The sequence below is a fragment of the Pantoea sp. ME81 genome (assembly GCF_903970985.1).
Lineage (GTDB): Bacteria > Pseudomonadota > Gammaproteobacteria > Enterobacterales > Enterobacteriaceae > Pantoea > Pantoea communis.
In genome coordinates this window covers 1-55592 of record NZ_CAJCKS010000011.1, presented here as the reverse complement: position 1 = coordinate 55592, position 55592 = coordinate 1, and the positions used below count along the sequence as shown (strand labels likewise).

Sequence of the window (55592 nt, the reverse complement as noted above, 5' to 3'; positions counted from 1 at the left end):
GCCAACAGTTCACCGGCCCATGCACCCAGCAGCTGGTCTTTACCCTGCTGTAAGTGAGTGGCAGCTAACTCCAGCGCCTGCAGATGGCGTCGGCGTGCCAGGAAGCCACCTTCCATATTGCCTGAGAAGCCCATGCTCTGTTTCAGATGGTCACGCAGTGCATCCACGCCTTCCCCCGTCCGCGCAGAGAGACGAATCAGTGAGTGATCATTCACTTCTGTCAGACCCAGCACTTCCCCGGTCATATCGGCTTTGTTACGCACCACAGTAATCGGCAGTTGTGCCGGTAAACGTGCGACAAAATCAGGCCAGATTGCGGCCGCTTCGGTGGCGTCGGTGGTGGTGCCATCCACCATAAACAGCACGCGATCGGCTTGCTCGATTTCCTGCCAGGCGCGCTCAATTCCAATTCGCTCAACTTCATCACTGGCTTCACGCAGCCCCGCAGTATCGATGATGTGCAGCGGCATGCCGTCGATATGAATATGCTCACGCAGCACGTCACGCGTGGTGCCAGCGATATCGGTGACAATCGCGGCTTCACGACCGGCGAGGGCATTCAGCAAGCTGGATTTACCGGCATTAGGACGACCAGCAATCACCACTTTCATTCCTTCGCGCAGCAGGCTGCCCTGACGCGCTTCGGCGCGCACGTTATCAAGATCGCCGATCACCGCATTAAGCTGACCTCCGATTTTGCCGTCAGACAAAAAATCGATCTCCTCATCCGGGAAGTCGATAGCGGCCTCCACGTAAATGCGCAGGTGAGTGAGTGCTTCCACGAGTGTATTGATGCGCAGGGAAAATGCGCCTTGCAGCGAATTCACGGCGGAACGCGCGGCCTGCTCTGAACTGGCGTCGATCAGGTCGGCGATCGCTTCCGCCTGCGCCAGATCGAGTTTGTCGTTGAGGAACGCACGTTCGGAGAATTCACCCGGCTGAGCGATGCGTACACCCGACAGCGCCACGATGCGTTTCAGCAGCAGATCCAGAATCACCGGGCCGCCGTGACCCTGCAGCTCCAGCACATCTTCGCCGGTGAAAGAGTGGGGGCCTGGAAACCACAGCGCAATCCCCTGATCCAGCACGCTGCCATCCGCATCGCTGAATGGCAAGTAGTCGGCATAACGCGGTTTCGGCAATTTGCCGAGCACGGCTTGCGCGACGTCAGCGGCTTTGGCGCCGGAAATACGCAGAATGCCGACGCCGCCACGGCCGGGAGGTGTCGCCTGGGCAACGATAGTATCGCTGTGGCTCATGATTCTCTCTCTTACCCGTCATACTTCAAGCTGCAGCGGCGTTGGCTGCGCTCGAATTATTCAGGGTACAAATTTTGAAAAAAAACAGGGCGACATAAATGCCGCCCCTTGAGTATACGCTGCTGCTGTTGCAGTCAGACGTTACGCTTTCTTCTTGTCGCGGCTGTGCAGACCACGTTTTTCCAGCCCGCGATAAATCAGCTGCTGCTGGAGGATGGTCACCAGGTTACTGACGATGTAGTACAGCACCAGACCCGCAGGGAACCACAGGAAGAACACGGTAAAGATAACCGGCATGTAGGTCATGATCTTCTGCTGCATCGGATCGGTCACGGTGGTCGGTGACATCTTCTGGATGAAGAACATGGTGATACCCATGATAACCGGCAGAATGTAGTACGGATCCTGCGCGGACAGGTCATGAATCCACAGAATGAACGGTGCATGACGCAGCTCAATCGAACCTGACAGCATGTAGTACAAGGCCAGGAAGATTGGCATCTGAATAACCAGAGGCAAGCAGCCACCCAGCGGATTCACTTTCTCTGCCTTGTACAGCGCCATCATTTCCTGGCTCTGCTTCTGCTTGTCATCGCCCAGACGCTCACGCATTGCCTGAATCTTCGGCTGCAGCATACGCATCTTCGCCATGGAGGTGTACTGCGCTTTAGTCAGCGGGTACATGATGCCACGAACGATGAAGGTGATAACGATAATCGAGAAGCCCCAGTTACCGATAAAGCTGTGCAGGAACTTCAGCAGCTTAAACAGTGGCTGAGAGATGAACCACAACCAACCGTAATCCACGGTCAGATCCAGGTGAGGCGCGATAGCGGCCATCTTGTCCTGGATTTCTGGCCCCAACCACAGGGTCGCGCCCAGGTCTTGCTGTGCGCCTGCTGCCACGGTCACCGGTGAAGATTTATAACCGATTGCCGCAACACCGTTACCGAGGTTGCTGGTGTACAGGGTGTTGTTACCCTGAGTACGCGGCACCCAGGCGGTAGCGAAGTACTGCTGCAGCATCGCCACCCAACCATTGCTGGTGGTGGCGTTCAGGTTCTCGTTATCCGCGATGGTATCGAATTTGTATTTTTCGTATTTCGCTTCGCTGGTCGAGTACGCTGCGCCACGGAAGGTGTGCAGGGCAAAGTTATTGCTGCCGGTATCGCGGTGCTTCGGCAGATCAATGGTCTGCTTCAACTGACCGAACATCGACACTTCCAGCGGCTGCTGCGAGGCGTTATTGATGTTGTAGTCAACGTTAACCGCGAAGTCGCCACGCTTGAACACGAAGGTTTTGGTATAAACCACACCTTTTTCATCGGTCCAGGTCAGTGGTACACGCAGCTCGGTCTGGCCATCGGCCATCTCGAAGTGATCCTGAGTGGTGGTGAACAGCGGACGAGCGCCATTGTTCGGGTTATCCGGACCATTACGACCGGTTAAGCCACTCTGCGCCTGATAAACGAAGGCAGGGGTGGTTTCCAGCAACTGGAACGGTGCGTCTGAACCCAGTTTGTCCGGGTAAGTCAGCAGCTGTGCCTGCTCAATATCGCCACCGCGAGTATTGATGCTGAGTGACAGGACATCAGTCTTAACGGTGATCGTTTGGCCCTGACCGCTAGCCGGCACGCCGGAAGAGGCGGCATCACCCGCTGCGCTGCTTGTGTTCTGCGTGGTCTGAGTCTGCTGTGGCTGCGGAGCGTGGTCCGTCTGCCAGGCTTGCCAGATCATAAAAGACACGAACAGAAAAGCGATGAGAAAGAGATTGCGTTGCGAATCCATCGTTAATGTTCTCTGGTATCAAAGGTTTTTGGCGGCACAGGATCGTCACCACCCGGGTTCAAAGGGTGGCATTTTAATACGCGTTTTATCGTCAACCAACTACCTTTTACGACGCCGAAACGACGTAATGCCTCAATCCCATACTGCGAGCAGGTGGGATGGAACCGACAATGAGGTCCAAGTAGTGGGCTGATGGCGCGTTGATAAACGCGTATCAGGGCGATCAGGAGCCGCGAGCCAGGCGACAGTGACGACGCCATAATTTCTCCAACGCTTCCGTTAACGCACGGTTATCGAGGTCAGCAATCCCCTTTTTCGCCACGATGACAAAATCCATCGCAGGCAGCTCATGTTGGCGCAGACGAAAGCTTTCGCGGGTCAATCGCTTGATCCGGTTGCGTTCATGGGCGCGTTTCACATGCTTTTTGGCGACGGTAAGACCGATGCGGGGATGCCCCAGCGAGTTAAGGCGGCCGAGGATGGTGATTTGCGGCGTACCGGCTCTTTGTGGCTGCTGGAAGACGAAAGTGAAATGAGTGGGAGTTAACAAACGTAACTCCCTGGGAAATGCGAGCTTAACCACGAGGGTTAGCTTTATTACTTAGAAACGGTCAAACGAGCACGGCCTTTAGCACGACGACGTGCCAGAACCTGACGACCATTTTTTGTTGCCATACGAGCACGGAAACCGTGTGAACGGTTGCGCTTCAGTACGGACGGTTGAAAAGTGCGTTTCATGGCGATTTCTACCTAAACTTGAAAATTTTCACTGGGTGACGCGTTTTCGGGCCAGTAAATCGACCTACGCCTCAATGTGTCTTTAATAAAGAGGCGGGATTGTAATAATTGTACAGTCCAGAGTCAATTTACTTCGCAGTTCGCGGCACCTGGAAACCAGATACAGCCCGCTGATTCCGGGCATCAAGGCTTCACGCAATAATGCCGGGTGGGGAATTATACGGGCTATAGGGTAAAGCGCAAGGATCGCGCAGGATCTTCTTGCGATCAATTTGCAGATTTATTGCGCGGAAACGAGAGGCGACCAGAAAAATTGCCTCTTTCAGCAAGATCACCGCTCGCTTTTTCCACAGAAAGCGTAAACTCATTAGCGCTTCACTAGCCTGTGGATAAATTGGATCAAAACTGTGTAGAAAGGGAAGATCTCTGTGCCGCTTTGCGCTATGATCCGCCCTTCCGCTGACGATCCTCACTGCGATCGCCAGGGATGACTACCGCGGATAGCGGTCGCAGGCGCTTTCTGATCGCCTGTGTCAAAAAAGACAGTTTCTATTATTAGCGCCTGAAATTCTTATCGATTTTGTACGAGTGGAGTCCGCCGTGTCACTTACGCTTTGGCAACAGTGTCTTGCCCGTTTGCAGGATGAGCTTCCTGCCACCGAATTCAGCATGTGGATTCGTCCGCTGCAAGCTGAATTAAACGACAATACGCTGACCTTGTATGCACCAAATCGGTTTGTACTCGACTGGGTTCGGGATAAATATCTCAATAGTATTAATGGGCTGCTGAATGAATTCTGCGGTCCGAATGTGCCTTTGCTGCGTTTTGAAGTGGGCACGCGCCCGGCTGCGCAGGTTGCAGCCAGCCAGCCAGCCATGGCGGCTTACAGCACCCCTGCTCCTGTTGAAAACCGTCCTGCTCCGGCGCAAATCTTACGTCCAAGCTGGGATTCAGTGCCCGCCCCGGCGGATGTCACTTACCGCTCAAATGTGAATAACCGCCATAACTTCGATAACTTCGTTGAAGGTAAATCTAACCAGCTGGCGCGCGCGGCGGCACGTCAGGTGGCGGATAATCCTGGTGGGGCTTACAACCCGCTCTTCCTTTATGGCGGAACCGGTTTAGGTAAAACTCACCTGTTACATGCAGTGGGAAATGGCATTATTGCGCGCAAGCCGAATGCCAAAGTGGTTTACATGCACTCAGAACGTTTTGTGCAGGACATGGTAAAAGCGCTGCAGAACAACGCCATTGAAGAATTTAAGCGTTATTACCGCTCCGTCGATGCACTGTTGATCGATGACATTCAGTTCTTTGCCAATAAAGAGCGCTCGCAGGAAGAGTTTTTCCATACCTTTAACGCCCTGCTGGAAGGCAATCAGCAGATCATTTTGACCTCGGATCGCTATCCAAAAGAGATCAATGGTGTTGAAGATCGCCTGAAGTCGCGCTTTGGCTGGGGATTAACCGTCGCGATCGAGCCGCCTGAGCTGGAAACGCGTGTGGCGATCCTGATGAAGAAAGCGGATGAAAACGATATTCGCCTGCCGGGAGAAGTCGCCTTCTTTATTGCCAAGCGTCTGCGCTCCAATGTGCGTGAGCTGGAAGGGGCACTGAACCGCGTCATCGCCAATGCCAACTTTACCGGCCGCGCGATCACCATCGATTTCGTGCGCGAAGCGCTGCGAGATTTACTGGCGCTGCAGGAAAAGCTGGTCACCATCGATAACATCCAGAAAACGGTGGCCGAATACTACAAGATCAAAGTCGCGGATTTACTGTCGAAGCGCCGTTCGCGCTCGGTGGCACGTCCGCGTCAGATGGCAATGGCAATGGCGAAAGAGTTGACCAACCATAGCCTGCCGGAAATTGGCGATGCGTTTGGTGGCCGCGATCATACCACCGTGCTCCATGCCTGCCGTAAAATTGAGCAGTTGCGTGAAGAGAGCCACGACATCAAAGAAGATTTCTCTAACCTCATTCGAACATTATCTTCCTGACGCATATGAAATTTATTGTAGAACGTGAGCAGTTGCTGAAACCACTGCAACAGGTTAGCGGCCCGCTTGGTGGACGCCCGACCTTACCGATCCTCGGAAATTTACTGTTGCAGGTGAGTGAAGGCGTACTGCGTCTGACCGGCACCGATTTGGAAATGGAGATGGTGGCCCGCGTTGCATTAACGCAGCCCCACGAGCCCGGTGCGACCACCGTGCCCGCGCGTAAATTCCTCGATATCTGTCGCGGTTTGCCAGAGGGGGCGGAAATTAGCCTGACGCTGGAAGGTGACAGAATGCTGGTGCGTTCTGGCCGCAGCCGTTTTTCCTTATCGACGCTGCCCGCCACTGACTTCCCTAATCTGGATGACTGGCAGAGCGAGGTGGAATTCACTTTGCCACAGGCCACGCTGAAACGTCTGATTGAAGCAACCCAGTTCTCGATGGCGCATCAGGATGTGCGTTACTACCTCAATGGCATGCTGTTTGAGACCGAAGGTGAAGAGTTGCGCACCGTCGCCACCGATGGACACCGTCTGGCGGTATGCTCCATGCCGATTGGCCAGGCGTTGCCTAACCATTCGGTGATCGTGCCACGAAAAGGTGTGATTGAATTAGTCCGTTTGCTTGATGGCGGCGAGACTCCGCTGCAGGTACAGATCGGCAGCAGCAACATTCGCGCCCACGTTGGTGACTTTATCTTTACCTCTAAGCTGGTTGATGGCCGTTTCCCGGATTATCGCCGCGTATTGCCGAAAAACCCGGACAAAGCGCTGGAAGCGGGATGCGATCTGCTGAAACAGGCGTTTGCCCGTGCAGCTATTCTCTCGAATGAGAAGTTCCGCGGTGTTCGTATCTATATCACCGAAAATCAGCTCAAGATCACCGCCAATAACCCTGAACAGGAAGAAGCGGAAGAGATGCTGGATGTGTCGTATAGCGGCACTGAACTGGAGATCGGCTTTAACGTGAGTTACGTGTTAGATGTGCTGAATGCGCTGAAATGCGAAAACGTGCGTTTGCTGCTGACCGATTCGGTTTCGAGTGTGCAAATTGAAGACGTTGCCAGCCCAGCGGCGGCATACGTCGTCATGCCAATGCGCTTGTGATCTTATAGCGGGCTAACTTACTCGCTATTTTGCCCCCGGGCAGTGCTCGTCCCTGGTCACATACTTCAGTATGCTCCCAGGGCCTGCGCGCTGGCCGTGAGCAAACTAGCTTCGCCGTTAACGCCCTCGATGGCAGGGTTAGGTGAAAACCACTTCTTAATGCGCAGCTGGATTCGTTCATGGCTTTAACCCGCCTCCTGATTAAAGATTTCCGCAACATCGAGCAGGCCGATCTCACGCTGGCACCAGGCTTTAATTTCCTCGTGGGAGCTAACGGCAGCGGCAAAACCAGCGTGCTGGAGGCTATCTACACCCTCGGACATGGCCGCGCATTTCGCAGTTTGCAGGCTGGACGCGTCATTCGTCACGATCAGGATGCGTTTGTCCTGCACGGACGAATTGAAGGCAGTGAGCGCGAATTGGCCGTGGGGCTGACCAAAAATCGCGCCGGTGACAGTAAAGTGCGGATTGATGGCAGCGACGGTCATAAAGTGGCGGAGCTGGCGCAATTGCTGCCGATGCAGTTGATCACGCCGGAAGGGTTTACTTTGCTTAACGGCGGCCCCAAATACCGTAGAGCCTATATCGATTGGGGATGCTTTCACTCCGCACCCGGTTTCTTCAATGCCTGGAATAATCTACGGCGTCTGATGAAACAGCGTAACGCCGCGCTGAGACAAGTTTCGCGTTACAGCCAAATTCGCCCGTGGGATCAGGAACTGGTGCCGCTGGCCGAACAGATTAGCCAGTGGCGAGCCGAGTACAGTGCGGCGATCTCGAAAGAGATCATCGCTACCTGCAGTCAATTTTTACCAGAGTTTGAGTTGTCGTTTTCGTTTCAGCGCGGCTGGGATAAAGAGAGCGACTTTGCCGAACTGCTGGAACGTAATTTCGAGCGCGATCGCGCGCTCACCTATACCGCCAGCGGCCCGCACAAAGCGGATTTTCGTATCCGTGCGGAAGGCACGCCGGTGGAAGATTTACTCTCACGCGGTCAATTAAAGCTGCTGATGTGTGCACTGCGTTTAGCGCAGGGCGAATATCTGACGCGTAGCAGCGGACGTCGCTGTTTGTACCTGATTGATGACTTTGCCTCGGAGCTGGACGATTCGCGTCGTCGGTTGCTTGCCGAGCGCCTGAAAGCCACGCAGGCTCAGGTATTTGTCAGCGCCATTGGTGTCGAACATGTAATCGACATGAGTGACGAAAAGGGCAAGATGTTCCGCGTGGAACAGGGTAAAATAGCGGTTCAACCTGAAGATTAAATGAGCGAGAAACGTTGATGTCGAATTCTTATGACTCCTCAAGTATCAAAGTCCTTAAAGGGCTTGATGCGGTACGCAAACGCCCGGGTATGTATATCGGTGATACCGATGACGGCACCGGTCTGCATCACATGGTATTCGAGGTCGTGGATAACGCAATCGACGAAGCGCTCGCGGGTCACTGTAGTGACATCGTCGTCACCATCCATGCGGACAATTCTGTGTCTGTTCAGGATGATGGCCGTGGTATTCCGACCGGTATTCACCCGGAAGAGGGTGTGTCTGCGGCAGAAGTGATCATGACCGTGCTGCACGCCGGCGGTAAATTCGACGATAACTCGTATAAAGTGTCCGGTGGTCTGCACGGCGTGGGCGTGTCAGTGGTTAACGCCCTGTCGCAGAAACTGGAACTGACCATTCGCCGCGAAGGTAAAGTGCATCAGCAGATTTATCAGCACGGTGTGCCGCAGGCACCGCTGGCGGTATCTGGTGATACTGAAACCACCGGTACACGCGTCCGTTTCTGGCCGAGCTACGAAACCTTCACCAATGTGGTGGAGTTCGAGTATGACATTTTGGCGAAACGCCTGCGTGAACTCTCCTTCCTGAACTCGGGTGTTTCAATCCGTCTGGAAGACAAGCGTGACGGCAAGAGTGACCACTTCCACTACGAAGGCGGCATCAAGGCGTTTGTTGAGTACCTCAACAAGAACAAAACCCCGATTCACCCAACCGTGTTCTATTTCTCTAACGAGAAAGACGGTATTGGTGTGGAAGTCGCGCTGCAGTGGAACGATGGTTTCCAGGAAAACATCTACTGCTTCACCAACAACATTCCACAGCGCGATGGCGGTACGCACCTTGCGGGCTTCCGTGCGGCAATGACGCGTACGCTGAACGCTTATATGGACAAAGAAGGCTACAGCAAAAAAGCCAAAGTCAGCGCCACCGGTGATGATGCGCGTGAAGGCCTGATTGCTGTGGTCTCGGTGAAAGTGCCGGATCCAAAGTTCTCCTCACAGACCAAAGACAAACTGGTCTCTTCTGAGGTGAAATCCGCGGTTGAGCAGCAGATGAACGAACTGCTGAGCGAATACCTGCTGGAAAACCCGTCAGACGCGAAAATCGTGGTTGGCAAAATTATCGATGCCGCGCGTGCACGTGAAGCGGCGCGCCGCGCCCGTGAAATGACCCGTCGTAAAGGCGCGCTGGACTTGGCTGGTCTGCCGGGCAAGCTGGCTGATTGCCAGGAACGTGACCCTGCGCTGTCTGAAATTTACCTTGTGGAAGGGGACTCAGCGGGCGGCTCTGCCAAGCAGGGACGTAACCGTAAGAACCAGGCGATCCTGCCGCTGAAAGGTAAAATCCTCAACGTGGAGAAAGCGCGTTTCGACAAGATGCTCTCCTCTCAGGAAGTGGCGACGCTGATCACCGCACTCGGCTGTGGTATCGGTCGCGACGAATACAACCCGGACAAACTGCGTTATCACAGCATTATCATCATGACCGATGCCGACGTCGATGGCTCGCACATCCGTACGCTGCTGTTGACCTTCTTCTATCGTCAGATGCCGGAAATTGTCGAGCGTGGTCATGTGTATATTGCTCAGCCGCCACTGTACAAAGTGAAGAAAGGCAAGCAGGAACAATACATTAAAGATGACGAAGCGATGGATCAGTACCAGATCGCTATCGCACTGGATGGCGCAACACTGCACACCAACGCCAGCGCACCGGCGCTCGGCGGCCAGCCGCTGGAAAATCTGGTGGGTGATTTCAACAGCACCCAGCGCATGATCAAACGTATGGAACGTCGCTTCCCAACGGCAATGCTGCGTGGCCTGATCTACCATCCAACCCTCAGCGATCTCAGCAATGAAGCCGCAGTTAAAGGCTGGATTGAAGGTTTAGTCGCATACCTGAGCGAGCGCGAAGCGCACGGCAGCAGTTATATGGCGCACGTACGCACCAACAGCGAACTGAACGTGTTCGAACCGGTATTGCGTGTGCGTACGCACGGCGTTGATACCGACTATCCGATGGACAGCGAGTTCATTGATGGACCGGAATACCGTAAAATCTGTGGTCTGGGCGAGCAGCTGCGCGGTCTGATTGAAGAAGATGCGTTTATCGAACGTGGCGATCGCCGTCAGCCAGTGACCAGCTTCGAGCAGGCAATTGAGTGGCTGGTGAAAGAGTCGCGCCGTGGTCTGTCAGTCCAGCGCTATAAAGGTCTGGGCGAAATGAACCCAGAGCAGCTGTGGGAAACTACCATGGATCCAGACAGCCGCCGCATGCTGCGTGTCACCATCAAAGACGCCATCGCGGCTGACCAGCTGTTCACCACGCTGATGGGCGATGCGGTTGAACCGCGCCGCGCCTTCATCGAAGAGAACGCGCTGAAAGCCGCTAACATCGATATCTGATTTGTCACATCAACCCTTCCCTATCGGGAAGGGTTTTTTATTCCCCCTATTTTGTTATCCGCCTGACAATCTTCTTTTTCCTTGAAAAACATCTGCATTCGCTTTTGTTTGCTTCCGTTTTTTCCCGAGTGCTGAGATCCGCATCACTTTCATAAACAGTCGTCTCCCTTACGCTTGCGAGCGAAACGGAGGGAAACGCATGTTTTTGGAAGAACGACGTAGCCAGATTTTGCAATGGCTGGATGAGCACGAACGGGTCACGGTTAATGGATTGGCAAGCCAGTTAGGCGTGACACGAGAAACCATTCGTACCGATCTCAGTGCACTGGCACAGCAGGGCTTAGTGCAGCGCTGCTATGGTGGAGCGATTGCGTTACGCCGCAATTTGCAGGAAAAGCTCATCAGCGAAAGCGGCAACTTTGAGGTGTTGCTACAACGGCTGCAGTCACGTAAAGGCCAGATAAAGTCATCCGGTAAGCAGGGGAAAGTCTGCATTCTTGGTGCTTTTAACGTCGATATCGTGGCGAAAGTGGCGCAGTTTCCGCAAAGTGGCGAATCACTGATGGCGTTAGGCAGCACGCTGGGGCCTGGCGGTAAAGGCGCCAATCAGGCGATGGCCGCTAGCTGTGCGGGTACGCGCGTCCATTTTGTGGCCAAAGTCGGTACCGATCAATTCAGCCAGTTTGCGTTCGATCATCTCTCCGCTTCCGACATTCACTCCTTTCGTCTCTATCAGACCGATACCGAACCCACGGGCAGCGCCATCATTTATGTCTCGCAAGAAAATGGCGAGAACATGATTGCCATCTATTCGGGTGCCAACAAAACCATTACCGACGAAGAGATTGCTGAACTCACGCATGAATTAACCGATGCGGATGTGATGCTACTGCAGTTGGAAAACAACTTTGAAGCTACCCGCAGCGCCATCCGTCTCGCACACACCATGGGCGTGCGCGTCATTATGAACCCTGCGCCATTTTCCCCTGACGTGGTGAGCTGCCTGCCGATGATTGATGTACTCACGCCGAATGAAACCGAAGCTTCGCGTCTGTCTGGCATTGAAATCCATGATGTCCCCAGCGCACGCGCGGCTGCTCAGGCCATTGTCGCACTGGGCGCGCGGAGGGTGATCATCACCATGGGATCGCGCGGTGCACTGCTGTTTGATAACCAACAATTTCACCATATTCCGGCATTTCCTGCGCTCAGCGTGGATACCACGGGCGCGGGCGATGCCTTCAACGGCGCGTTGGCGGCGGCACTCGCTCAGGGCCAAAGCTTGCTGCAAGCGGCGACCTGGGCCTCAGCTTTTGCTTCGCTCGCTGTTGAACGAGAAGGGGCAAGCAACATGCCCGATCGTCAGCAGGTGCTGACCCGACTTCAACAACGATAAACCAGATAACTAATCACAGCGGCCTTTCGCTGGCAGGAGAGATGATGAAAAAGATTGAAGGCATTGTACCGGTCATGCTGACCCCGTTTACCCCAGGTAACCAGATTGATTATCCCGGCCTGGAAAAGCTAATTAGTTGGTACTTAAAAGAGGGCGTGGATGCGCTATTCGCGGTGTGCCAGTCGAGTGAGATGCAGTATCTCAGCCTTGAGGAGCGAGTAGAACTGGCTCGCTTTGTGGTACAGAAAGTAGAAGGCCGTGTGCCCGTTATCGCCTCAGGCCATATCAGTGATGATCTGGCAGAGCAAACTAAAGAGCTGCAGGCTATGGCCAATACCGGGATTGATGCTTTGGTGCTGGTGACCAACCACCTCGATCCTCAAAATCAGGGCAGCGAAGCATTCTATACCCATCTCAATCATCTGTTGGAATCGTTACCCGCAGACATGCCATTGGGGCTTTATGAGTGCCCGGCGCCATATCGTCGACTGTTGAGTGATGAAGAGTTCAGTTTCTGCGCCAATAGTGGCCGTTTTGTGGTGCTGAAAGATGTGAGCTGCGATCTGCCAACTGTTGAGCGCCGCGTCAAACTGTCTCAGGGCACGCCACTAGCCATTATCAATGCGAATGCCGCGATTGCCTGGCCGGCGATGCAAGCGGGATCCAAAGGTTTCAGCGGTGTGTTCACCAACTTCCATCCGGGCTTATATCACTGGCTTTATCACCATGGCGCACAGCAGCCGGAAAAAGCCCATGAACTGTCGCTGTTCCTGTCGCTGAGCGCTGTGACTGAAACGCTCGGCTATCCAAAAAACGCCAAGATTTATCACCAGCGACTGGGCACGTTTGCCAGTGAGCACTGCCGGGTGAACAAAGACAACGTGCTGGAAAAATTCTGGGGATTGAGCGTGCTGCTCGATCAAATCCGTGATGGCAGTGCGTTGTGGCAGCCACGTGTAGCCAAATAACACCTCTCAGGGAGGATATTTATCCTCCCGCTGTACCTGAACCCTCTAACGATAACGACACGGGAAGACATCATGATTGTATGCGATCGACTGGACTGGACGCGCGAGCGCCACGCTTTTCATCCCATAGTTGACCAGGCTATTCGCTGGATTGCGGATACCGATTTCAGCCAGCTGGAAGCAGGGAAATACGATTTACTGCCCAACAACCAGATGTTCTGTCTGGTGCAGGAAATGGAAACCGAGCCGGCGAGTGCACGCCGTGCGGAGTCGCACTTTAACTATGTTGATATTCAATATTTACTGGAAGGACGTGAGAATATCGGCGTGGCGCGTGCGCATCCGCAGCATGTCATTACTGAAGATCTGCGCAATGAACGAGATGTGGTGTTTTATCAGGACACCATCACTGAATCGATGATTACTTTAACGCCGGGCCAATTCGCGCTGTTTTTCCCGCACGATGTGCATCGCCCATGCTGTGCCGCGCCCGAAGTACAGCGCATTCGCAAAGCAGTGATTAAAATCCATCTCGACCTGTTTACTACACCGCAGGAGGCGTCATGAAACCTTCTGCGCATACCTTATCTGATGTGACCATTACCCAGCCGACAACCATAGGTAAACTGCGCTGGGGCATCGTCCTCCTTCTGTTGTTGGCAGCGGTGGTTAACTATCTTGATCGCGCCAACCTGAGCATTGCCAACACCACCATTGCCGCTGAATTTGGTTTCTCTCAAACGGAAATGGGCTTGTTACTTTCCGCGTTCCTCTGGCCTTATGCGCTGGCGAATTTACCCGCTGGCTGGCTGGTGGATAAGTTTGGCCCGAAGAAAATGTTTTCATGGGCGCTTGGCTTATGGTCCACGTTTACTGTGCTGGCGGCGTTTGTGAACAGCTACAGCTTCTTCTATGGCTTACGCATGATGTTAGGGATCGCCGAATCGCCGTTTTTCACTTCGGGCATTAAGATCACCCATCGCTGGTTTGGTGATAACGAGCGAGGCTTACCCACGGCGATCATCAATACCGGTTCGCAAATCGCAAATGCGATTGCCCCTCCGATTCTGACCGTACTGTTGCTGACATTCGGCTGGCGCGGCATGTTTGTCGCCATTGGCTTAATGGGGATCCCATTACTGCTGGCGTGGTGGAAGTTTTATCGTGATCCAGAAGCGCGTGAAGATGCTTTGCTGCATGCCGGGCAGCGAAGTGTCGCTGCACCAGAAGAGAAGGCACAAGCCAGTTGGGGCGCACTGTTCCGCCATAGCACCACCTGGTTTATGGTGATCGGCAACTTCTCCATCATGTTCACTATTTGGGTCTATCTCACCTGGCTGCCCGGCTATCTGGAAAAATCCCTGGGTTTCAGTCTCAAAGCCACTGGTTGGATCGCCTCGATTCCATTCTTCGCCGGCATTTTAGGCGTGCTGGTGGGCGGTATGCTGTCCGATCGATTAGTGCGTCGCGGTGTGCGGGCAATCACCGCGCGTAAAGTTCCGATTGTGACTGGCGCAGCATTGGCCGCCTGCTTCGTGGCACCGATCCCCTTCGTGGATAGTACGCCACTGGCAATTGGCCTGCTGGCCATGGGCTACTTCTGTTCGCAGATGCCACAAGGGGCACTTTGGACGCTGGCCAGTGATATTGCACCAAAATCTCAGGTTGCCTCATTGGGTGCGATTCAGAACTTTGGTGGCTTCCTCGGCGCAGCAATGGCACCCATTGTCACGGGCATCATCCTGGATACTACCGGCAAATTTACCAACGTGTTCTTGCTGGGAGCGGGCTTGCTGATGCTGGGCGCGCTGAGCTATGGCTTGTTTGTCCGCAAGCCGCTGACCGCAAAATAGCCTGAAGTGCCGTCCGTTGCCGATTAACTGGTCAATGTGAGCTGAATCGCGCTAGCATTAAACAAACTCTGACTTAACCGAGGATGTTATGGCGATAAAATTGATTGCGATCGATATGGACGGCACGCTGCTCAACCCGCAGCACGAAGTGACGGCGGCGGTGAAATCGGCGATTGGTCGTGCGCGTGATAAAGGCGTTTCCATTGTGCTGGCGACTGGTCGTCCGTTGGTCGGCATTGAGCGCTATCTGATGGAACTCGATATGCAGCAGCCCGGCCAGTATTGCATCAGTAACAACGGTGCTCTGGTGCACAGCGCGGATAGCGGCGATGTGGTGGCAGAAAAAACGCTGAGCTTTGATGACTATCTTTATCTGGAACAGCTGGCGCGCGACCTCGGCGTGCATTTCCAGGCATTCGACAAATCTTTCCTCTACACGCCAAACAAAGACATCAGCGAATACACCATCCATGAAGCCAGCCTGACCGGCATTCCGGTTCGCTACCGCGCGGTAGAAGAGATGGACCCGGCCACTCGCTTCCCGAAACTGATGATGATCGACAAGCCACATTTGCTGGATAAAGCGATTGCTGGCCTGCCTGCGCGGGCCCGTGACAGCTACACCATCCTGAAAAGTGCGCCGTACTACCTCGAAATTCTCAATCCACTGGTCAACAAAGGCTACGGCGTGAAAATGCTGGCGGACAAACTCGGCCTGCAGCAGTCGGAAGTGATGGCGATTGGCGATCAGGAAAACGACCTGGCGATGATTGAGTACGCGGGAACCGGCGTGGCGATGGGTAATGCCATTGATTCAGTCAAAAACATTGCGCAGTTCGTGACCAAAACCAATATGGAAGATGGCGTCGCGCATGCCATTGAAGAGCTGGTGCTGTAATCCTTTCTTTTGCGGGCAGCGTGCTGCTGTCCGCCTCTCTGAATTCATTCTGCAAATGTCCATCGGTCGCCATCAATGCCGACACGACGAATGATCGTTACGGTTTCCGTGAAGCAGCTATTCATACTTCATAAATGATGAACCCGCGAACGATCAGTCCCGTTTCCACCCGGAGCGCATTGCTTCACCATGAATGATCACCCAACGAGCGAGCTTCTAAGTTTCTGCCTGGGGCACACTGATCCGTCATAAGTGATGCCCCAACTCACACTCAGCTCGATTTAATCGGGTGCACATTTATGCTTCGATGAATTGTCTATTATGTGATCCAGATTGTAGTACAACTTGTTTTGTTAGTACTACAATCTGCGTCGTGACGTGAGGTGCCTGTTAGTTTTAACGCGTCGAAAGCAGTAATCTGATGGGCTACCGTCTTTCACTGAATGGAACATCATGACGCAAGAACAATTAAGCAAAACCGAGCGCATCATCCTGACGCTGGGTGAAGAAATTGTAGCAGGGAAGTATGTGCCGGGCGCCGCGTTGCCAGCCGAAGCCGAGTTATGTGAACGGTTTGGCACCTCGCGAAACATCATCCGCGAAGTATTTCGCTCGCTGATGGCAAAGCGGTTGATGGAGATGAAGCGTTACCGTGGCGCCTTTGTCACCCCGCGCAATCAGTGGAATTACCTCGACAGCGATGTCCTGCAATGGGCACTGGCGCACGATCAAGATCCCAGGCTGATTGCCGCCATGAGTGAAGTGCGCGTGCTGGTGGAGCCGCAGATTGCGCGCTGGTCGGCGGAACGCGCGACCTCCAACGATTTAGCGGCGATTGAGCAGGCTTATAACGACATGGTTGCCCATCATCTCGATCGGGAAGCATTCAATGAGGCGGATATCCGCTACCACGAAGCGGTGCTGGCTTCGGTGCACAATCCGGTATTGCAGCAGCTTAATGTGGCGATCAGCCAGTTACAGAAAGCGGTGTTTGCGAAAACCTACATGGCGGATTCCGGCAACATGCCGCGCACCTTAGCCGAACACAAGGCGCTGTTTGATGCCATCCGACATCAGGATGGTGATGCGGCGGAGCAGGCGGCAAAAGCGATGATCGCCAGCTCCACCGCCCGACTCAAGGAGATTATGTGACCAGCTATATCGCGATTGATTGGGGTTCAACCAATCTGCGTGCCTGGCATTATCAGCAGGGTAACTGCGTTGATGAGCGCCGGTCAGAAGCGGGCGTCACGCGTCTTGGCGGACGCACGCCTGCAGAGGTCTTTGCCAGTGTGACAGACGGCTGGCCAGTGAATGATGTGCCGGTGGTGATGGCGGGCATGGTCGGTAGCAATGCAGGCTGGCTTACGGTGCCTTATCTGGCCTGTCCTGTGGCGTTGGATCAACTCAGCAGCCGCCTGACCCGCGTTGAAGATAAAGCGTGGATCGTGCCGGGATTGAGCGTCGAACGTGCTGACAACTACAACGTGATGCGCGGTGAAGAGACACAGTTGCTGGGTGCCTTCGCGCTGCAACCCGCTATGCAGTATGTGATGCCTGGCACGCATGCCAAATGGGTGCAGGTGGAGCAGCAGCGTGTGCAGGACTTTCGCACGGTGATGACGGGTGAACTGCATCATCTGCTGCTGAAACAGTCGCTAATCGGTGCGGGTTTACCCGAACAGGAAGAGAATGCCGCCGCTTTCCGTGAAGGCTTAGCGGTCGGCAGCCACGACGCATCGATCCTTTCCAGGCTGTTCGAAGTGCGTGCTTCTCATGTATTGGGCGCACGCGATCGCCGCCATATCAGCGATTTCCTATCCGGCCTGCTGATTGGTCATGAAGTGGCGCTGATGACGGAACACGTGGATCGCCGCCAACCGATCATCATTATTGCTGGAAATGCGCTGGCGCAGCGTTATCAGCAGGCGCTGCAATTTATCGGCATGGATTCAGTCACCCTGGAAGGCGACCGCGCGTTCCAGCATGGAATAAGGAGTATTGCAGATGACCTGGCACACTAAATTGCCATTGATCGCCATCCTGCGTGGCATCACGCCAGACGAGGCCGAAGCGCACGTGGGTGCCCTAATCGAAGCGGGTTTCGATGCCATTGAGATCCCGCTGAATTCCCCGGAATGGGCCAAAAGCATCGGCGCGATGGTGCAGACTTTCGGCGATAAAGCGCTGATCGGTGCGGGCACCGTGTTGCATCCGGCGCAGGTCGATGAACTGGCCACGCTTAACAGCAAGCTGGTGGTGACGCCGAATACCGATGCGGCAGTCATCCGTCAGGCCGTGGCGAAAGGGATGATTGTTGCAGCGGGTTGCGCCACCGCCACCGAAGCCTTCACCGCACTGCAAGCGGGCGCCCAGGCGCTGAAAATCTTCCCATCGTCGGCGTTTGGTCCGGGCTACATCAAGGCCTTGAAAGCGGTGCTGCCGCCGGAAGTGCCGGTGTTTGCGGTGGGCGGCGTGACGCCAGAAAACCTGCATGAATTTTTGGCCGCGGGCTGCATTGGCGCAGGTTTGGGCAGCGATCTCTATCGCGCTGGCCAGCCGCTGTCGCGCACTGTGGAGAAAGCTCGCGCATTTATTGCTGCTTATAAGGATGCTGTACGATGAAAATTACCAAACTGACCACTTATCGCCTGCCGCCGCGCTGGATGTTCCTGAAAATCGAAACCGACGAAGGCATCGTTGGCTGGGGCGAACCGGTGATTGAAGGGCGCGCGCGCAGCGTCGAAGCGGCTGTGCATGAGTTGTCGGAATATCTGATTGGTCAGGACCCGGCACGCATCAACGATTTGTGGCAGGTGATGTATCGCGGTGGATTCTATCGCGGTGGTCCGATTTTGATGAGCGCCATCGCCGGTATCGATCAGGCATTGTGGGATATCAAAGGTAAAGCGCTGGGTGTGCCGGTGTATCAGCTGCTTGGTGGTCTGGTGCGTGACAGCATCAAGGCTTACAGCTGGGTGGGGGGCGATCGTCCGGAAGAAGTGGTCGACGGCATCAAGAAACTGCGCAAGATTGGCTTCGACACCTTCAAGCTGAATGGATGCGAAGAGATGGGCATTATCGACAACTCGCGCAAAGTGGATGCAGCGGTGAATACCGTGGCACAGATTCGTGAAGCCTTTGGCAAAGAGATTGAGTTCGGTCTCGATTTCCATGGCCGCGTCAGTGCGCCAATGGCGAAAGTGCTGATCAAAGAGCTGGAGCCGTATCGTCCGCTGTTCATTGAAGAGCCGGTGCTGGCGGAGCAGGCGGAATACTATCCGCGTCTGGCGGCGCAAACCCATATTCCGATTGCGGCAGGCGAACGTATGTTCTCGCGCTTCGAGTTCAAACGCGTGCTGGAAGCGGGTGGCCTGGCGATTCTGCAACCGGATCTGTCGCATGCGGGCGGTATCACCGAGTGCTACAAAATTGCCGCGATGGCAGAGTCTTACGATGTAGCGCTGGCACCACACTGTCCGCTCGGCCCAATCGCGCTGGCTGCCTGCCTGCATGTCGATTTCGTTTCACGCAACGCGGTGTTCCAGGAGCAGAGCATGGGCATTCACTATAATCAGGGTGCTGAACTGCTGGATTACGTTATCAATAAAGATGATTTCAAAATGGATGATGGTCACTTCTATCCACTGAATAAACCGGGTCTCGGCGTGGAAATTAACGAAGAGCTGGTGATTGAAAGAAGTAAGAATGCACCAGACTGGCGTAATCCATTATGGCGTTTCCCAGACGGAACGGTCGCTGAGTGGTAATACTCGTCATAATTTAAGCGACAGATGCGTTGGCTGTGCTTACTCACCTTAAGTAAGCTCTTGGGAGTGTATTCCCATGCCATCATTCTGCACGTCGAATTATTTAGGGTATAAGAATTTATAAAATCTTTTAGATAAAGATATGCCGGTGAAATAAGGCATAGGGCCTCGCTCAGCCTTTTTCCCGGCAAATGACATTTACCGCCTGTGCGGTTTTACCTTCACTATCCTTACCCTGCATTTGTAGCGGCGGGCATCTTCGCGCCTCAACTACAAATATGATTACGGAGACACACCATGGATCTCTCTGCTGTTCAGGCCAAACCCACCCGGCGTCGTTATATTACGCTGCTGATGATCTTTATTACGGTGGTGATTTGCTATGTCGACCGCGCTAATTTAGCGGTGGCCTCTGCGCATATTCAGGAAGAGTTCGGCATCAGTAAAGCGGAGATGGGATATGTCTTCTCTGCCTTTGCCTGGTTATATACGCTATGCCAGATTCCCGGCGGCTGGTTCCTCGATCGCGTCGGTTCCCGCCTGACCTATTTTATTGCCATCTTCGGCTGGTCGGTCGCCACGTTATTCCAGGGTTTTGCCAGCGGATTATTATCGCTGATTGGCTTGCGTGCCATTACCGGCATCTTTGAAGCGCCTGCGTTCCCGACCAACAATCGTCTGGTCACCAGCTGGTTCCCGGAGCAGGAGCGTGCCTCTGCCGTGGGCTTTTATACCTCTGGTCAGTTTGTCGGTCTCGCTTTTCTCACACCGTTGCTGATCTGGATTCAGGAACTGTTGAGCTGGCACTGGGTGTTCATCATCACAGGCGGCATCGGCATCATCTGGTCGCTGGTGTGGATCAAGTTCTATCAAGCCCCAAGCCAGAGCAAAGGCATCAACCAGGCGGAACTGGACTATATCCGTGAAGGGGGGGCGATGGTGGACGGCGATGCTCCCGCGGCGAAAAAAACGCGCACCAAACTCACCGCCGCCGACTGGAAACTGGTGTTCCATCGCAAGCTGTGCGGCGTGTACCTTGGGCAGTTCGCTGTTACCTCTACGCTGTGGTTCTTCCTGACCTGGTTCCCGAACTATCTGACGCAGGAAAAACACATCTCCGCGCTGACAGCAGGCTTTATGACCACCGTGCCGTTCCTCGCCGCCTTCTTTGGTGTGATTCTTTCTGGCATCGTGGCCGATCGTCTGGTGCGCAGCGGGCGTTCCCTTGGTTTTGCGCGTAAAACGCCGATTATCTGTGGATTGCTGATCTCTACCTGCATCATGGGTGCCAACTACACCAACGATCCGGTGTGGATTATGACGCTGATGGCCATCGCGTTCTTCGGCAACGGCTTCGCCTCTATTACCTGGTCGCTGGTGTCGTCGCTGGCGCCGGTTCGCCTGATCGGTTTAACCGGTGGAATGTTTAACTTTATCGGTGGATTAGGTGGCATCACGGTGCCGCTGGTGGTGGGCTATCTGGCACAGGATTACGGCTTTGCCCCGGCGCTGGTGTATATCTCCGCCGTGGCATTGGTTGGTGCGCTCTCCTATATCCTGCTGGTCGGGGATGTGAAGCGGGTTGGGTGATCGATAACGCGCGATAAATGACGCCGCTACAACGCCCTGCGATGCGTAGCGGCGCCATTCATTGCGTGTCTGTTCACGATTTATCACGCAATCTGTCAGCCATTCATTGCGCGATCTGTTCATGATTTATCGCGCAATCTATCACTCATTCCTGACGTGATCGATTCGTATTGAATTGTGCCAACTGTTCGCAAATTATTGCGCTGTGACTGCTGCACCTCACCCCATAATCGCGTACTTTGTTCGGCAACAGTTGGATGTAAGGTTGCCTCATGTCAGAAAAACAACTCACCTTTGCACAGCGTCATCATCAGCTCACCAATATCAACGTCTGGACCGCGGACAGCCAGTGGCTGGCGTTTGATGTTCGTCCGTCGGGCGCGTCCTTTACCAGTCTGACCATCGAACGCGTCAACGTCGCGAGCGGTGCGGTCGAGGTGCTGTATCAGGCACGCGACGGTGCGCATGTCGGCGTGGTGACCGTCAGCCCGGATCTGCCGCCGCGCTATGTGTGCATTCATGGCCCTGAGCATCCCGATGCACACTGGCATTATGATTTCCATCATCGTCGCGGCGTCATTGTGCAGCAGGGCAATGCGGAAAATCTCGATGCCTGTGACATCACCGCACCTTATACGCCCGGTGCCTTGCGCGGCGGCTCGCATGTCCATGTGTTCAGTCCAGACGGATCGCGTCTGAGCTTTACCTATAACGACCATGTGATGCATGAAAAAGATGTGGGTGAGGATTTGCGTAATGTCGGTGTGGCCGTACCGCTGCATCCGGTGTGTCCGCCGAAACAGCATCCCCGCGAATACGATGGCAGCCATTACTGCGTGCTGGTAAGCCAAACCACGCGCGATCCCCAGCCGGGCAGCGATCAGATTGACCGCGCTTATGAAGAGGGCTGGATTGGCGATCGTGGGTATCAGAAAGAAGACGGCAGCTGGCAGCGTTGGGCGCTGGCGTTTATCGGTGATACGCGTGCTGCCAACGGCGATAAAGTGCCGGAAGTGTTTGTAGTGGATTTGCCCGAGGCGCTGAGTGATTACGCCAAATCCGGTGCATCACCGTTACAGGGCACGGCGGATAAACTGCCTGCACCGCCTGCCGGTGTGCAGCAGCGGCGCATCACGCACAGTAAAGGGTTAGCATTGCAGCCACGTCACTGGCTGCGCGCGTCGCCGGACGGCAGCACCATCGCCTTCCTGATGGCGGATGAGCAGGGCGTTGTACAGCTGTGGCGTGTGTCGCCTAACGGTGGTTCACCGCGTCAAATCACGCGGCTCAGCAGCACTATTCAGTCGGCATTCAGCTGGCAGCCGTCAGGCGAGGCGATCGCCTTTATTTGCGATAACAGCGTGATGCGCTGTGATGTGGCGACCGGGCACTGCACGCGCTTAACCAAACGCAGCGAGCAGCCGCCTTCCGGTGATGCGGTAGCGTGGTCACCGGACGGCAAACAGATCGCTTATATGCGGGAAATTGAGGGCTGGCGCCAGCTGTTCTGCGTCAGTGCGACGTCGATGGCATAGCGGCGGCAGTCGCCAGGCTGGCGTCAGTGCCAGCCAATTTTTCGCTTTGCAGCACACGGTCATGCGCCGAATCTTTGTCAGTGCGGAAGTAATCCCACGGCAACAGAATCGTATCCAGTACGGCGGAGAAGGGCAGATCGATCACCGCCAGCGGCTTTATCGCCCAGCTGGTATTGTCATCGGCAATCATATCTGCGCTGGCGCGAGTGCCGGGATAATAACCCTGGCTGGCGCCAGTGTGAGACATGACGCTGGAGCAACCCGAAGTAGTCAAAACGCCGCAGACCAGCAGGCCGGTGAGCGGAAAGCTTTTCATCATTTTCATTTCATCATCCCTACAGCCATCACTTCTGGCTGGAGTGTGTCTCCTGCTGCAGCAAAGCTCTGTGGCGATGTCATGCAATGCAGGCGAAGAATTTCTGAGTGTATGCTATTTCGTCAAAATTGCTGTAAAAAAATACGCATTGCCCTTGAAAGCGATCAAAGCGCACCCATTTTTACTTCACGGTCGCGTTGCTGTTGCCGACAGGGGCAGCAGCGGGCCGCACAACCTGTCCATGGTGGAAGGTTGCCAAAACTTGCTGATTTTCAGGAGTCTTTTTATGCGTAACTTTGATCTCACTCCGCTTTATCGTTCTGCTATTGGTTTCGACCGTCTGTTTAGTCTGCTTGAGTCCAATCAGAACCAGGCCAATGGTGGCTATCCTCCGTACAACGTTGAGCTGGTGGATGAAAACCACTATCGCATCACCATTGCCGTTGCGGGCTTTGCCCAGAGCGAGTTAGATATTACCTCACACGACAATGTGCTGATTATTCGCGGCGCGCACCCCGAAGAGCAACCGGAGCGCAAATACCTTTATCAGGGTATCGCCGAACGTAACTTTGAGCGCAAATTCCAGCTGGCCGATCACATCGTGGTGCGCGATGCGCGTCTCGAACTGGGCCTGCTGAGCATCGATCTGGAACGCATCGTTCCTGAAGAAGCGAAACCGCGTCGCATTGAAATCCTGAATTAAGGATATTGTGTTGAGAAGAAAACGCCGCAGAAATGCGGCGTTTTTGTTTCTGCGGATCAGGTGCGCACCCATAATCGCTGGCTCACCATCCCGCCGAACACGTTCACCAGCAGGCCGAGAATAATCACTGACGCACCGAGAATTTCCTGCGCTGACAGGGTTTCGTCGAGTACCAGCGCAGCGCTAAGAATGCCCACCACGGGCACCAGCAGTGACAGCGGCGCCACGCGCCAGGTCTCATAGCGACCGAGCAAATTGCCCCAGATCGCGTAGCCGACAATAGTGGCAATAAACGCGAGGTAAATCAGCGCCAGCACCGTCTGCAACGAGATATTCAGCAGGCTGGTGACGATCGCTGCCTCGCCATCGAACCACCATGAGCAGGCGAAAAAGGGCACCACCGGCACCAGTGCACTCCACACCACCAGCGACATCACCGGCACCTTACGGTTACGCAGAATGATCTTGTTGGTGATATTGCCCAATCCCCATGACAGCGCCGCCGCCAGCGTCAGCATCATGGTGGTGAGCGTAATCCCAGCGGTGGTTTGCCCCTCCATGCCCGCCGTTGCCAGCATAAACATGCCAAGTGTCGCCACTAAAATCCCGGCGATGTGGTTCCAGCGCAGTTTTTCCGCCAGTAACAAAGCGCCGAGCAGCAGCGTAAAGAACGCCTGTGCCTGTAACACCAGTGAGGCCAGTCCCGCAGGCATGCCGAGTTTGATCGCCAGAAACAGGAAAGCGAACTGACCAAAGCTGATAGTCATGCCGTACACGATCAGCCAGCGCAAAGGGATCTGCGGCCGCTTCACAAAGAAGATCGCCGGGAACGCCACCAGTGCAAAACGCAATCCCGCCAGCAGAAACGGCGGCATATCGTGCAGACCCAGTTTGATCACCACAAAATTCACGCCCCACGCCACCACTACGCACAGGGCTAACATCATATCTTTTACTGACATACTCGTTCCTTACTACGGCCGTTTCAGGCAGTCGCCGTCATCGGAGTGGCAATGTCTGCACAACAGTCATCGCCGATAACACGAAAAAAATCATCCACATTCAGCGCCATGGAACGCTCCAGCGCGCCGGCGTTAAACCACAGCGTGCCGACATCACGCAGGCGCGCATCGACGCGCAGCGCCAGTCGGTCATCAAAACTAAAGGGCGGCACCGCGCCCATCACACACTGCGTCAGCTCCTGTGCTTTCTCTGGCGCGGCAAAACTCGACTTCTTGCCACCAATGGCGCGTGCCGCACTTTTGAAGTTGATCTTGCAGTCGCCCGGCACTATCGCCAGCAGGTAACGCGCATCGGCACCGTCCGGCATCGTCACTTCCAGCACCATGGCTTTGGCAGCCTGATTGAGATCGTTGCCGCGAATGCCGCTGATCACATCGGTCTGACCGATGGCCTCATGCTCCACCACGCGATAGTCCGCGTGGTGTTGATCCAGCAGGGCGGTGATTTTTTCATAGGTATTCATGTTCATCTCCTCGTCGAAGGCCCGGCGTTAACTCCAGGCAATGGCGTGCTTCATTTTTTTGTCGGTCAGGCCAAAGAAAAAGCCCATGGTGATGCGCGTGTCGCCTTCCACGCGATCAATCTCGTGATAAAACGCAGGATTAAACAGATAGATGTCGCCGCTGCGTGGGGAGAACTCACACGCCTCGCTTTGCTCAATCACGCCAGTCTGATAGCCGAGTTCACCCGGCGTTTTGAAGCGCTCATCCACCGGATGCCACTTCTTGTTGAATATCCGCAGTTCCCCGCCCGCGTGACACTCCTGCAAACAGACCACACAGCTCAGTTGATGCAGGATGTGGGTGACGGCCAAACCACTGCCCGCGGCATCGCGTACGATGTTGTCGTTATGCAGTGGATTGGCGACGCCATTGGCATGAAAGCGCACAATCGAACCCGCGTAATCGCCCAACTCCGGCTCGCGGGCAGTGTGCAGACTCTCCAGACGCAATGAGTGCTTCACCCAGTTGTAAACCTGATCGCGCAGGCAGTGCAGTGATGCTGGCAGTGCAGGCTGGATGTCGCGCAACTCGGTGAAGTAATTTTCGGGTGCGCGAGTGTGTTTAGCCAGATAGGGGCCGAGCGTGGTCAGTGCGCCATTTGGATAGCGCGAGACGCGCACCTGATCGCGGCACTGTTGCAGATCGTCCACCACCGCTTCGCGCACTTCAGGCGTCAGGAAATTGCGCAGCACCAACAGCGGCACGCGCGCGGTCACGATGTCATCCAGCCAGGTGCTTTCGACGAACATTTTTGGATGGATAACGCGTATCTGATTGAAAATGGCCATGCTGATCACTCCCCAAGTGGAAATTCATGAAGTTCATGGTTGTTCATGCGACGCCAGTCAGACGCCGTGCCCAGTGCAGCAATAGGTTCAGAAGAGATGAAAGTGGTGCTGTTATTTTGATAATGATGCAACGTGAAATAGTCAGGATAAGGGGTGTCATCGGGATGCCACTGCCACGCCCAGGCTTTATCCCGGGTGACAAAAATCGCATTAGCCGCACTGCCACCCGGTGCCACGCGCGCCATCTTGCTGCGCAGGTAGTCACGGGTAAAATCGGCAGGCGTCACCTGGTCGACGATATATTCAAGATATTCGGCGGAGTCAAAGCGCGATTCCGCCATGCCCAGTTGCGCATAGACCGTGGGTAAAAAGCCGTTGTGCATCATGTACCACTGCGTCGCGCCGCTGGTGCGCCACAGCGGATGGGAAAACTCAATGCCCTGATTTTTGCTCAGCGTGGCGTGCCGCACATGTACCGCCAGAAAACGGCTGTGACGCAGTGCATCAACGTCAATACCGGGCAGCGCATCAGCAAAGGTGCCAGTGCCATGCAGGGTGCGAATCTTTCCCTGATCCAGCCACAAACAGCCCCAGCCATTCGGGTGCTGTTTGATCGGGCCGTCATGCGTGGCGGTTTCGCCACAGCTCATGGCGCGTGCGGCGTCCAGTACCGCTGCCGCATCAAACTGGCCGCTTGCCAGAATCATTCTGCACATAGAAGATCTCTCCGGGGGGCTAAGGACGGAACGTCGAGAATCTGCTGGAACACCGCTAACACATCGTCACGGCTGTCTGCGGCAAGACGGAAGGTGGCGAGGATACCAGCATGACGGGTGAGGTCGGCGTAGAGCGAGGATCGCGGCGAAACGGCCAGCGCGGGCAGATTGAGCGGTGGCAATAACTGACCGCGCTGATGTTGGGCGATCCAGCGTTCCGCTGCGTCATATTGCAGGCGCTGACGCAGGCGCAGGCGACCAATGGCCTGGGCTTGCTTAGGGAAGTGCAGCACCGGCAAACCCCGTCCGGCTTCAATCTGAAACGCTACCTCCGCCCAGTTAATACCTGTGACTTCCTCGACCAGATTCACCACGCCCATGCCCGATAAGCGGAAACCCATTTCGAGGAAGTGCGGTTCACCGTTCACCATAATAAAATCGATGTGGAAGGCGCCCTGGCGATAGCCAAAGGTCTCACAGCAAAAGCTCATCAAACTGGCAAAGGCAGCAGGCAGCTGTTGTGCAGCCATCGCCACATGGCCGGATTCGTAAAAGCTGATACAGCCTTCTGCATCGATGTGGTGCTCGATCACCTTCTGACAGCAGGTCAGCGCCACCGCGTGTCCGTTATCCACCACACCTTGTAGTGAATATTCGTCGCCCGGCAGCCAGCTTTCGACAATAAAGCCGCTAAAGCCGCGCCCGCCGTAGTTCATGGTCTCCACCAGCTTGCCGATCACCGCATCGAGCTGGCTGGCCTCTTCCACCAGCCAGATCCCTAATCCGCCGCCGCCATCCACCGGTTTGATCACGCAGGGATACAGCAGTGCATCACGCGCGTCACGAATGCTCAGCGGTGAGGCAAAGAAGCGAAACTCCGGCTGTGGAAAGCGTGGCCAGGCTTTACGCAAGGCCATGCGCTGTGCGTACTTATCCGGCGGAATAAAGCAAGGTCCGGCATCCGGCCCGGCCAGCAGTTCGCGTACGCGACCGGCGCTGGCGTTGTAGGCTTCAAAGCCTGCCAGCACCACCTGAGGATGTTCCAGTAAGCCCGCGCGCAGACAGGCTTGTAACACATCCCACGGATTTTCCGGGCGATCGAGACGCACAATCAGATCGAACGGCAGCTGAATGCTTAAGCTTTGATAGTCGACAAAGTCGCCCATCTCCGCCAGCACGGTAAAATAGCCCTCACGTTTTGCCACCGCACAGTACGGATTTTGCCCGTCACGCGTGGCACCAATCTGCAGGAAAATCTTTCTCATCGCGTCGCCTTACCGGGTTATCGCCCGGAGATCACTTCAGTGACGATGTCTTGCAAGGCACCGTTGTTGACCTGAATCACTGCTTTGTGCGGATCGAAACGCAGCACGCGTGAAAGCGCATCGCCGCGCGTGCCATCCAGCAGCGTATTGACCTGTGCACTGCGCCAGCACTGGCGCATCTGTGCAATCGTCAGGCCGGAGAGCTGCTCAAGCTGCTGTGCCAGCAGCAAATCATCGCTATCGCCGCATAGCAGCGCCCGCACCGCCTGTTCATCAGGCGCCTGATCGAGCTGTTGTAGCCAGACATTGAGCTGCTGGCCCTGCGCGATAAACGGTGAATAGATCATGCACACCAGCTGGGTTTCGTTGAGGCCAAACGCCTGTTCGGCAAACTGCGCTGCACGCTGGCGAGCACGTTCAATCGCCGCATCGTCCTGATAACGCGCCGCCATTTCCGCAATCAGTTGCGGCGGGAAATCTTTCTTCTCCATCAGGCCGAGCGCAAAGCGCACATATTCGCGAATGCCTTCGGCGTAGCTACGCTGCATCAGCGTCTCCGCTCGCAGACCGCGAATATGTGCCATTAACGTCGGGTTGCCGCAGTCCGATTCAGAGAAGCTGAACATCAGCTCATCAAAGCGGAAGTGCATGAACTCGGTGAGTAGCGACCAGTGCGCACCCGCTTCATAGGCGGTGTCCTGATAGATGTTGAAGAACAGCGGATCGCGTGCCAGCTGCCAGGTGATGCGATGGGCCGGGGTAACCTGCTCGGCGCCGTAAATGTCGGCGAAATAGCGTTCTGCCACGCCATCCAGGGTTTGCAGGAAGCCGCTAAAGCCGCGCGATTTGTCGGCAACGGGCGCATCAAACAGGCGTGAAAGATGACGAGCCCAGGCGAGGTAAGCGGTTTGCTCCTGCGGCGAATCACCGGTGATGATCACATCCACGCCGCCCTCGTAGTGCGCGGCAAGGCCAAACGAGTTCACCATGCTGAGGTTGCAGGCGTTACAGAAAGTGGAGCGCGCATCGGCACGAAAGCGATGGCCATTCATCAGCACATCGTTGCGATTCTGCTGGCGCACGCTGTCGGGCATCGGCAAATGGCGTTCGAAGTGGCGGATTTGCAGGCCATCGGTCACCAGGCATTCGGTAAAATCATCATCGTGGATCTGCAACGCGCGGTACACACGGTCGATATTCTCCATCACGCTGTCGTTCATCGCCGCGTGGCGGTTAGTGCTGATGCGTAGCTGAAAAGTGCTGCCCTGCTGCTGCCAGATCAGACCCTGAATGTAGCGCACATACGCCACCATGTAGCTGCTGTCTTTCCCGCCGCCATAGGCGAGTAGCACGCGATTGTTAGCGGGATTGTCGCTATCGGGCAGGGCGGCAAGTAAGCGTTGAGAACAGCGTTGAGCAGAATCGATAATCGCGGGCGTGAGATAACCTTCAATTTCTCTCATCATGGTGGACAGATTATTCATTTTTCACTTCATCCTTTGGCTAATAAAATCGCCGTTACCGTGCTGGCGGCAACGGGCAGGAAAAGGGGCCACGAAGTTGCAACGGAATGAATGTCTGAGGCTGAATTAACGGATGCAGCCTAAAGTACTTTGAATGTAATCTGATGGATACGCACAGATCAGCACGATATAGGGTGGAACAGATGGCGGATGGAACGGGTGAACAGGAGAGTCAGAGTAGTCGTTACCGTCAGATTGCAGAGCAGATAAAACAGGCCATTCACAGCGGATCGCTGCCGCCCGATAGCCGTTTACCGTCGGTGCGCACGCTGGCGACGCAGTACAGCGTCAGCATGACCACCGCGCTGAAAACATTACGCACGCTGGAGGATGAGCACTACGCGGTGGCGCGTCCTAAGTCCGGCTTTTTTGTGGCGCCTCGTCAGGTTCCCAGGGGGTTACCCGCTGCCATTCACAGCGAACAGCCGCGTGAAGTCGCGCCGCTGGACGAGCAAACCGAGCTGCATCTGGCCATGCTGGGCTCCGATTGTCGTGTGCGGCTGGATCTGGCCAATGGCGATATCTCGCTCTATCCGGTCAAGAAAATTGGATTGCTGATGCGCCAGATGGGGTACAGCAAACCGGCACTGCTCGGAAACACGGTGAAGGGCACCGGCTATGCGCCGCTTAAAGCCGAGATTGCACGCCGCGCGGTGGATTATGGCTGCAATATCAGCGCTGATGACATCCTGATTACCAACGGCTGCATCGAAGCTATCTCACTGGCTTTGCGCGCCACCACCCGCCCCGGCGATATCGTGGCAGTGGAATCGCCGTGCTACTTCGTGCTGTTGCAGATGCTGCACAACCTCAATCTGCGCGTGATTGAAGTGGAAGCCGGGCCGGAAGGTTATGTTAACGTCAGCAAGCTCACCGCGCTGTTTCAGCGTAAAGCGGTGCAGGCCTATCTCACCATCAACAACATCAATAATCCGCTCGGGAAAAGCATTCCCAACGAGCAGAAAGCCTATATTGCGCGTCAGGCCGATGAGAATGATGTGGTGATTATTGAGGATGATATTTTCGGTGATACGGCGTTTGGCGATCGCCGTCCGTTCCCGATGCGCGCCTTTAGCCCGAATGCCATTCTGTGCAGCGGCTTCTCGAAAACGGTGGCACCCGGTATCCGTATTGGATGGGTACACAGCAGCAACTACATGCGCAAAATCGCCTCATTGAAATACACCACCAGTATGGGTACTTCGGTGCTGTCACAGGCGGCGATTGCCGAACTGCTGCGCAGCGGCGGCTACGATGCGCATCTGCGCAAATTGCGTCGTGAGCTGAAGAATCAAATCCACCATATGCGCCAGGCGGTGTTGCGTTATTTCCCTGCGGGCACGCGTGTATCGGATCCTGAAGGCGGCTATGTGTTGTGGGTGGAAATGCCTGTACAGGCGTTAAACGTGCGAGCGCTGTTTCTTAAAGCGCGCAACGCGGGCATCGGCATCGCGCCGGGCCACATCTTCGCCACCGATCATCGCTACGATCACTGTTTCCGGCTGAATGCCGGTTTTGGCTGGAATGCGGAAGTGGAGCAGGCGATCAAACAGCTGGCAGAGTGGTGCCAGCTGTCGTTAACGGCGGATTAAGCCTCGTTGCCAATCTTCTCCAGCTCTTCCGCCAGAATCTGCACCGCGCGTTCAATCTTCTCCGCATCCGGTACATAGTTCATGCGCATACATTGATGCGTATGCGGCCATTCCTGTTCCAGACCGGGGAAGAAGAAATGACCCGGCACCATCAGCACACCACGGGCTTTGAGGCGCTGATAGAGTGCTTCGGTGCTGATCGGCAGGTCGCGGAACCACAACCAAAGGAAAATCGCCCCTTCGGGTTTGTGGATCAGGCAGCGATCTTCCGGCAGATAGCGGCGCAGAATGGCAATCGTCTCGCTGACCTTGGCCTGATAAAACGGCTTGATCACCTCTTCCGACAGACGCAGTAAATCGCCGCGCACAATCATCTCTGTGGCAATCGCCGGACCGATGCTGCCTGGCGCTAAACTAATAATCCCATTCATGTTGCCAATCGCGCTGATCGTGCTCTCATCGGCAACGATAATGCCGCAACGTGCACCCGGCAGGCCGAGTTTCGACAAGCTCATGCACAGAATAGTATTCGGGTTCCACAACGGACGGGCTTCGCTGAAGATAATGCCAGGGAAGGGCACACCGTAGGCGTTATCGATCAGTAATGGCACGCCATGCTGTTGTGCCAGCGCATCCAGCTGCATCAGCTCGTCATCGGTGATCACGTTGCCGGTCGGGTTGGTCGGGCGCGACACACAAATCAGGCCCATGTCCTCATTCAGCGGCAGATGGTCGAAATCGACGTGATATTTGAACTGCCCCTCTGGCAGCAGCTCAATGTTCGGCCTGGCGGAAACAAACAGATCTTCTTCCAGTCCGGCATCGGCGTAACCGAGATACTCCGGTGCCAGCGGAAACAGCACGCGTTTTTTACTGCCGTCGGCGCGACGGCCCGCGAACAAGTTAAACAGATAGAAGAAAGCGCTCTGGCTGCCGTTGGTCAGTGCAATATTTTGCGCGGTAATCGGCCAGCCCAGCTCTTCACGCAGCATGTTCGCCAGCGCATCCAGCAGCAGCGTTTTGCCACGCGGACCGTCGTAATTGCACAGCGCTTCGCTCAGTTTTCCGTCCTGATGCATCTGCAGCAGCAGCTGGTTGAAGTAGTCATTAATGGCCGGGATCTGCGCCGGGTTGCCGCCGCCAAGCATAATGGTGCCGGGCGTGCGCAGGCCTTCACCCATGTCTTCCATCAGACGTGAGATGCCGGAATGTTGAGTAAATTTGTCGCCGAACTGAGAAAAGGACATAGGAAGTTAAAACATTGTAATCGGGAATGGGCAACCACCATAGCGCCCGCCACGGGCAGGCGCAATGGCTAAAGCAGCAAGCTTAGGCCTGGATCTGGGGGTTAACGCAGTTTTTCTCGACTTTGCCGCTCAGCGCAGCAATCAGGTTATCCACCGCATCACGTGCCATACCGTAACGCGTTTCATGGGTGGCTGAGCCGATGTGCGGCAGCGCTACCACGTTCGGCAACTTAAGGATCTCCGCATCGGCAGGCACCGGCTCCACTTCAAACACATCCAGACCGGCTGCGTGAATCGTGCCGTCCTTCAATGCCGCCGTCAGCGCTTGCTCATCAACCACCGGGCCGCGACCTGCATTTATCAGGATGGCGCTGGGTTTCATCATCTTGAGCTGTGCAGCGCCAATCATATGATGTGTCTGCTCAGTCAATGGCAGGCTGATACAGACAAAATCACTCTCTTTCAGCAGCGTTTCAAGGTCACAAGCACGCGCACCGAAGCGGGTTTCCGCCTCTTCATGCTGACGGCGTGCGTTATAGAGAATATTCATGCCGAAGCCGAAGTGCGCACGCTGCGCCAGCGCCAGGCCGATACGGCCCATGCCGAGAATCCCCAGCGTTTTATGATGCACGTCGATGCCGAAATGTTCTGGTCCGATGCTTTTCTTCCACTCACCACCTTTAACCCATTGATCCAACTCAGTGACGCGACGGGCGGTGCTCAGCACCAGCGCCATCATGGTATCGGCCACGGTTTCGGTCAAAACGGTTGGCGTGTGCATCAGCAGTACATTGCGCTGATTTAAGGCTTCGACATCAAAGTTGTCGTAACCCACAGACACGGTAGAACAAGCGCGCAGTGCGGGCATCTTTGCCAGCAGATCGCCATTTACCTTACCACCAGAACCCAGCAAACCCTGTGCTTCCGCAAACTGCGCGGCATGCTGTTGCACGGTTTCGGGGGAGACGTCATGCACTTCGGTGACGGTAAAATGGGCATCCAGTTTAGCGCGCAGATCGTCTGGCAGGCTCTTATAAAGAATCACAGCAGGTTTCATCATTTGCTCCCTGTAGAACGTGTGACGGGCGACCTGAGCCGCCCGGAAAAGTCATTTCTTACGCTTTCAGGCGTGCTTCGCCCCATGAATCGGTGCTGTCTTGTTCTCCGCGGGCTTGACGATTAACGTCAGCCACACCGAGACCAGCAGCGCGGCACCCATAAAGATATAAGAGGCAGCAGGACTGCCGGTTGCGCCATTAAGATAGCCTACAATCCACGATCCGATGAAGGAACCGAGTGCGCCCATGCTGTTAATCAGCGCCATGGCACCGCCAGCAACGTTGCGTGGCAGCATCTCAGTAATCAGGGCAAAGAACGGGCCGTAAGGGGCATACATCGCGCCACCGGCAATCACCAGCAGCGCATACGACAGCCAGAAGTGGCTGGAACCGGCCAGATAGGAGCCAAGGAACGCCAGCGCCCCAATCAGCAGCAGCGGCCAGACAAACAGCTTACGGTTTTGCTTTTTGTCAGACGCCCATGACACCACGACCATCGCAATGGTCGCCACCAGATAAGGCACTGCTGAAAGCCAACCCGCCTCGACCATACCCATCTGTGTGCCGTTACGCAGAATCGAAGGCAGCCACAGTACGAAACCGTACACGCCAATGCTCCAGGCAAAATATTGCATGCACAGAATGATCACATTGCGATTGCGGAAGGCTTCGCCATAGTTACGCACCGCTTTGATGCCTTCCTGCTCTTTCTGCAACTGCGCCTGCAGGGCGGATTTCTCTTCGTCGCTCATCCATTTGGCTTGTGCTGGCTTGTCCTGCACCAGGAACCACCAGGCCACGGCCCAGATCACCGCCGGGATGCCTTCGAAGATAAACATTTCACGCCAGCCGAAAGCATTAATCAGATAGCCGGACACCACCGACATCCACAGCACCGTGACCGGATTGCCGAGGATCAGGAAAGTATTGGCGCGCGAACGTTCCGACTTAGTGAACCAGTTACTGATGTAAATCAGCATCGCCGGCATCACCGCCGCTTCCACCACGCCGAGCACGAAACGAATCGCTGCCAGCATCGGAATGTTGCTTACCACGCCGGTTAATGAGGCACAGCCGCCCCACAGAATCAGGCACCAGAAAATCAGCTTCTTCACGCTGCGGCGTTCGGCATACACCGCGCCGGGGATCTGGAAGAAGAAATAGCCAAGGAAGAACAGGGCACCCAACAGCGATGACATGCCTTTGGTGATGCCGAGATCGTCATTAATCCCTGCGGCAGAGGCGAAGCTAAAGTTCGCCCGGTCCAGATACGCCAGACTGTAGGTGATAAACACGATGGGCATGATAAACCACCAGCGTTTTGGCGCGATTGTCTGCGATTTCATGGGTGACTCCTCTGTTTTGAGGCGGGCACATTCAATGGATGCGCCTCGAAATAATCGGGTTGTGTAGAGACAGACTGTTTCACCAGGTACGCGTTAATGCGTACCCGACCTGCAGGGTTGCCAATGAAGGCAACCGCTTGATTAAAAATCGCCCAGTGCCGCGCGCGTCGGCAGGCCTTCACTGTCGCCGGCGACCTGAATCGCCAGCGAACCAATCTTGTTACCGCGCAGAATCGCCTGTGGCAGCGATTTGCCTTCCAGCAGTGCGCTGATCAGGCCCACGGCAAAACCATCGCCCGCGCCTACGGTATCCACCACGTTATCGACGAGAATCGGTGCGACATTGCCCTTTTCACCGTCGGCAGTTTTGTACCAGGCGCCGTCGCAGCCGGTTTTGATCACCACAGCCCGTACACCTTTATCCAGATAGAAATCGGCGATGGCTTCCGGCTGGCGATAGCCGGTCAGAATGAACCCTTCTTTCTCACCCGGCAGCACCCAGTCTGCATACTCTGCCAGCAGATTCAGCTGCTTACGCATTTCCTCCTCGCTGCGCCATAACACCGGGCGCAAATTCGGATCGAAGGAGATGGTTTTGCCGCGCGAACGCATCTCTTTGGCCGCATGTTTGGTCAACTCAAGCGAGCTGTCGGAGAGGGCGGCGGCCACGCCGCTCAGGTGCAGGTGGCGCGCGCCACCAAAATAATCCGCATTAAAATCGTCTGGTGACAGATGGCTGGCGGCGGAGCCTGCACGGAAATATTCCACTTCAGGATCGGAACCGTCATCGACGCGCGACTTGAGCTGAAAACCGGTGCGATAGCGGGTATCGGTGGTCACACAGTGATGATCGACATTCTCTTTCGCCAGCTGTTGCAGCGTGAAACGACCGAAACTGTCATCGCCGACGCGGCTGACCCAACCGACCTGTAAACCAAGGCGCGCCAGGCCGATGGCTACATTCAGTTCGGCACCGGCAATACGTTTGACGAAGCCCTCTGCGGCGGCGAGATCCCCGCTTTGCTGAGCGATAAACATCGCCATCGCTTCGCCAATCGTGACCACATCCAGTTGCTTCATCATCGACTCCTTACAGCGCACGCAGCAATTCAACGTAATGGCGTGTCACGGCCAGCAGATCTTCGCCTTCGAGCGGGAATTCGATGCCGCGCGGCGCATCAGCAGGCAGTGCGTTAAGCAATGTGCGCCAGCTGCCGTCGGTTTCGTCCAGCGCCACCGCACGGAAGCTCTCGCCATGTGGCACCGCGGCTTTCACGTGAATGTAGCTGACGTAACGGCTGAGTTGCGCCGCTGCCTGCAAGGCGTCTTCGCCGGTCCACTGCCAGTTGCCCATGTCGAAGGTCATATCCAGCGGCAGGGCGGTATCGCAGGCACGATGGAAGAAGGTCTGCATCGGGGCCAGTTTGCTGTCTGGCGTTTGGTCGTTTTCCACCACCACGGTTACCGGCGATGCGGCGAGTACCTCAACCAGCGCAGCGTCGGAGAGATCGACAAAATGGCCGAGGGCGATTTTCAAACGCTTAGCGCCAATCTGTTCGGCTTCCAGCAGGAACTGCCCCAGACGAGGGTTGAGCGAGCCATCTTCCAGCCACAACGCTTCCGGCACCGAGTAGCTGGCACTGAGCTGCTGTTGAGCAATTGCCTCGTTGAGCGAGTGCAGTCTCAGCAGATCGTCTTCGCTGAATAGCTCACGACGGATTTCTACGCCATCCGCGCCAGCGGCTTTGATCAGCGGCAGCAGGGCGGTTTGACCACCTAACTCAGCGACTTTGTGCGTGCCGTAGGCGGCGGTGACCACGATGATTTCCGGATGTGCCATGTTGTCTCTCCATTGAACTCGGAAGGATGCGGTCTGAGCCGCCCGTTGTTTTAAATCGATGTCTTAAAAAAAACCTAAATGGAACCGGTTCCAAATGAAAGGAAGAGAGTGTGGAATTATGATCCTGCTCACGAAGTGAGCCAGAGAAAAGGGGATTAGCGCAGCGGCTGGCTGGAGCCGCGCACAATGAGCTCACCGGGGAAAACCTGCTCATTGATCGGCTGCTCATTACCGTCAATGCGTGAGATCACCTGTTCCAGCGCCGCATAGCCAATTTGCCAGGTGGGCTGTTTCAGGGTGGTGATACCCACGCCTGCCAGTGCGGCCCACTCCAGCTCATCAAAACCGAGCAGTCCGATGGTTTCACCCCAGCGCTGTTCGAGCCGCTGCAAGGCGCGCGCCACCTGTAAGGTCAGGGCACCGTTGGCGGCCATCACCGCGCAGCGTTTGTCACTGTGGCGTTGCTGGAATGTCCGCAGCACCTGCTCCAGCTGTTCAGGCTGATGCAGGGGGACTTCGGCGTTTTCCGCCATCACGCCGGCGTGGGCTTTGCTGGTGTCATAGAATGCGCCAAGGCGTTCACGGCGGGTGTTGACGCTACCTAAGGGTTCGCTGAGGAACAGCAGGGCATCGTAACCGTTGTCCAGCAGATGCTGGGTGGCAATTTGCGCGGCTTCGGGGTTATTCAGGCCGACCACATCACAGGCGAAGTCAGGGATTTTGCGGTCGATCAGCACCATCGGCAGCATCGACTGCTGCAGGCGCTTCAGCACCTCTTCGTGCATCCCGACCGCGTTCACCACGATGCCCTCAACCTGATAGCTGCTCAGCAGTTGCAGATAATACTGCTCGCGATCGACTTCGTTGTTGGTGTTACACATCAGCAGCGTAAAGCCCTGCGCACGGCAGGCCGCTTCGATACCGCTCAGCACATCCACGGAATAGGGATTGGTAATATCCGCGATAATCAGGCCAATCAGCCGCGTGCGGCCACGCTTTAGTCCGCGCGCCATCTGGCTGGGACGATAATCGAGGTCGGCAATCGCCTGTTCAATACGGGCTTTGAGATCGGGCGAGAGCAGATTCACTTCGCCATTAAGATAGCGGGAAACGCTGGTTTTACCGGTTTTTGCCGTGCGGGCAACGTCACTGATTGTGGCTCGTGGCGGCCTGGTCTTCATCGCGTACACCTGAATAATAAAATCAGGCGAAGACTATCACAGCGCGGCGCGCACGCAATCATTGTGCATCAGAAGTGAGGCGCAACATCGGTTGCCACAGCGTCTGGAGCTCCTCAAGCGGTGCACCTTCCAGCAGTTGCAGCACCATTTCGGCCACGCGTTCGCCAATGCGCTGCTGCGACAGTTGAAGAATGGCGTTCACCGGATGATCGATAATGGAGTCATGCGGCAAGCCATCATAGACATAAAGTGGGATCGCCCGCGCGCCGCTTAAACGGTCGGCCTGCTGCAACGCGATGGCCGCGCCTTCACCCAGCGGCGCACAATCCGTGATGATGGCTTGAGGCGCGATATCCTGCGCCAGCCAGCGCTGTGTTTGCTGGTAACCGGCACGACGTGTTACCGGCAGCGCGGCCAGCATCGTTGGCGCGATAGGTGGTTGATGCTGTGTGAGGGCATCGATAAAGCCGTGGCGACGATCGAGGATATACGTGCAGGGCTCGTTGCCGCCAAGATAGGCAAGCCTTGTCAGCCCTTGTTGCAGGCAGTGTTCAGCGGCCAGCAAGGTGCCTGCATGATTATCGTAATCAAACCAGGCATAAGGTTGCGGCAGCTGGCTGCGGCCCAGCGTGAGAAAGCGATAGCCTTTCTGCTGCAAACGCTGCAGACGGATATCATGCGGTTGGGTATGGGTCAGAATCAGTGCATCCAGCGCGCCACTGCGCAACAGGCGCATCAACGTGCGGTGCTTATCCTGCGGTTTATCCGGCAGGATCATCAGATCAATGTCGTGCTGAGCAAGGCGTTGATCCAGCGTCAACAGCATTTCACTGTAATAGCTGTCATTCAAAGAGGCGGTGCTGACCGGGAAAACCAGCCCGACGGCATTGGCGCGGCCGGTCTTCAGACGGCGAGCGGCATCATTCGGACGATAGCCGCGGGAAGTGGCTTCTTCTTCAATACGTTTACGCGTGGCGGCCGCAACATCGTCATAGCCATTTAGCGCACGACTCACGGTGGTAACAGAGAGGCCGAGGGCAGCGGCAATGGCTTTGAGCGACATGATGACGTTTTCCACTGATCAAATTTTGATCACGCTAGCATAAAGTATTTTACGGCTCTATTGGTTGACGATTATAGAGCGTTATCTGATACAAAAAGCGTCTAATGCGGTGTAAAAACGTGCGGAAACGCCGATCTGCAGAAGCAGACCGGCGAAGGGGATTAACCCAGTGGGCTCAGCGTGATCTCGACGCGGCGGTTTTGTGCTTTACCCGCTTCGGTGCTGTTGCTGGCCACCGGATTATCCGGACCCATGCCCTGCGTGCGCAGACGGTTCTGCGCCACGCCTTGCAGAATCAGGCCGCTGGCCACACTCTCCGCACGCTGTTGCGACAGGCGCATATTCAGCGCGCGCGTACCGGTGCTGTCGGTGAAGCCCACCACATTGACGGCGGTTTTAGGATACTCTTTCAGCACCATTGCGACACCCGTTAAGGTGTTTGCACCTGCTGGTTTCAGGTTGCTGCTGTTGGAGTCAAAAGTGACGTTATTCGGCATATTCAGCACGATGTTATCGCCCTGACGCGTCACGCTGACGCCAGTACCGCGCATTTTGTCGCGCAGCTTCGCTTCCTGCACATCCATGTAATAGCCGACGCCACCGCCCAGCGCCGCACCGGATGCGGCACCAATCAGCGCGCCTTTGCCGCGATCTTTCTTGGATGATGACAACACGCCTACGCCTGCACCCAGCACGGCACCTAAGCCCGCGCCGATGCCGGATTTCCCGGCCTGCGATTCGCCGGTATAAGGATTGGTGGTACAACCGGACAGCACAACGCTGCCGCTGAGTAACAAGGCCAGCGTCAAACTACGCTTTTTCATTGAAAATCCCTCACAAAGTCACACGGGGAAAATGCCCCAAAACGGCACTATTATGCCGTTCAATAATGGGGAAATGCGTGAGGGTCAGTCTTAAAGTGTAAAGTTTTGCGTTAAAGATTATCGGGATGGCAGAAACAGCTGGTTTGATGATCGTTAATCAGCCCGCACGCCTGCAAAAATGAATGGCATGTTGTTGGACCGACGAATTTAAAACCACGCTTCTTTAACGCCTTAGAGAGCGCGATGGCAGGCTCGGAGGTGGTGGGCGCCAGCTTGTAATCGGCGAAACGGTGCAAAATCGGCTGATTATCGACAAATGACCAGACAAAGCGTGAAAAGTCTTCGCCTTCCGCTTCCAGCGCCAGCATGGCTTTGGCGTTATTGATGATCGCCTCCAGCTTGCCGCGATGACGAATTAATCCGCTGTCTTGCAGCAAGCGCAGCATGTCGGCCTCATCCATCAACGCCACGGCCTGAGGATCAAATTCGTGGAACGCGCGACGATAGTTCTCACGTTTCTTGAGCACGGTGATCCACGACAAACCCGCCTGTTGTCCCTCAAGGCAGATCATTTCAAATAAGGCCCGCTTATCAGTTTGCGGCACACCCCACTCATTATCGTGGTACGCCAGATAGAGTGGATCCTGTGTTACCCAGCCACAACGTTGCATATTACTCTCCCTAAGCATGAGGAAAATACAGTTAATCCCTTGACGTATTACAGAATCGATTAATAGTTAATCAATGGGTGCCGATAATCAATAAACCTGAATCTTAACGCCCGTTTCCTTTCTGGCTCGTCAGGAGTCTTTCATGTTGCAGAAAAGTGAGTGGACAGGCCAGCACAATCTCATGCTGGCTTTTGGCAGTGTGTGGCTGTTATTTGCGGCGCTGCCGGCTTACGCCTGGGATGAATCGGGCGCGGATTATGTGCCGGATTACAATGCGATACTTGCTGAAAAGATTTCCAGTCATCACCTGATGTTGACAGAAGATCGTGACATCAGCCTGATGGATGCCGCGCTTAATTCACCGGATGAGAGCGCGATGGTGCTGCACAGTGAAAAAGCCAGCGTGGGGAATGCCCCCTTTGCTAACCGCTATTCGGCAGGCTGGCAGATGCCGATGAGTGCGACGCTGCGCACCGGTCCGGTGGCGCAATTCGCGGTGGATGATTCGCGAGTGAGTTGCCCGAAGTGTGAATTTGTCGATGGCAATCACGCCGGACATATTGCCTCACTGGGCTGGCGCGTTGATTCCACCCTTGACTGGATTTCACCCTGGGCACAGGTTAGCTACAGCCATCAATTGAGTGATGAAAATGCGTCATCGCTGCGCGATCGCCCCGAGGAGATCGGCCATGAAAGCAACTGGGTGGATGTCAGCGTGGGGGCCAATGTGCCGTTTGGGCAAAATATGGCGGCTTTCGCCTCCTTCTCGCAAACCGGTGCGGTGATCAGCGGTGAACAGTTTATTTACAGCCTTGGCGTCAGCGCCAGCTTCTAAATCCTGCGCGATCCATCGCGTTAAAACAGGTACACTGACCACTTAGCGCTAAACCTATCGGCGCTCCGGGTTGGTCAACGTCAGGTTTCTTCATGTCAGTTAAAATCTTATCTTCAACGCTGGTGGGGCTGGATGGCTTTTGCCAGGATCCGCTTGCCGTGTTGCAGCAGGCCGATAACGGCGTGCTGGCGGTGCTGCACAACAATGCGCCCGCTTTTTATGCGCTGACACCGCAGCGTCTGGCACAGTTGCTGGCGCTGGAAGCCGCAGCGCAGCAGCCAAATGATGTCACGCTGGATGACAGCCTGTTCCATAGCGATGCGGCACCGATTGCCACACCGGTAGGCAAGTTTGCCATGTACGCGGGCTGGCAGCCGGATCACGATTTTCAGCGGCAGGCCGCCATCTGGGGTGTGGCGCTGAATGAACCGGTCACCGCAGCCGAACTGGCTACCTTTGTGGCTTACTGGCAGGCCGAAGGCCGACTGTTCCATCATGTGCAGTGGCAGCAGAAACTGGCGCGCAGCGTACAAATGAACCGCGCTGCTAATGGCGGTCAGCCCAAGCGCGATATCACCCAGATCAGCAATACTCAATATGATATTCCCGATGGATTCCGAGGTGAGTGATGAAAACGCCGAACGATCTTTTCAGTCGCCTGAAAAAATTTATGCCTGCGGATGTGCAGCCGAAATTTAAAAACGGTGAAGAGCTGCTGGCGTGGAATCAGGAGCAGGGCCGTCTGCGCTCTGAAGCCATCGTGCGCGAAAACCGCGCCATGAAAATGCAGCGTATCATGGGGCGTTCCGGTATCCGTGAGCTGCACATGAACTGCTCGTTTGATAACTATCGTGTCGAGAATGATGGTCAGCGCAAAGCACTCGCGCTGGCGCGTGAGTATGCCGCCGGGTTCGACAACAGCATCGCCAGCTTCGTGTTTTCTGGCCGCCCTGGCACCGGAAAAAACCATCTGGCCGCCGCCATTGGTAACGACCTCATTCTGCGTGGCAAAAGCGTATTGATTGTCACCGTGGCCGATTTGATGTCGAGCATGAAAGGCACCTTCAGCGGTGGCAGCGACATCACCGAAGAGCGCTTGCTGCAGGATCTCAGCCATGTGGATCTGCTGGTGATCGATGAGATCGGCATGCAGAGCGAATCCCGCTACGAAAAAGTGATCATCAATCAGATTGTCGATCGTCGCTCATCGTCAAAACGCCCAACCGGCATGTTGTCGAATCTGGACCCGGCGGGAATGAACGGCTTATTAGGTGAGCGCGTGATGGATCGTATGCGTCTCGGCACCAGTTTGTGGGTGCGTTTCGATTGGGAAAGCTATCGCAGCCGTGTACGCGGTGATGAGTATTGAGTCAGGTGGGCGCGCGATGAAAGCAGCCGGTAAAGGCCCCGCATTACTTCGATTAAACAACCTTAAGCGCGTGATGACGCAACTGCGTAGCACACGTATTACTTCCCGCCAGGATATCGCGCTGGCGCTGCAGCTGAGTAAAAACACCGTATCCCTGATTGTGGATGATTTGCTGGCGCAGGGCCTGATTCACGAACTCGGCCCGGTGAGCGTGGCAGCGGCTGGACGCCCAAAAATCGAAATTTCGCTACGCGCGGAAAAGCTAAAAAGTGCCGGCATCATGGTGGAGCGCAACGCCATTCACTGGCGCGTCTGTGATTATTTCTCGCAGGTGATTGCGGAACAGACCTGGCAAACGGCGACCGCCGATCCTGAGCAGCTGCTGCGTGAGCTGGAGGAAGTGTGCCAGACCTTGCACGCCGCGCATCCTGAACTACTGGGCATCGCCGTAGGCTTTCCCGGCATTATCGATCCACTGCGCGGCAGGGTGCACTTTTCCGCCCATCTTGGCTGGCAGGATGTCGATGTTTTGACGCCGCTGGTCAGCGCCTGCCGTTTGCCGCTGCGCATTATGCATAACGTCAAAGCCGCTGCGCTGCTCTCGGTGGAGCAACTCGATCTGGATAGAGCACAAAGCCATTTTTATCTGCGTATCGGTGAAGGGGTTGGCGGTGCGCTGGTGGAACAGGGCGAAGTGTTTGTCGGCAGCAGCTGGACCGCCGGGGAGATTGGTCATTTGCAGGTGCAACCGAAAGGGTTGCGTTGTAGCTGTGGACGTTCAGGCTGCCTGGAAACGCTGATCAGTCAGCCCGCAATTCAACAGCAGTTGGGGCAGCGTAAAACAGGACTGCGCTGGCAGAATGCCGCCAGTGAACCGCAGATCGTGAGTGAAGTGATGGCGTTAACCGGTCAACATTTGGGCCACGCCCTGAGCCATGTGATGCAGCTGGTGAACCCGGCGAGCATCATTATTGATGGGCCGTGGAATACGCATCCTGCCTTTATCCAGGCGGTTGAAGAAACGGCGCAGGCCAGCACGCTGGCCTTTACCTTCTCCCACACGCAGCTGCATTTCCTGCCGCAGCGTATTGATCCTGCCAACGGTTTGGCGCTGGCGGTGATTGAGCAATATGAGCGCGCCATCTCTTAGGCGCGCTTCATCACATTAATGCCGTGGAATATCAAATGACTCGCTGGGTTTGGCCGGCGAGGTGCTCTGCGGCAGTTCCGCTTCGACGTTAAACTTCTCCAGCACCAGCCCATGAATTTTCTCCAGCGACACGCCCGCGGTCTCTGGCAGGTAGCGGAAGGTAAAGAAGTACATTCCCAGAGAGAAAATCGCGAACAGCAGCAGAGGGAAACCACCGTGGAACAGATCCAGCAGCATCGGGCTGCTGTTCATGATCGGAAAAGTACTGCTGATCACAAAGTTCGCCAGCGACATGGCACAGATGGAAATCCCGACGCAGATCGAACGAATTTCGGTAGGGAAGATTTCGCCCAGCACGGTCCAGACAATCTGGCCCCAGGTCATGCCAAAGAAAATCATATAGGCAAACAGACCCACCACCGCCAGCATACCCGGCAGGTGATAATAGAACGCGATGAACGAGTAAGCGAGGCAGATGCAGGAGGTGATGGCCCCCAGCAGCAGCAGCTTACGGCGGCCAATTTTATCAATCACCATCATGCCCGCCAGCACGCCAATAAACTGACAAATCGACAGCCAGAAGGTCTGCAGCAACGCCGAATCGGTGCTGCCCGCCACGTTCTTCAGCAATGTCGGACCGAAGTACTGAATGACGTTAATGCCGCTGATCTGGTTACCGACCGCCAGACCGATACCGATGATCAACAGCGGAATAGTGGTTTTATCCAGGCGCAGGCGCGATTTATGTTGATGCGCGGTTTTGTCTGAGAACGAGTGTTTGATTTCATTGAACACGCTCTCGGCATGCTCGCGGTTGGAAATTTTGGTCAGCGTATCCAGCGCTTCATCGTATTTGCCCTTGAGCACGTTCCAGCGCGGAGATTCCGGGATAAAGGCGATGAAGAAGATGAACAGTGCACAAGGCACCAGTGCAGTAGCCAGAATATAACGCCAGCCCATGTTGATCATCACCTCGGGCAGCGTCGATTTGGTGATGAAGTAGTTGGTCAGTAACACCACCGATTGTCCACCGACACAGCATACCGCATAGAGTGCAGTGGTACGGCCGCGAAACTTCGAGGGCGACAGTTCCGCGAGGTAAATCGGCGAAATCACCGAGGCGAGGCCAATCGCCAGTCCACCAATGATGCGGAACAGCACAAACACTGTGAAGTTGTGGGCGATGGCGGTGCCGATCACCGAAACGGTGAACAGCAGTGCGGTAATGGCGAGCGATTTTTTGCGTCCGAGTTTGTCGCTCAGTCGCGGGGCAATAAAGCAGCCTACTAAGCTACCCAGCAGAATGTTGGAAACGGCCCAGCCGGTTTCTGCGGGGGTTAACTGGAAATATTCACTTAAAGGTTCGATTGCACCGGAGATAATTGAAGAGTCATAGCCCATTAGCAGTCCGCCAAATGCCGCGACGGTACAGCAGAGTATGACGTACTTCATGTTGTAGCGTTTTTGCCTGGTATCCATTGTTATAGCCCCTTGTCTCTACGGCCTGAACGTTACGTGTTCAGAAAGAGGAGTGGTGTAGGTTATCGATGTTCAGCGTTTTTCACTCAAGGTCATCACGTTGGAATATATGTTCTAAATGATGGTTTTTGGATCATTTTTTCCAGAAAGTGTGAACGACGTTGCGAAAATTGCTGATGGCAATATTCACGGTAGGGCCATATTTGGCTGAAATGATAGGTTTTTTATCAGAGGCGAGAGGCATGATATGACTATTCTTGTTTTTTCTTGCAACGGTGTGAAATTTTTATTCTGTAATATGACGCTGATTTCTCTCCTTGAGGGAGGTTAAGCGTAGGTTTCATTTTTTGCCGGGCAACGGGCATAATACGTTGATTGACAGGCCATCTTTGCGGACGTCGCAATGAAAACGCAGCGCATCACTCTGGACGATATTGCTACCCTGGCGGGCGTCACCAAAATGACGGTAAGCCGTTATTTACGTACCCCGGAAAAGGTTAAAACGGAAACGGCGGAGAAAATCGCCAGCGTCATGGCTGAAATCGGCTACGTCCCCGATAGCGACAACACCACCGCAACCAAACAGAGTCAGCCACGCATCGGCGTGCTGGTTCCTTCGTTTAACAACCAAATCTTTGCCGATCTGCTGGCGGGCATTGAGTCGGTCACCAGTGCGCACGGCTATCAGACGCTGGTGGTCAATTACGACTACAACGCCCAGCGTGAAGAGGAGCAGATCGCTACCGTGCTGGCGTTCAATATCAAAGGGCTGATCCTCACCGAATCCGTGCACACAGTACGCGCCGAGAAATACCTCAATGCCGCCAATATTCCGGTGGCGGAAGTGATGGGGTTGACGGAAGCCAGCGGGCGGATCAACGTCGGTTTTGATAACTATCGCGCCGGTTACGATATGACCTCGATGCTGCTGGCCAGCGGCAAACAGCGCGTCATCTATTTTGGTTCGATGTCCGATCGCCGCGATGAGCAGCGCTATGCGGGTTATCGTGATGCGGTAGAAGCGGCGGGCTTTCCGGCGGGGCGTATCGTCCCGAATAAGGTCTCTTCAGTATCGATTGGTACGGGCATGATGACGCTGGCACGCCAGCTCTATCCGGAAATGGACGCGATTCTCTGCACCAATGATGATTTAGCTGTCGGCGTATTGCAGGAGTGTCAGGCAGCCGGAATTGCCGTGCCGCAGACGATGGCGATTGCCGGTTTTCACGGGCTGGAGATTGGCCAGGCCACCACGCCACGCTTAGCCAGCGTGATTACGCCACGTTTTGAGATGGGTAAAGTCGCCACCGAGATTGTGCTGAAGAAGATTAACCAGCAGCCGACTATTGAACAGGTCAATCTGCATTATCGACTCTCGATGGGAGCGACTATCTAGACGACCGGATAAATTGTTGCTATCGGGCGGCTTTGCTACAGTGTCGTGAACTTTAGAGGAACGATCCATGCCCCGCGACAACCGTATGTCCCGCTCACTGCACGCCTTAATTCATCTTGATCGGCACGTTAAACGCGCCACCTCGGAAGCGATGGCGAAGATGTTGGGCACCAATCCGGTGGTGGTACGCCGCATGATGTCTGGCCTGCGCGAAAAAGGCTATGTGGTCTCGGAGAAGGGGCACGGCGGCGGTTGGGAGCTGCGGGTGGAACTCAGCGCGATTACGCTACTGGATGTGTATCAGGCGATTGGGTCGCCTGCGCTGTTCAGTATCGGGCCTGCTGCCGATCCTTCGCCGTGTTTAGTTGAACATGCGGTCGATGAGCGTCTGGATCAGGCGCTCCATGAAGCGGAAGTGCTGCTGCTTCAACGCTTTAGCCACATCACCGTGGCTGATATTGCCGATGATTACCTCAAGAAAATGGCAAAACTGGGGCTGGAATCTGAGCCCCATCCGCTGTGCAGTGAATAACCTCAATCCTGCTTCTGCAAAGTGATCTGCGCATTGTGCTTCATCACATGCGTGGTGACCGCTGCCTGGAACACTTTGAACATCAACCCGTTGATAAAGGTGGTCAGGGTTAAGGTAATGAACGCGGTCATCACCCAATCAACGAGTGCCATCTCGCTGTGCAATAGCGCAGGGCGATAAATCACCATGCCCGCGAGCACCGTCCAATGGCTCATGCAGTAAAAGCAGTGGAACAGATGGCCGAGCAGCGCGTGCTTTTTGGCGGCCCACGCGCGTAAGCCAGCAAACAACTCGGTTTGCGTGAGGGTCATCGCGATACTGGCCGCTGCCAGAGCTATCGCGACACAAGTTCCCACGTCTGAAGTCATCCAACTATTCATACATTCTCCTGTCAGGCATTTGTCATGTAACTTACAATATTACATGATGGTGTAAGCTGCAAGCGTCGGGTCAGAACGACAGCCATTAAAGTTTGGCGAGATATCGTTATTTATTGGCTTTAACGCTAAACATAGCCAACTGAAGCTTTTTTATAATGCTGCTGACTTTTTAATCCGCCATCAGGAGGAAAGATGGATATTCAGGCAGCTTGTATGCATCAACTGATGCTCTGGATCGAAGACAATATTGAACAGCGACTGACGCTGGAGACGGTGGCGCGTCGTGCGGGCTATTCGCAGTGGCATCTGCAACGCATGTTCCGCCACCATACTGGTATCGCGCTGGGCAGCTATATTCGCGAACGTAAACTCACGGCATCGGCGATTGCGCTGATGAACGGTCACATGCCGTTGATGGAGATTGCGATTAAGTATGGCTTTGAGTCGCAGCAGACATGGTGCCGCACCTTCCGCCGCATGTACGATCTGCCGCCCGGCGCGTTTCGTCGCAAATATCATCACAGCCTGCCAGCGATCGATGGACCTACGAGTCTTCTGATACTGCAACCGCAGACGCGTCAGGCGGCGTAAAGTATTTACCGGGCGTGGAACCAAAGGCGCTGCGGAAGGCGCTGATGTAACTGCTCACGCTATCAAAGCCGACCTGCCACGCTACCTGCTGCACACTTTTGCCGTCGGCCAACCCTTCCAGTGATTTCAACAGTCGCGACACCTGGCGATAGCGCGAGAGGCTCATGCCCACCGCACTGGCCCAGTGACGGCTCAGACTGCGTGGACTCAATCCTGCCCACTGTGCCAGCTCGGGGCCGGTGCGGGTATCCGCCGGATTATCCATCAACAAGCGCGCAATCTGCCGCAGGCGTGGCTCTTCGGGGAGTGGCAGCGTCAGCGCATGCTCGGTGGACTCATACAGCTCATCGAGAAACACATCGCATAACCGGTTGTAACGATCGCTGCCCCAGCTATCCGGCGACAAACTTGCCAGCCGCTCAGCCAGCGGTTCCAGCACCGAAGGGCAGGAGAGTAGCACCGGATGTTCTGGCAGCGGTGCCGTCAGCGCTTCATCCACCAACACCGTCCAGCCGAGCACGCGACCTGGCCCGATAATCGCGTGTTCAAAGTGTGGCGGAATCCACCCGACCAGGCGCGGCGGATTGGCGAAGATACCCGAGGGCGTGTTGACCGTCATCATCCCTTGCTTCAGACAGTAAAGTTGTCCGGCGGCATGTCTGTGGGTGCGGCTTTCTCGATCAAGCTGTTTCGATAATGACGCCGCAATCACTTTGGGTGCATTGGGTTGCAGCAGTTTTTTGCGCAGCTCATCCGCACGCGGATCGCCAGAGAAGGTGAGGTTGTCGGTGGGATGGATGAGCATGGTCGGGTCCGAAAATTTATCCAATGCGCAAAGTGGCGGAGAACCGAGCGGAAGTAAAGTGCCAGCCTTGCTGTGTCTTTTTTGGCTATATCTTTCCAACTTGTAATGAAGACTTACAGGTTGCCTAAGTCACTTTTGATGCATCGGTGTGAGATGGGAGAAACTAGTGGCGGAAGATCACAGGAGTCGAACCTGCCCGGGACCGCTGGCGGCCCCAACCGGATTTGAAATCCGGCCGCCTCACCGGAGACGACGATCTTCCTTTGAAGATGCCGCGCAATTATAGCGACAACCCAGCGCGAAATCTTGATCTTAGCCGTGCGCTACAGCACGTTCTCACGCTCTGATATGAAGCGTCGCCGCGCAGAGGTGATTAAATTCTCCACCTAAGGCTACAGTTATGATTTCTCACTGCATCAGGAGCTGAACATGGTTATCGGGATCGATTTAGGCACCTCTGGCGTCAAAGTGGTGTTGCTGGATGCGCAGGGGCAGGTGATTGCCGTGGAGACCGCGCCATTGCAGGTGTCGCGTCCGCAGCCGTTGTGGAGCGAGCAGGATCCCGAAAGCTGGTGGAGTGCTACAGACAAGGCGATGCAGGCGCTGGCGCAGCAGCACGATCTCAGCGGCGTGAAGGCCATTGGTCTGAGCGGTCAGATGCACGGCGCCACGCTATTGGACGCTGAGCACCAGATACTGCGTCCGGCGATTCTGTGGAACGACGGGCGCAGCAGTGAGCAGTGTCGGGAACTGGAGCAGCGCGTGCCCGATTCGCGCCAGATTACCGGCAACCTGATGATGCCCGGTTTCACTGCACCCAAATTGTTATGGGTGCAGCAGCACGAACCCGGTGTGTTTAAACGAGTGGCGAAAGTTCTGCTGCCCAAAGATTACCTGCGCTGGCGGATGAGCGGTGACTTCGCCAGCGACATGTCCGATGCAGCCGGCACGATGTGGCTGGATGTGGCGCAGCGTGACTGGAGTGATGCCCTGCTCAGCGCCTGCGATCTCAACCGCAGCCAGATGCCTGCGCTTTATGAAGGCAACCAGATCACTGGAACCTTATCGCCTGACGTTGCCGCACGCTGGAAGATGAACGCGGTGCCGATCGTGGCGGGCGGCGGAGATAACGCGGCGGGCGCGGTGGGTGTCGGCATGGTGGCGCCGGGTCAGGGCATGCTGTCGCTCGGCACTTCTGGCGTCTACTTCCTGGTCAGCGACGGCTATCTCAGCAATCCGCAGCAAGCGGTGCACAGTTTTTGCCATGCGCTGCCCAATCGCTGGCATTTGATGTCGGTGATGCTGAGTGCCGCATCCTGCCTTGACTGGGCAGCCACCTTAACCGGCTGTAAAGACGTGCCTGAGCTGCTGGCGGAAGCGGAAAAAGCCAGCAGTGAAGCCGCACCGATTTTATTTTTGCCATATCTGTCTGGTGAGCGCACCCCGCACAACAATCCGCAGGCGCAGGGCGCATTTTTTGGTTTGACCCATCAGCATGGCCGTCCTGAACTGGCGCGCGCGGTGCTGGAAGGCGTGGGCTTTGCGCTGGCAGAAGGCATGGACGCGGTGCATGAATGCGGCGTGCAGCCGCAAACCGTGATGCTGATAGGCGGCGGCGCGCGCAGTGCGCACTGGCGGCAAATGCTGGCGGATATCAGTGGATTAACGCTGGATTATTGCCACGGCGGTGAGGTAGGGCCAGCTCTTGGTGCTGCACGTCTGGCGCAATGGGCGATTGATCCGCAGAGCGAGTGGCCCGCACCAGAGTTGGTGCAGCGGCATCAGCCCGATGCGGCTCATCATCAGGCTTATCAGCCGCAGCGTGAGAAGTTTGCGCAGTTGTATCAGCATCTCAAACCGCTGATGTCCTGATTCGGTTAAGTGATGGCCGGATTGGGTCGTGGTTTTTATATTTATTCCGCTATGATGGGCAAATCAGGTTAGTTCCTTATGGCCTGAATTGTCCTTAGCACGCTCCCTTCTTCGGAGGGAAAGACATCCAGAGAGGCTGAGGCAGCAGCAATGTTACGTTAACCCTCGAACAGTTCTCTGCCATGCAGAGGCTGAGGGAAAAACACATCACCTACCCTGGAGCCTTTAATGCCGCAGCCCGTCTATTTCCTGGTTCTTCCTGGCGTGATGGCGCTCGATCTCACTGGTCCGGCGGAAACGCTGCAACTGGCGGATGGCTTTTTTGCTCTGCACTACATTGGCCCGCAAGCCAGCGTGCGCTGCTCCACCGGCATGACGATCGCGGATATTGCGCCACTTCCTGAGCAGCTACCCGATAACAGCCTGCTGGTGGTGCCCGGCGTGTATGACTCCAAAGTCTGGTTCGATACGGCACCTGCCGCCGCCGCGCGCGACTGGCTCCGCTCGCAGCAGTCCGCCATCCACTCTAAACGCATCACATTAGTCTGCATCTGTTCCGGTGCACTGCTCTCGGCGCAGGCCGGATTGCTAAATGGTGTGCAATGCACCACTCACCACGATGTGTTACCGCGCTTGAAAGCCGCCGCACCGGAAGCGTTAGTGAAGGATAACCGCGTGTTCGTGGAAGATCATGGCATCTGGACCAGCGCGGGTATCACGGCGGGCATCGATCTGGCGCTGCATCTGATCAACCGGCTTTGCGGCGCACCGCAGGCGCTGAAGGTGGCGCGGGAAATGGTGGTGTGGTTCCGGCGTTCGGGTGACGATCCCCAGCTCTCGCCGTGGCTGCGCTATCGCAATCACCTGCATCCGGCGATTCACCGGGCGCAGGACGTGATGATCGCCCATCCCGAGCATGACTGGTCACTGACCGCGCTGGCCGAGCGCGCGCATGTCAGCGAGCGTCATCTCACGCGCCTGTTCCGCCAGCATCTCGGCATTAGCGTGCGCGAATACCATGAACAGCTGCGTTTGGTAATTGCGCGTCAGCGCCAGCAACAGGGCGAAGCGGCGGAGAAAGCTGCGCTGGCGGCCGGGTTCTCCTCGGCACGCCAGTTGCGTCGCGCGCATCAGCGCTGGGACGATCAGCTCACCAGATGATGTTTATCCACGCGTTTGAGCAGCATCGCCAGCAGCAAACTGCCGATCAGCGTGATGCCAAATACCCACGGCAGATCGAGCCACGGACGTGACATATCGTCGTAATGGTTGGTGCGCAGATAGTGGATAAACAGCGCGTGAAAGCCATATATCGGCAGTGAATAGCGCGAAATCGTCGCCAGTATCGGCAGTGTGCGGCTGTTCAGCACATTCTTGAACAGCACCAGCAAGCTGATAGCGGCGATAAACACCAGCGGGCCGCAGTAAAGATACCAGGTGTCGTTGAATGCGCCGTTGATTTTCAGCATCTGTTTGGTGCCGAGCGTAATGCCAATCCAGCAGGCGATAAAGCCCAATCCCGCCAGCCAGCTGATGCCGCGCTTCTCGGTGTCCATGCAGCCAATTGCTCGCCCCAGCAGCGCGTACAGCAGGTAGTAAATGCTGTCGCCGCTGACGTAAAGATTCACTGGCAACCAATGAAACGGCCCCAGCGACTGGCTCACGGTGTTGGGATTGGCCAGCACCGCCAGCACCACGACCAGCAATGCGACGTAGCGCGGCTGCACGCTTTTCACCTGAATCAATGGCGACAGCAGGTAGATGCCGATAATGGCGAAGAAAAACCACAGGTGATAGAACACCGGTTTTTGCAGCAGCTTCAGCAGCGAGCGGCCTTCGCTGATCGGCGTCAGCCAGGTGATGTAGGCCAGCGCCACCGCGCTGTAGAACAATAAACACAGTACGATGCGCAGCAGATGGCGCCCTTGCGCGCTGCGTTCGCCAAAGAACAGATAGCCCGAAATCATAAAGAACAACGGCACACAGACGCGCGATGCGGAGTTGAGCAGGTTCGCCACATCCCAGCTAATACCCGTGACGGCCATCGGGCCGGTGATATACCAGGTGGTGGTGTGAATGACGATCACCATCAGGCAGGCAACCGCACGTAAGTTGTCAATCCAGTGTATTTTTTGCGACATGGCTTCCTCGTCGGCAATACGTCCGTGCGAAGAAGGGTAGTCACAGCGTGATGCGTCAACAACCTTTGGGACTGAAATTCGGATCACTCTGTTACGGGTGACACTGCCTGGTCGCAGCGTGAGGACAGCCCGGCAATAGCCGTGGTGCTCTGGCCTGCACGCCAGCATTCTCACCCAAACGAATAAAGCGACCACGTTTAACCGTGGCCGCTTTGGTGAATAAAACGGATGAGCCTCAGGCGATAAATCGCGCCGCAACCGAGTGTGTGCTGAACAATGGGTTAATCACGCATCCGGTGTTTGCCTGGCGGTGACTTAATCGCGGACGAGGAACTTCTCGATCACCGCTTCGTTCGGCTCAACGCCCAGACCTGGCTCGCTCGGCAACCACGCATAGCCATCTGCAATGCGCACCGGATTTTTCGCCAGCGAGCGGCTGATTTCGCCTGGCTCCACGCAATACTCCATCACCAGCGCGTTCTCAATCGCACACAGGAAATGCAGCGAGGCGGCGGTGTTGATGTCGGTGGTGAAGTTATGGTTACACACTTTACGGCCACGGCTGTGCGCGTAGCTGGCGATCTCCATCGCCTGAGTAAAGCCGGTGCGTGTCAGATCGATCTGCACGATGTCGATACCGCCTTCATCAATCAGGCGCTGGAAGCCAACCACCGAACACTCTTGCTCACCGGCGGCGATGTGCTGCTGGCAGGCGGCAGACACCTGGCCGTAACCGGCGTAGTTATCCGGGTGCAGCGGCTCTTCGATCCAGAACAGGTTGAGATGTTCATAACGCTGGCTGCGGCGCACGGTGGTCTTCGCATCCCAGACGTGGCCGACATCCAGCATCAGATCCACGCTGTCACCCATCGCGGTGCGCAGCGCTTCCAGATAGCGCAGATCCAGCGCTTCATCGGTGCCAAACGGCTCCCAGCCAAACTTCACGCCAGTGTGGCCAGTATCGATGGCGTGCTGCGCGCGCGCCACCGTCTCTTCGACGCTGTACTGGAACATGTTGGAGGAGTAAACGCGCATCTTGTTGCGCATCGCACCGCCCAGCAGTTCAACAATCGGTTTGCCCAGCGCTTTGCCTTTGATGTCCCACAGGGCGATATCAATGCCCGCCATCGCCTGCAGCACGGCACCGCTGCGTCCGTAATAGATGGTGGCTTTGTGCATCTTCTTCCACAAACGGCCGGTCTCCAGCGGGTTCTCGCCGATCAGCAGCGATTTCAGTCCGGTGACCATGGTGTGCGAATAGGGTGCTTCGATAATGGCTTTGGTGACATACGGGCTGCCATCCACTTCACCCCAACCGGTGATGCCCGCATCGGTGGTGATTTTGATAAGCAGTGCATCCTGCGAGCTATCGGTGCGCTGCTCAATAACCGGCAGACGCAGATAAAACGCTTCAACGTTGGTGATCTTCATCGTGGTTTTCCTGGTGTAAAGGCAATCAATAAAGCATCAGCCCACAGCGGAACGCTGCTGTCGGCGCTGCGTAATCAAGGTCTCGTAATCCACATCCAGTGCCTGAATGCGGATGTGGTTTTCAATTTCATCGGTCATCTGCGCGATATCGCCCTCGGCGAACACGTTGATCAGTCGCTGGTGCTCTTCAATGATGTCGCTCATCGATTTGCCCATGGTGGAGAGGCCAAAAATCACCGTCAGCTGGCGCGCAATTGACTCCCACAAATTGCTCAATACCGGGTTGTGGGCGAAGCTGCACAGCGTGCGATGGAAATCAGTGTCCGCCGAGGCAAAGCCATACACATCATCGTTTTGCATCATGGTTTGCATCTGTGCCACGCCCTGATACAGCTGATTAAGTTGCTCGGCGCCATTGCGTCCGGCTTCAATCGCGCGGCGACAGGCCAATGTTTCCAGTGGGATGCGCACATCAATAATCTGCTCCAGCCGCTGATGGGAAATCTCCATCAAACGGATGCCTTTATACGGCTCGCTGGTGACGATGCCCTGGCTTTCAAGAATGCGCAGCGCTTCACGGATCGGCACGCGGCTCATGCCGAGTTTTGCCACCAGATCCGGTTCGGCAATACGGTCGCCGGGTAAAATCAATCCGCGCGAGGCGGCGCTGAGAATCGCATCGACGGCGTGATCGACCAGCGTGCGCGGACGCGCAGCTTGCCAGTTGCCGTCTGAAGCGGCTTCCTGCGCCAGCGGTGCGCTGCTTTTACGGCTTGGGGTGGATGATTTTCCTGCCATGGTGATTGTCCTGTTTATACCTGCCGGGTCACGAACTGACCAAAGCCGGGTTCAACCTGCATCTGGTCATCCTGGAATACCGTGACACCACGAATAAGTGTGCGCACCACTTTACCCTGACAGCGCATCCCTTCAAATGCGCTCCACCTGCCGAGTCCCTGGAATTTTTCCCCCTCCACGATCCAGCTCTGCTGCGCATCGATAAACACCAAATCGGCATCGAAGCCAGGTGCGATCGCGCCTTTTTTGCCCCACAGCTGGAAGGCTTTGGCCGGACCGCTGGCGGTCATGCGCGCAAACTCGGTGAGGGCCAGGCCGCGATCGATATGTGCCGCGCTGAAGAACATCGGGCTCAAGGTTTCGACGCCGGTTAATCCCATGCCTGCGTCCCAAATACTGGCTTCACCGGCTTGTTTCTGTGCCGGGGTGTAGGGGCAGTGGTCAGAGGCGATCATGTCGACGTCGCCACGCAGCAGCACCTGCCACAGCGCATCGACCACCGGGCGTGGGCGGATCGGTGGGCCACAGCGCGCATTCGGTCCGATGCGCACCAGGTCGTCT

General features: G+C 55.7%; 55 protein-coding genes and 1 tRNA gene. 26 read left to right on the top strand and 30 right to left on the bottom strand.

Annotated features, from left to right (window positions below; genetic code table 11):
• The 6 genes from mnmE to H7A81_RS03805 all read right to left on the bottom strand — a co-directional run.
• Window positions 1-1259, bottom strand: a 1259-nt coding sequence (gene mnmE / locus H7A81_RS03830) for a tRNA uridine-5-carboxymethylaminomethyl(34) synthesis GTPase MnmE (RefSeq protein WP_182056768.1), incomplete at its 3' end; no start/stop codon positions are given.
• 141 nt (window positions 1260-1400) lie between these two features.
• The gene (gene yidC / locus H7A81_RS03825) at window positions 1401-3047 is read right to left on the bottom strand and encodes a membrane protein insertase YidC (RefSeq protein ID WP_038643953.1); all 1647 of its coding nucleotides are present in this window, start codon (window positions 3045-3047) and stop codon (window positions 1401-1403) included.
• Between the two features lie 2 nt (window positions 3048-3049).
• Entirely contained in the window at window positions 3050-3307 is a 258-nt protein-coding gene (gene yidD / locus H7A81_RS03820) for a membrane protein insertion efficiency factor YidD (protein ID WP_007893564.1), read from the bottom strand.
• The gene (gene rnpA, locus H7A81_RS03815; RefSeq protein ID WP_034830013.1) at window positions 3271-3630 is read right to left on the bottom strand and encodes a ribonuclease P protein component; all 360 of its coding nucleotides are present in this window, start codon (window positions 3628-3630) and stop codon (window positions 3271-3273) included. The genes yidD and rnpA overlap by 37 nt, the downstream gene beginning before the upstream one ends.
• Before the next feature lie 14 nt (window positions 3631-3644).
• Window positions 3645-3785, bottom strand: a complete 141-nt coding sequence (gene rpmH / locus H7A81_RS03810) for a 50S ribosomal protein L34 (RefSeq protein WP_000831330.1) — start codon at window positions 3783-3785, stop codon at window positions 3645-3647.
• A 191-nt stretch (window positions 3786-3976) separates the two neighbouring features.
• Window positions 3977-4153, bottom strand: coding sequence for a hypothetical protein (locus tag H7A81_RS03805; protein ID WP_166933364.1), 177 nt, complete (start codon window positions 4151-4153; stop codon window positions 3977-3979).
• Between the two features lie 232 nt (window positions 4154-4385).
• Between H7A81_RS03805 and dnaA the strand changes: the two genes are divergently transcribed.
• The 15 genes from dnaA (at window position 4386) to H7A81_RS03730 (ending at window position 22593) form a co-directional block, all read left to right on the top strand.
• The gene (dnaA, locus tag H7A81_RS03800) at window positions 4386-5786 is read left to right on the top strand and encodes a chromosomal replication initiator protein DnaA (RefSeq protein WP_034830012.1); all 1401 of its coding nucleotides are present in this window, start codon (window positions 4386-4388) and stop codon (window positions 5784-5786) included.
• A 5-nt stretch (window positions 5787-5791) separates the two neighbouring features.
• The gene (dnaN, locus tag H7A81_RS03795; RefSeq protein ID WP_034830010.1) at window positions 5792-6892 is read left to right on the top strand and encodes a DNA polymerase III subunit beta; all 1101 of its coding nucleotides are present in this window, start codon (window positions 5792-5794) and stop codon (window positions 6890-6892) included.
• 179 nt (window positions 6893-7071) lie between these two features.
• Window positions 7072-8157 (top strand): DNA replication/repair protein RecF, encoded by a 1086-nt coding sequence (gene recF, locus H7A81_RS03790; RefSeq protein ID WP_034830004.1) that lies wholly within the window; start codon window positions 7072-7074, stop codon window positions 8155-8157.
• Between the two features lie 17 nt (window positions 8158-8174).
• Window positions 8175-10583 (top strand): DNA topoisomerase (ATP-hydrolyzing) subunit B, encoded by a 2409-nt coding sequence (gyrB, locus tag H7A81_RS03785; RefSeq protein ID WP_034830003.1) that lies wholly within the window; start codon window positions 8175-8177, stop codon window positions 10581-10583.
• A gap of 199 nt (window positions 10584-10782) precedes the next feature.
• The gene (locus H7A81_RS03780) at window positions 10783-11979 is read left to right on the top strand and encodes a PfkB family carbohydrate kinase (RefSeq protein ID WP_182056766.1); all 1197 of its coding nucleotides are present in this window, start codon (window positions 10783-10785) and stop codon (window positions 11977-11979) included.
• Window positions 11980-12023: 44 nt separating this feature from the next.
• Complete coding sequence (locus tag H7A81_RS03775; protein ID WP_182056764.1) at window positions 12024-12947, top strand: dihydrodipicolinate synthase family protein; 924 nt, start codon at window positions 12024-12026, stop codon at window positions 12945-12947.
• 72 nt (window positions 12948-13019) lie between these two features.
• Window positions 13020-13514, top strand: coding sequence for a YhcH/YjgK/YiaL family protein (locus H7A81_RS03770; protein WP_182056762.1), 495 nt, complete (start codon window positions 13020-13022; stop codon window positions 13512-13514).
• Window positions 13511-14800, top strand: a complete 1290-nt coding sequence (locus tag H7A81_RS03765) for an MFS transporter (protein ID WP_182056760.1) — start codon at window positions 13511-13513, stop codon at window positions 14798-14800. Before H7A81_RS03770 ends, H7A81_RS03765 begins: the two co-directional genes overlap by 4 nt.
• 88 nt (window positions 14801-14888) lie before the next feature.
• Window positions 14889-15698, top strand: coding sequence for a sugar-phosphatase (gene yidA, locus H7A81_RS03760; RefSeq protein ID WP_034830000.1), 810 nt, complete (start codon window positions 14889-14891; stop codon window positions 15696-15698).
• Window positions 15699-16151: 453 nt separating this feature from the next.
• Window positions 16152-16850, top strand: a complete 699-nt coding sequence (locus H7A81_RS03755) for a FadR/GntR family transcriptional regulator (protein WP_034829999.1) — start codon at window positions 16152-16154, stop codon at window positions 16848-16850.
• A complete protein-coding gene (locus tag H7A81_RS03750; protein WP_182056758.1) occupies window positions 16847-17722 on the top strand; it encodes a 2-dehydro-3-deoxygalactonokinase in 876 nt (291 codons plus the stop codon). Before H7A81_RS03755 ends, H7A81_RS03750 begins: the two co-directional genes overlap by 4 nt.
• Complete coding sequence (locus tag H7A81_RS03745; RefSeq protein ID WP_045833469.1) at window positions 17706-18323, top strand: 2-dehydro-3-deoxy-6-phosphogalactonate aldolase; 618 nt, start codon at window positions 17706-17708, stop codon at window positions 18321-18323. Before H7A81_RS03750 ends, H7A81_RS03745 begins: the two co-directional genes overlap by 17 nt.
• The gene (gene dgoD, locus H7A81_RS03740) at window positions 18320-19468 is read left to right on the top strand and encodes a galactonate dehydratase (protein WP_034829995.1); all 1149 of its coding nucleotides are present in this window, start codon (window positions 18320-18322) and stop codon (window positions 19466-19468) included. Before H7A81_RS03745 ends, dgoD begins: the two co-directional genes overlap by 4 nt.
• 297 nt (window positions 19469-19765) lie before the next feature.
• Entirely contained in the window at window positions 19766-21058 is a 1293-nt protein-coding gene (locus H7A81_RS03735; RefSeq protein WP_034829994.1) for an MFS transporter, read from the top strand.
• A 272-nt stretch (window positions 21059-21330) separates the two neighbouring features.
• Entirely contained in the window at window positions 21331-22593 is a 1263-nt protein-coding gene (locus tag H7A81_RS03730; RefSeq protein WP_182056755.1) for a DUF3748 domain-containing protein, read from the top strand.
• On the opposite strand, the gene H7A81_RS03725 is transcribed toward H7A81_RS03730, so the two are convergent.
• Window positions 22571-22918, bottom strand: coding sequence for a YceK/YidQ family lipoprotein (locus tag H7A81_RS03725; RefSeq protein WP_034829992.1), 348 nt, complete (start codon window positions 22916-22918; stop codon window positions 22571-22573). The genes H7A81_RS03730 and H7A81_RS03725 overlap by 23 nt on opposite strands.
• Before the next feature lie 277 nt (window positions 22919-23195).
• Between H7A81_RS03725 and ibpA the strand changes: the two genes are divergently transcribed.
• Complete coding sequence (gene ibpA, locus H7A81_RS03720; protein WP_034830093.1) at window positions 23196-23612, top strand: small heat shock chaperone IbpA; 417 nt, start codon at window positions 23196-23198, stop codon at window positions 23610-23612.
• A gap of 56 nt (window positions 23613-23668) precedes the next feature.
• Here ibpA and H7A81_RS03715 read toward each other — a convergent pair whose 3' ends face one another.
• The 6 genes from H7A81_RS03715 to H7A81_RS03690 are packed head-to-tail and all read right to left on the bottom strand — an operon-like array spanning window position 23669 to window position 29391.
• The gene (locus H7A81_RS03715) at window positions 23669-24574 is read right to left on the bottom strand and encodes an EamA family transporter (protein WP_182056753.1); all 906 of its coding nucleotides are present in this window, start codon (window positions 24572-24574) and stop codon (window positions 23669-23671) included.
• 23 nt (window positions 24575-24597) lie between these two features.
• Window positions 24598-25098, bottom strand: a complete 501-nt coding sequence (locus tag H7A81_RS03710; protein WP_160833310.1) for a YbaK/EbsC family protein — start codon at window positions 25096-25098, stop codon at window positions 24598-24600.
• 27 nt (window positions 25099-25125) lie between these two features.
• Window positions 25126-25926: a 2OG-Fe(II) oxygenase gene (locus H7A81_RS03705; protein ID WP_097118435.1), complete on the bottom strand. Its 801-nt coding sequence runs from the start codon at window positions 25924-25926 to the stop codon at window positions 25126-25128.
• A gap of 5 nt (window positions 25927-25931) precedes the next feature.
• Entirely contained in the window at window positions 25932-26642 is a 711-nt protein-coding gene (locus H7A81_RS03700) for a class II glutamine amidotransferase (RefSeq protein ID WP_182056751.1), read from the bottom strand.
• Entirely contained in the window at window positions 26630-27907 is a 1278-nt protein-coding gene (locus tag H7A81_RS03695; RefSeq protein ID WP_097118437.1) for an acetyl-CoA carboxylase biotin carboxylase subunit family protein, read from the bottom strand. Before H7A81_RS03695 ends, H7A81_RS03700 begins: the two co-directional genes overlap by 13 nt.
• A 17-nt stretch (window positions 27908-27924) precedes the next feature.
• Complete coding sequence (locus H7A81_RS03690) at window positions 27925-29391, bottom strand: hypothetical protein (protein ID WP_182056750.1); 1467 nt, start codon at window positions 29389-29391, stop codon at window positions 27925-27927.
• Window positions 29392-29573: 182 nt separating this feature from the next.
• Here H7A81_RS03690 and H7A81_RS03685 point away from each other — a divergent pair, with 182 nt between their 5' ends.
• Entirely contained in the window at window positions 29574-31022 is a 1449-nt protein-coding gene (locus H7A81_RS03685; protein WP_182056749.1) for a PLP-dependent aminotransferase family protein, read from the top strand.
• On the opposite strand, the gene H7A81_RS03680 is transcribed toward H7A81_RS03685, so the two are convergent.
• The 9 genes from H7A81_RS03680 to H7A81_RS03640 form a co-directional block, all read right to left on the bottom strand.
• Complete coding sequence (locus tag H7A81_RS03680) at window positions 31019-32269, bottom strand: valine--pyruvate transaminase (RefSeq protein WP_182056748.1); 1251 nt, start codon at window positions 32267-32269, stop codon at window positions 31019-31021. The two genes, H7A81_RS03685 and H7A81_RS03680, sit on opposite strands and share 4 nt — an antisense overlap.
• A gap of 82 nt (window positions 32270-32351) precedes the next feature.
• The gene (gene ghrB, locus H7A81_RS03675; protein ID WP_182056747.1) at window positions 32352-33326 is read right to left on the bottom strand and encodes a glyoxylate/hydroxypyruvate reductase GhrB; all 975 of its coding nucleotides are present in this window, start codon (window positions 33324-33326) and stop codon (window positions 32352-32354) included.
• Between the two features lie 66 nt (window positions 33327-33392).
• Window positions 33393-34673: an MFS transporter gene (locus H7A81_RS03670; RefSeq protein WP_182056746.1), complete on the bottom strand. Its 1281-nt coding sequence runs from the start codon at window positions 34671-34673 to the stop codon at window positions 33393-33395.
• Between the two features lie 141 nt (window positions 34674-34814).
• Window positions 34815-35756 carry a sugar kinase gene (locus H7A81_RS03665; RefSeq protein WP_182056745.1) on the bottom strand — a complete coding sequence of 314 codons (942 nt, stop codon included), beginning with the start codon at window positions 35754-35756 and terminating at the stop codon, window positions 34815-34817.
• Between the two features lie 7 nt (window positions 35757-35763).
• Entirely contained in the window at window positions 35764-36513 is a 750-nt protein-coding gene (locus H7A81_RS03660; RefSeq protein WP_182056744.1) for a sugar phosphate isomerase/epimerase, read from the bottom strand.
• 155 nt (window positions 36514-36668) lie between these two features.
• A complete protein-coding gene (locus H7A81_RS03655) occupies window positions 36669-37694 on the bottom strand; it encodes a LacI family DNA-binding transcriptional regulator (RefSeq protein WP_058961163.1) in 1026 nt (341 codons plus the stop codon).
• A gap of 58 nt (window positions 37695-37752) precedes the next feature.
• Window positions 37753-38757 carry a LacI family DNA-binding transcriptional regulator gene (locus H7A81_RS03650; RefSeq protein WP_160833319.1) on the bottom strand — a complete coding sequence of 335 codons (1005 nt, stop codon included), beginning with the start codon at window positions 38755-38757 and terminating at the stop codon, window positions 37753-37755.
• 161 nt (window positions 38758-38918) lie between these two features.
• A complete protein-coding gene (locus H7A81_RS03645) occupies window positions 38919-39581 on the bottom strand; it encodes an OmpA family lipoprotein (RefSeq protein WP_034829973.1) in 663 nt (220 codons plus the stop codon).
• Between the two features lie 110 nt (window positions 39582-39691).
• On the bottom strand, window positions 39692-40252 hold the full coding sequence (locus H7A81_RS03640) for a DNA-3-methyladenine glycosylase I (protein WP_034829972.1): 561 nt from the start codon (window positions 40250-40252) through the stop codon (window positions 39692-39694).
• Window positions 40253-40394: 142 nt separating this feature from the next.
• Between H7A81_RS03640 and H7A81_RS03635 the strand changes: the two genes are divergently transcribed.
• The 4 genes from H7A81_RS03635 to H7A81_RS03620 all read left to right on the top strand — a co-directional run bounded on the left by H7A81_RS03635 (window position 40395) and on the right by H7A81_RS03620 (window position 43606).
• Window positions 40395-41087, top strand: a complete 693-nt coding sequence (locus tag H7A81_RS03635) for an autotransporter domain-containing protein (protein ID WP_182056743.1) — start codon at window positions 40395-40397, stop codon at window positions 41085-41087.
• A 92-nt stretch (window positions 41088-41179) separates the two neighbouring features.
• On the top strand, window positions 41180-41716 hold the full coding sequence (gene dnaT, locus H7A81_RS03630) for a primosomal protein DnaT (protein ID WP_166933328.1): 537 nt from the start codon (window positions 41180-41182) through the stop codon (window positions 41714-41716).
• A complete protein-coding gene (gene dnaC / locus H7A81_RS03625; RefSeq protein ID WP_034829969.1) occupies window positions 41716-42456 on the top strand; it encodes a DNA replication protein DnaC in 741 nt (246 codons plus the stop codon). The genes dnaT and dnaC overlap by 1 nt, the downstream gene beginning before the upstream one ends.
• Window positions 42457-42472: 16 nt before the next feature.
• The gene (locus H7A81_RS03620; RefSeq protein WP_182056742.1) at window positions 42473-43606 is read left to right on the top strand and encodes an ROK family protein; all 1134 of its coding nucleotides are present in this window, start codon (window positions 42473-42475) and stop codon (window positions 43604-43606) included.
• Between the two features lie 15 nt (window positions 43607-43621).
• Here H7A81_RS03620 and H7A81_RS03615 read toward each other — a convergent pair whose 3' ends face one another.
• The gene (locus tag H7A81_RS03615) at window positions 43622-45085 is read right to left on the bottom strand and encodes a sugar porter family MFS transporter (RefSeq protein ID WP_182056741.1); all 1464 of its coding nucleotides are present in this window, start codon (window positions 45083-45085) and stop codon (window positions 43622-43624) included.
• A gap of 403 nt (window positions 45086-45488) precedes the next feature.
• On the opposite strand from H7A81_RS03615, the gene H7A81_RS03610 reads away from it, so the two are divergent.
• Window positions 45489-46481, top strand: a complete 993-nt coding sequence (locus tag H7A81_RS03610) for a LacI family DNA-binding transcriptional regulator (RefSeq protein WP_034829964.1) — start codon at window positions 45489-45491, stop codon at window positions 46479-46481.
• A 67-nt stretch (window positions 46482-46548) separates the two neighbouring features.
• Window positions 46549-47013, top strand: coding sequence for an Rrf2 family transcriptional regulator (locus tag H7A81_RS03605; protein WP_034829963.1), 465 nt, complete (start codon window positions 46549-46551; stop codon window positions 47011-47013).
• Between the two features lie 2 nt (window positions 47014-47015).
• On the opposite strand, the gene H7A81_RS03600 is transcribed toward H7A81_RS03605, so the two are convergent.
• Entirely contained in the window at window positions 47016-47393 is a 378-nt protein-coding gene (locus H7A81_RS03600; RefSeq protein ID WP_182056740.1) for a DUF1360 domain-containing protein, read from the bottom strand.
• Window positions 47394-47585: 192 nt separating this feature from the next.
• On the opposite strand from H7A81_RS03600, the gene H7A81_RS03595 reads away from it, so the two are divergent.
• Complete coding sequence (locus tag H7A81_RS03595) at window positions 47586-47984, top strand: helix-turn-helix domain-containing protein (RefSeq protein WP_038643912.1); 399 nt, start codon at window positions 47586-47588, stop codon at window positions 47982-47984.
• Here the strand turns inward: H7A81_RS03595 and H7A81_RS03590 are convergent.
• Both H7A81_RS03590 and H7A81_RS03585 read right to left on the bottom strand, forming a co-directional pair.
• A complete protein-coding gene (locus H7A81_RS03590) occupies window positions 47938-48789 on the bottom strand; it encodes an AraC family transcriptional regulator (protein WP_182056739.1) in 852 nt (283 codons plus the stop codon). The genes H7A81_RS03595 and H7A81_RS03590 overlap by 47 nt on opposite strands.
• Before the next feature lie 167 nt (window positions 48790-48956).
• Window positions 48957-49051 (bottom strand) — tRNA-Sec (locus H7A81_RS03585).
• Window positions 49052-49218: 167 nt separating this feature from the next.
• Between H7A81_RS03585 and xylB the strand changes: the two genes are divergently transcribed.
• Window positions 49219-50661 carry a xylulokinase gene (xylB, locus tag H7A81_RS03580; protein WP_182056738.1) on the top strand — a complete coding sequence of 481 codons (1443 nt, stop codon included), beginning with the start codon at window positions 49219-49221 and terminating at the stop codon, window positions 50659-50661.
• Between the two features lie 228 nt (window positions 50662-50889).
• Window positions 50890-51822 carry a GlxA family transcriptional regulator gene (locus H7A81_RS03575; RefSeq protein WP_160868648.1) on the top strand — a complete coding sequence of 311 codons (933 nt, stop codon included), beginning with the start codon at window positions 50890-50892 and terminating at the stop codon, window positions 51820-51822.
• On the opposite strand, the gene H7A81_RS03570 is transcribed toward H7A81_RS03575, so the two are convergent.
• The 4 genes from H7A81_RS03570 to H7A81_RS03555 form a co-directional block, all read right to left on the bottom strand.
• Window positions 51807-52802, bottom strand: coding sequence for an acyltransferase (locus H7A81_RS03570; protein WP_166933308.1), 996 nt, complete (start codon window positions 52800-52802; stop codon window positions 51807-51809). The genes H7A81_RS03575 and H7A81_RS03570 overlap by 16 nt on opposite strands.
• A 315-nt stretch (window positions 52803-53117) precedes the next feature.
• On the bottom strand, window positions 53118-54233 hold the full coding sequence (locus H7A81_RS03565; protein ID WP_182056737.1) for a mandelate racemase/muconate lactonizing enzyme family protein: 1116 nt from the start codon (window positions 54231-54233) through the stop codon (window positions 53118-53120).
• 36 nt (window positions 54234-54269) lie between these two features.
• The gene (locus tag H7A81_RS03560) at window positions 54270-55031 is read right to left on the bottom strand and encodes a GntR family transcriptional regulator (protein WP_160868651.1); all 762 of its coding nucleotides are present in this window, start codon (window positions 55029-55031) and stop codon (window positions 54270-54272) included.
• Window positions 55032-55045: 14 nt separating this feature from the next.
• Window positions 55046-55592: dihydroorotase family protein (locus H7A81_RS03555; RefSeq protein ID WP_182056736.1), on the bottom strand; the 547-nt coding region annotated here is incomplete at its 5' end.

What these genes read in the sequence shown, in the direction of transcription:
- yidC (WP_038643953.1), bottom strand. Translation starts at nt 3,047, where the DNA reads ATGGATTCGCAACGCAATCTCTTTCTCATCGCTTTTCTGTTCGTGTCT.
- yidD (WP_007893564.1), bottom strand. Translation starts at nt 3,307, where the DNA reads ATGGCGTCGTCACTGTCGCCTGGCTCGCGGCTCCTGATCGCCCTGATA.
- rpmH (WP_000831330.1), bottom strand. Translation starts at nt 3,785, where the DNA reads ATGAAACGCACTTTTCAACCGTCCGTACTGAAGCGCAACCGTTCACAC.
- H7A81_RS03805 (WP_166933364.1), bottom strand. Translation starts at nt 4,153, where the DNA reads ATGAGTTTACGCTTTCTGTGGAAAAAGCGAGCGGTGATCTTGCTGAAA.
- dnaN (WP_034830010.1), top strand. Translation starts at nt 5,792, where the DNA reads ATGAAATTTATTGTAGAACGTGAGCAGTTGCTGAAACCACTGCAACAG.
- recF (WP_034830004.1), top strand. Translation starts at nt 7,072, where the DNA reads ATGGCTTTAACCCGCCTCCTGATTAAAGATTTCCGCAACATCGAGCAG.
- gyrB (WP_034830003.1), top strand. Translation starts at nt 8,175, where the DNA reads ATGTCGAATTCTTATGACTCCTCAAGTATCAAAGTCCTTAAAGGGCTT.
- H7A81_RS03780 (WP_182056766.1), top strand. Translation starts at nt 10,783, where the DNA reads ATGTTTTTGGAAGAACGACGTAGCCAGATTTTGCAATGGCTGGATGAG.
- H7A81_RS03775 (WP_182056764.1), top strand. Translation starts at nt 12,024, where the DNA reads ATGAAAAAGATTGAAGGCATTGTACCGGTCATGCTGACCCCGTTTACC.
- H7A81_RS03770 (WP_182056762.1), top strand. Translation starts at nt 13,020, where the DNA reads ATGATTGTATGCGATCGACTGGACTGGACGCGCGAGCGCCACGCTTTT.
- H7A81_RS03765 (WP_182056760.1), top strand. Translation starts at nt 13,511, where the DNA reads ATGAAACCTTCTGCGCATACCTTATCTGATGTGACCATTACCCAGCCG.
- yidA (WP_034830000.1), top strand. Translation starts at nt 14,889, where the DNA reads ATGGCGATAAAATTGATTGCGATCGATATGGACGGCACGCTGCTCAAC.
- H7A81_RS03755 (WP_034829999.1), top strand. Translation starts at nt 16,152, where the DNA reads ATGACGCAAGAACAATTAAGCAAAACCGAGCGCATCATCCTGACGCTG.
- H7A81_RS03745 (WP_045833469.1), top strand. Translation starts at nt 17,706, where the DNA reads ATGACCTGGCACACTAAATTGCCATTGATCGCCATCCTGCGTGGCATC.
- dgoD (WP_034829995.1), top strand. Translation starts at nt 18,320, where the DNA reads ATGAAAATTACCAAACTGACCACTTATCGCCTGCCGCCGCGCTGGATG.
- H7A81_RS03735 (WP_034829994.1), top strand. Translation starts at nt 19,766, where the DNA reads ATGGATCTCTCTGCTGTTCAGGCCAAACCCACCCGGCGTCGTTATATT.
- H7A81_RS03730 (WP_182056755.1), top strand. Translation starts at nt 21,331, where the DNA reads ATGTCAGAAAAACAACTCACCTTTGCACAGCGTCATCATCAGCTCACC.
- H7A81_RS03725 (WP_034829992.1), bottom strand. Translation starts at nt 22,918, where the DNA reads ATGAAAATGATGAAAAGCTTTCCGCTCACCGGCCTGCTGGTCTGCGGC.
- ibpA (WP_034830093.1), top strand. Translation starts at nt 23,196, where the DNA reads ATGCGTAACTTTGATCTCACTCCGCTTTATCGTTCTGCTATTGGTTTC.
- H7A81_RS03715 (WP_182056753.1), bottom strand. Translation starts at nt 24,574, where the DNA reads ATGTCAGTAAAAGATATGATGTTAGCCCTGTGCGTAGTGGTGGCGTGG.
- H7A81_RS03710 (WP_160833310.1), bottom strand. Translation starts at nt 25,098, where the DNA reads ATGAATACCTATGAAAAAATCACCGCCCTGCTGGATCAACACCACGCG.
- H7A81_RS03705 (WP_097118435.1), bottom strand. Translation starts at nt 25,926, where the DNA reads ATGGCCATTTTCAATCAGATACGCGTTATCCATCCAAAAATGTTCGTC.
- H7A81_RS03700 (WP_182056751.1), bottom strand. Translation starts at nt 26,642, where the DNA reads ATGTGCAGAATGATTCTGGCAAGCGGCCAGTTTGATGCGGCAGCGGTA.
- H7A81_RS03695 (WP_097118437.1), bottom strand. Translation starts at nt 27,907, where the DNA reads ATGAGAAAGATTTTCCTGCAGATTGGTGCCACGCGTGACGGGCAAAAT.
- H7A81_RS03690 (WP_182056750.1), bottom strand. Translation starts at nt 29,391, where the DNA reads ATGAATAATCTGTCCACCATGATGAGAGAAATTGAAGGTTATCTCACG.
- H7A81_RS03685 (WP_182056749.1), top strand. Translation starts at nt 29,574, where the DNA reads ATGGCGGATGGAACGGGTGAACAGGAGAGTCAGAGTAGTCGTTACCGT.
- H7A81_RS03680 (WP_182056748.1), bottom strand. Translation starts at nt 32,269, where the DNA reads ATGTCCTTTTCTCAGTTCGGCGACAAATTTACTCAACATTCCGGCATC.
- ghrB (WP_182056747.1), bottom strand. Translation starts at nt 33,326, where the DNA reads ATGAAACCTGCTGTGATTCTTTATAAGAGCCTGCCAGACGATCTGCGC.
- H7A81_RS03670 (WP_182056746.1), bottom strand. Translation starts at nt 34,673, where the DNA reads ATGAAATCGCAGACAATCGCGCCAAAACGCTGGTGGTTTATCATGCCC.
- H7A81_RS03665 (WP_182056745.1), bottom strand. Translation starts at nt 35,756, where the DNA reads ATGATGAAGCAACTGGATGTGGTCACGATTGGCGAAGCGATGGCGATG.
- H7A81_RS03660 (WP_182056744.1), bottom strand. Translation starts at nt 36,513, where the DNA reads ATGGCACATCCGGAAATCATCGTGGTCACCGCCGCCTACGGCACGCAC.
- H7A81_RS03655 (WP_058961163.1), bottom strand. Translation starts at nt 37,694, where the DNA reads ATGAAGACCAGGCCGCCACGAGCCACAATCAGTGACGTTGCCCGCACG.
- H7A81_RS03650 (WP_160833319.1), bottom strand. Translation starts at nt 38,757, where the DNA reads ATGTCGCTCAAAGCCATTGCCGCTGCCCTCGGCCTCTCTGTTACCACC.
- H7A81_RS03645 (WP_034829973.1), bottom strand. Translation starts at nt 39,581, where the DNA reads ATGAAAAAGCGTAGTTTGACGCTGGCCTTGTTACTCAGCGGCAGCGTT.
- H7A81_RS03640 (WP_034829972.1), bottom strand. Translation starts at nt 40,252, where the DNA reads ATGCAACGTTGTGGCTGGGTAACACAGGATCCACTCTATCTGGCGTAC.
- H7A81_RS03635 (WP_182056743.1), top strand. Translation starts at nt 40,395, where the DNA reads ATGTTGCAGAAAAGTGAGTGGACAGGCCAGCACAATCTCATGCTGGCT.
- dnaT (WP_166933328.1), top strand. Translation starts at nt 41,180, where the DNA reads ATGTCAGTTAAAATCTTATCTTCAACGCTGGTGGGGCTGGATGGCTTT.
- dnaC (WP_034829969.1), top strand. Translation starts at nt 41,716, where the DNA reads ATGAAAACGCCGAACGATCTTTTCAGTCGCCTGAAAAAATTTATGCCT.
- H7A81_RS03620 (WP_182056742.1), top strand. Translation starts at nt 42,473, where the DNA reads ATGAAAGCAGCCGGTAAAGGCCCCGCATTACTTCGATTAAACAACCTT.
- H7A81_RS03615 (WP_182056741.1), bottom strand. Translation starts at nt 45,085, where the DNA reads ATGGATACCAGGCAAAAACGCTACAACATGAAGTACGTCATACTCTGC.
- H7A81_RS03610 (WP_034829964.1), top strand. Translation starts at nt 45,489, where the DNA reads ATGAAAACGCAGCGCATCACTCTGGACGATATTGCTACCCTGGCGGGC.
- H7A81_RS03605 (WP_034829963.1), top strand. Translation starts at nt 46,549, where the DNA reads ATGCCCCGCGACAACCGTATGTCCCGCTCACTGCACGCCTTAATTCAT.
- H7A81_RS03600 (WP_182056740.1), bottom strand. Translation starts at nt 47,393, where the DNA reads ATGAATAGTTGGATGACTTCAGACGTGGGAACTTGTGTCGCGATAGCT.
- H7A81_RS03595 (WP_038643912.1), top strand. Translation starts at nt 47,586, where the DNA reads ATGGATATTCAGGCAGCTTGTATGCATCAACTGATGCTCTGGATCGAA.
- H7A81_RS03590 (WP_182056739.1), bottom strand. Translation starts at nt 48,789, where the DNA reads ATGCTCATCCATCCCACCGACAACCTCACCTTCTCTGGCGATCCGCGT.
- xylB (WP_182056738.1), top strand. Translation starts at nt 49,219, where the DNA reads ATGGTTATCGGGATCGATTTAGGCACCTCTGGCGTCAAAGTGGTGTTG.
- H7A81_RS03575 (WP_160868648.1), top strand. Translation starts at nt 50,890, where the DNA reads ATGCCGCAGCCCGTCTATTTCCTGGTTCTTCCTGGCGTGATGGCGCTC.
- H7A81_RS03570 (WP_166933308.1), bottom strand. Translation starts at nt 52,802, where the DNA reads ATGTCGCAAAAAATACACTGGATTGACAACTTACGTGCGGTTGCCTGC.
- H7A81_RS03565 (WP_182056737.1), bottom strand. Translation starts at nt 54,233, where the DNA reads ATGAAGATCACCAACGTTGAAGCGTTTTATCTGCGTCTGCCGGTTATT.
- H7A81_RS03560 (WP_160868651.1), bottom strand. Translation starts at nt 55,031, where the DNA reads ATGGCAGGAAAATCATCCACCCCAAGCCGTAAAAGCAGCGCACCGCTG.